Source organism: Bradyrhizobium sp. Ash2021 (assembly GCF_031202265.1).
Lineage (GTDB): Bacteria > Pseudomonadota > Alphaproteobacteria > Rhizobiales > Xanthobacteraceae > Bradyrhizobium.
In genome coordinates this window covers 2,437,587-2,495,257 of record NZ_CP100604.1, presented here as the reverse complement: position 1 = coordinate 2,495,257, position 57,671 = coordinate 2,437,587, and the positions used below count along the sequence as shown (strand labels likewise).

The 57,671-nt window shown below is 60.3% G+C and carries 52 protein-coding genes and 3 pseudogenes (1 of these 55 only partly in view); 21 read left to right on the top strand and 34 right to left on the bottom strand.

Annotated features, from left to right (window positions below; all coding sequences use genetic code 11):
- Positions 1 to 361: 361 nt before the first annotated feature.
- On the top strand, positions 362 to 1,966 hold the full coding sequence (locus tag NL528_RS12100) for an MASE4 domain-containing protein (RefSeq protein ID WP_309182885.1): 1,605 nt from the start codon (positions 362 to 364) through the stop codon (positions 1,964 to 1,966).
- A gap of 289 nt (positions 1,967 to 2,255) precedes the next feature.
- Here the strand turns inward: NL528_RS12100 and NL528_RS12095 are convergent, their stop codons facing one another.
- Positions 2,256 to 2,588, bottom strand: coding sequence for a hypothetical protein (locus NL528_RS12095; RefSeq protein WP_309182884.1), 333 nt, complete (start codon positions 2,586 to 2,588; stop codon positions 2,256 to 2,258).
- 42 nt (positions 2,589 to 2,630) lie between these two features.
- Positions 2,631 to 3,491 (bottom strand): alpha/beta hydrolase, encoded by an 861-nt coding sequence (locus NL528_RS12090; protein WP_309182883.1) that lies wholly within the window; start codon positions 3,489 to 3,491, stop codon positions 2,631 to 2,633.
- 297 nt (positions 3,492 to 3,788) lie between these two features.
- Here NL528_RS12090 and NL528_RS12085 point away from each other — a divergent pair, with 297 nt between their 5' ends.
- The 6 genes from NL528_RS12085 to NL528_RS12060 all read left to right on the top strand — a co-directional run bounded on the left by NL528_RS12085 (position 3,789) and on the right by NL528_RS12060 (position 7,772).
- On the top strand, positions 3,789 to 4,007 hold the full coding sequence (locus tag NL528_RS12085) for an ATP-binding protein (RefSeq protein ID WP_309182882.1): 219 nt from the start codon (positions 3,789 to 3,791) through the stop codon (positions 4,005 to 4,007).
- The gene (locus NL528_RS12080; RefSeq protein WP_309182881.1) at positions 3,920 to 4,624 is read left to right on the top strand and encodes a response regulator transcription factor; all 705 of its coding nucleotides are present in this window, start codon (positions 3,920 to 3,922) and stop codon (positions 4,622 to 4,624) included. Before NL528_RS12085 ends, NL528_RS12080 begins: the two co-directional genes overlap by 88 nt.
- A gap of 296 nt (positions 4,625 to 4,920) precedes the next feature.
- Entirely contained in the window at positions 4,921 to 5,301 is a 381-nt protein-coding gene (locus NL528_RS12075) for a response regulator (RefSeq protein ID WP_309182880.1), read from the top strand.
- Positions 5,302 to 5,449: 148 nt separating this feature from the next.
- Entirely contained in the window at positions 5,450 to 6,043 is a 594-nt protein-coding gene (locus tag NL528_RS12070) for a sigma factor (RefSeq protein ID WP_309182879.1), read from the top strand.
- A gap of 68 nt (positions 6,044 to 6,111) precedes the next feature.
- Positions 6,112 to 6,537 carry an alpha/beta fold hydrolase gene (locus NL528_RS12065; protein WP_309182878.1) on the top strand — a complete coding sequence of 142 codons (426 nt, stop codon included), beginning with the start codon at positions 6,112 to 6,114 and terminating at the stop codon, positions 6,535 to 6,537.
- Positions 6,538 to 7,082: 545 nt separating this feature from the next.
- The gene (locus tag NL528_RS12060) at positions 7,083 to 7,772 is read left to right on the top strand and encodes a haloacid dehalogenase type II (RefSeq protein ID WP_309182877.1); all 690 of its coding nucleotides are present in this window, start codon (positions 7,083 to 7,085) and stop codon (positions 7,770 to 7,772) included.
- Between the two features lie 54 nt (positions 7,773 to 7,826).
- On the opposite strand, the gene NL528_RS12055 is transcribed toward NL528_RS12060, so the two are convergent.
- The 12 genes and pseudogenes from NL528_RS12055 to NL528_RS12000 all read right to left on the bottom strand — a co-directional run bounded on the left by NL528_RS12055 (position 7,827) and on the right by NL528_RS12000 (position 19,696).
- Complete coding sequence (locus NL528_RS12055) at positions 7,827 to 8,555, bottom strand: SDR family oxidoreductase (RefSeq protein WP_309182876.1); 729 nt, start codon at positions 8,553 to 8,555, stop codon at positions 7,827 to 7,829.
- 332 nt (positions 8,556 to 8,887) lie between these two features.
- Positions 8,888 to 9,415, bottom strand: coding sequence for an HPP family protein (locus tag NL528_RS12050; protein WP_309182875.1), 528 nt, complete (start codon positions 9,413 to 9,415; stop codon positions 8,888 to 8,890).
- Positions 9,396 to 10,289: a DUF427 domain-containing protein gene (locus tag NL528_RS12045; RefSeq protein ID WP_309182874.1), complete on the bottom strand. Its 894-nt coding sequence runs from the start codon at positions 10,287 to 10,289 to the stop codon at positions 9,396 to 9,398. Before NL528_RS12045 ends, NL528_RS12050 begins: the two co-directional genes overlap by 20 nt.
- A gap of 25 nt (positions 10,290 to 10,314) precedes the next feature.
- Complete coding sequence (locus NL528_RS12040) at positions 10,315 to 10,734, bottom strand: VOC family protein (protein ID WP_309182873.1); 420 nt, start codon at positions 10,732 to 10,734, stop codon at positions 10,315 to 10,317.
- A 98-nt stretch (positions 10,735 to 10,832) separates the two neighbouring features.
- Complete coding sequence (locus NL528_RS12035; protein ID WP_309182872.1) at positions 10,833 to 11,717, bottom strand: haloalkane dehalogenase; 885 nt, start codon at positions 11,715 to 11,717, stop codon at positions 10,833 to 10,835.
- A 126-nt stretch (positions 11,718 to 11,843) separates the two neighbouring features.
- Positions 11,844 to 12,668, bottom strand: coding sequence for a TIGR00282 family metallophosphoesterase (locus NL528_RS12030; RefSeq protein WP_309182871.1), 825 nt, complete (start codon positions 12,666 to 12,668; stop codon positions 11,844 to 11,846).
- A 167-nt stretch (positions 12,669 to 12,835) separates the two neighbouring features.
- Positions 12,836 to 14,281, bottom strand: a pseudogene (locus NL528_RS12025) (FAD-dependent oxidoreductase).
- A gap of 592 nt (positions 14,282 to 14,873) precedes the next feature.
- Complete coding sequence (locus NL528_RS12020) at positions 14,874 to 15,149, bottom strand: hypothetical protein (protein ID WP_309182870.1); 276 nt, start codon at positions 15,147 to 15,149, stop codon at positions 14,874 to 14,876.
- Between the two features lie 301 nt (positions 15,150 to 15,450).
- Positions 15,451 to 16,461, bottom strand: a complete 1,011-nt coding sequence (locus NL528_RS12015; protein ID WP_309182869.1) for an integrase core domain-containing protein — start codon at positions 16,459 to 16,461, stop codon at positions 15,451 to 15,453.
- A gap of 479 nt (positions 16,462 to 16,940) precedes the next feature.
- Entirely contained in the window at positions 16,941 to 18,224 is a 1,284-nt protein-coding gene (locus tag NL528_RS12010; protein ID WP_309182868.1) for a S41 family peptidase, read from the bottom strand.
- Between the two features lie 576 nt (positions 18,225 to 18,800).
- Positions 18,801 to 18,974: a hypothetical protein gene (locus tag NL528_RS12005; RefSeq protein WP_309182867.1), complete on the bottom strand. Its 174-nt coding sequence runs from the start codon at positions 18,972 to 18,974 to the stop codon at positions 18,801 to 18,803.
- Between the two features lie 47 nt (positions 18,975 to 19,021).
- A complete protein-coding gene (locus NL528_RS12000) occupies positions 19,022 to 19,696 on the bottom strand; it encodes a DedA family protein (protein WP_309182866.1) in 675 nt (224 codons plus the stop codon).
- A 267-nt stretch (positions 19,697 to 19,963) separates the two neighbouring features.
- On the opposite strand from NL528_RS12000, the gene NL528_RS11995 reads away from it, so the two are divergent.
- On the top strand, positions 19,964 to 20,185 hold the full coding sequence (locus tag NL528_RS11995) for a hypothetical protein (RefSeq protein ID WP_309182865.1): 222 nt from the start codon (positions 19,964 to 19,966) through the stop codon (positions 20,183 to 20,185).
- A 10-nt stretch (positions 20,186 to 20,195) separates the two neighbouring features.
- The gene (locus NL528_RS11990; protein WP_375144006.1) at positions 20,196 to 20,618 is read left to right on the top strand and encodes a hypothetical protein; all 423 of its coding nucleotides are present in this window, start codon (positions 20,196 to 20,198) and stop codon (positions 20,616 to 20,618) included.
- Positions 20,619 to 21,072: 454 nt separating this feature from the next.
- Here NL528_RS11990 and NL528_RS11985 read toward each other — a convergent pair whose 3' ends face one another.
- Both NL528_RS11985 and NL528_RS11980 read right to left on the bottom strand, forming a co-directional pair.
- A complete protein-coding gene (locus NL528_RS11985) occupies positions 21,073 to 22,434 on the bottom strand; it encodes an acyl-CoA dehydrogenase family protein (protein ID WP_309182863.1) in 1,362 nt (453 codons plus the stop codon).
- 13 nt (positions 22,435 to 22,447) lie between these two features.
- Entirely contained in the window at positions 22,448 to 22,909 is a 462-nt protein-coding gene (locus NL528_RS11980; RefSeq protein ID WP_309182862.1) for a hypothetical protein, read from the bottom strand.
- 870 nt (positions 22,910 to 23,779) lie between these two features.
- Here NL528_RS11980 and NL528_RS11975 point away from each other — a divergent pair.
- Positions 23,780 to 23,995, top strand: coding sequence for a hypothetical protein (locus tag NL528_RS11975; protein ID WP_309182861.1), 216 nt, complete (start codon positions 23,780 to 23,782; stop codon positions 23,993 to 23,995).
- A gap of 939 nt (positions 23,996 to 24,934) precedes the next feature.
- On the opposite strand, the gene NL528_RS11970 is transcribed toward NL528_RS11975, so the two are convergent.
- The 3 genes from NL528_RS11970 to NL528_RS11960 all read right to left on the bottom strand — a co-directional run bounded on the left by NL528_RS11970 (position 24,935) and on the right by NL528_RS11960 (position 27,119).
- Entirely contained in the window at positions 24,935 to 25,339 is a 405-nt protein-coding gene (locus NL528_RS11970) for an NUDIX hydrolase (protein ID WP_309182860.1), read from the bottom strand.
- A gap of 796 nt (positions 25,340 to 26,135) precedes the next feature.
- The gene (locus tag NL528_RS11965) at positions 26,136 to 26,546 is read right to left on the bottom strand and encodes a hypothetical protein (RefSeq protein WP_309182859.1); all 411 of its coding nucleotides are present in this window, start codon (positions 26,544 to 26,546) and stop codon (positions 26,136 to 26,138) included.
- Positions 26,547 to 26,804: 258 nt separating this feature from the next.
- On the bottom strand, positions 26,805 to 27,119 hold the full coding sequence (locus tag NL528_RS11960) for a hypothetical protein (RefSeq protein ID WP_309182858.1): 315 nt from the start codon (positions 27,117 to 27,119) through the stop codon (positions 26,805 to 26,807).
- 404 nt (positions 27,120 to 27,523) lie between these two features.
- Here NL528_RS11960 and NL528_RS11955 point away from each other — a divergent pair, with 404 nt between their 5' ends.
- From NL528_RS11955 to NL528_RS11925, 7 genes and pseudogenes are all read left to right on the top strand, one after another.
- Positions 27,524 to 27,766, top strand: coding sequence for a hypothetical protein (locus tag NL528_RS11955; RefSeq protein ID WP_309182857.1), 243 nt, complete (start codon positions 27,524 to 27,526; stop codon positions 27,764 to 27,766).
- A 221-nt stretch (positions 27,767 to 27,987) separates the two neighbouring features.
- A complete protein-coding gene (gene pdhA / locus NL528_RS11950) occupies positions 27,988 to 29,052 on the top strand; it encodes a pyruvate dehydrogenase (acetyl-transferring) E1 component subunit alpha (RefSeq protein ID WP_309182856.1) in 1,065 nt (354 codons plus the stop codon).
- Positions 29,045 to 30,025, top strand: coding sequence for an alpha-ketoacid dehydrogenase subunit beta (locus tag NL528_RS11945; RefSeq protein WP_309182855.1), 981 nt, complete (start codon positions 29,045 to 29,047; stop codon positions 30,023 to 30,025). Before pdhA ends, NL528_RS11945 begins: the two co-directional genes overlap by 8 nt.
- A gap of 20 nt (positions 30,026 to 30,045) precedes the next feature.
- Positions 30,046 to 31,146: a dihydrolipoamide acetyltransferase family protein gene (locus NL528_RS11940; protein ID WP_309182854.1), complete on the top strand. Its 1,101-nt coding sequence runs from the start codon at positions 30,046 to 30,048 to the stop codon at positions 31,144 to 31,146.
- A 146-nt stretch (positions 31,147 to 31,292) separates the two neighbouring features.
- Positions 31,293 to 32,690, top strand: a complete 1,398-nt coding sequence (locus tag NL528_RS11935) for a nodulation protein NfeD (protein WP_309184875.1) — start codon at positions 31,293 to 31,295, stop codon at positions 32,688 to 32,690.
- Entirely contained in the window at positions 32,687 to 33,448 is a 762-nt protein-coding gene (locus NL528_RS11930) for a slipin family protein (protein ID WP_309182853.1), read from the top strand. The genes NL528_RS11935 and NL528_RS11930 overlap by 4 nt, the downstream gene beginning before the upstream one ends.
- A 268-nt stretch (positions 33,449 to 33,716) precedes the next feature.
- Positions 33,717 to 33,997, top strand: a pseudogene (locus tag NL528_RS11925) (tyrosine-type recombinase/integrase); the annotation flags it as partial.
- A 90-nt stretch (positions 33,998 to 34,087) separates the two neighbouring features.
- Here NL528_RS11925 and NL528_RS11920 read toward each other — a convergent pair.
- The 3 genes from NL528_RS11920 to ltrA form a co-directional block, all read right to left on the bottom strand.
- Positions 34,088 to 34,999: an ABC transporter substrate-binding protein gene (locus NL528_RS11920; RefSeq protein ID WP_309184873.1), complete on the bottom strand. Its 912-nt coding sequence runs from the start codon at positions 34,997 to 34,999 to the stop codon at positions 34,088 to 34,090.
- Positions 35,000 to 35,352: 353 nt separating this feature from the next.
- Positions 35,353 to 36,300, bottom strand: a complete 948-nt coding sequence (locus NL528_RS11915; RefSeq protein WP_309182852.1) for an ABC transporter substrate binding protein — start codon at positions 36,298 to 36,300, stop codon at positions 35,353 to 35,355.
- A 266-nt stretch (positions 36,301 to 36,566) separates the two neighbouring features.
- Positions 36,567 to 38,096 (bottom strand): group II intron reverse transcriptase/maturase, encoded by a 1,530-nt coding sequence (gene ltrA / locus NL528_RS11910; protein WP_309184871.1) that lies wholly within the window; start codon positions 38,094 to 38,096, stop codon positions 36,567 to 36,569.
- Between the two features lie 48 nt (positions 38,097 to 38,144).
- Between ltrA and NL528_RS11905 the strand changes: the two genes are divergently transcribed.
- The 3 genes from NL528_RS11905 to NL528_RS11895 all read left to right on the top strand — a co-directional run bounded on the left by NL528_RS11905 (position 38,145) and on the right by NL528_RS11895 (position 41,625).
- Positions 38,145 to 38,384 (top strand): hypothetical protein, encoded by a 240-nt coding sequence (locus NL528_RS11905; protein ID WP_309182851.1) that lies wholly within the window; start codon positions 38,145 to 38,147, stop codon positions 38,382 to 38,384.
- A gap of 478 nt (positions 38,385 to 38,862) precedes the next feature.
- Positions 38,863 to 40,536 carry a transposase family protein gene (locus tag NL528_RS11900; RefSeq protein WP_309179520.1) on the top strand — a complete coding sequence of 558 codons (1,674 nt, stop codon included), beginning with the start codon at positions 38,863 to 38,865 and terminating at the stop codon, positions 40,534 to 40,536.
- A gap of 264 nt (positions 40,537 to 40,800) precedes the next feature.
- Complete coding sequence (locus NL528_RS11895) at positions 40,801 to 41,625, top strand: universal stress protein (RefSeq protein WP_309182850.1); 825 nt, start codon at positions 40,801 to 40,803, stop codon at positions 41,623 to 41,625.
- Between the two features lie 138 nt (positions 41,626 to 41,763).
- On the opposite strand, the gene NL528_RS11890 is transcribed toward NL528_RS11895, so the two are convergent.
- From NL528_RS11890 to NL528_RS11840, 11 genes are all read right to left on the bottom strand, one after another.
- A complete protein-coding gene (locus NL528_RS11890; RefSeq protein ID WP_309182849.1) occupies positions 41,764 to 44,388 on the bottom strand; it encodes a hypothetical protein in 2,625 nt (874 codons plus the stop codon).
- Between the two features lie 7 nt (positions 44,389 to 44,395).
- Positions 44,396 to 44,779: a hypothetical protein gene (locus tag NL528_RS11885; protein WP_309182848.1), complete on the bottom strand. Its 384-nt coding sequence runs from the start codon at positions 44,777 to 44,779 to the stop codon at positions 44,396 to 44,398.
- A gap of 18 nt (positions 44,780 to 44,797) precedes the next feature.
- Entirely contained in the window at positions 44,798 to 45,946 is a 1,149-nt protein-coding gene (locus NL528_RS11880) for a hypothetical protein (protein WP_309182847.1), read from the bottom strand.
- Between the two features lie 57 nt (positions 45,947 to 46,003).
- A complete protein-coding gene (locus tag NL528_RS11875; protein WP_309182846.1) occupies positions 46,004 to 46,723 on the bottom strand; it encodes an ATP-binding cassette domain-containing protein in 720 nt (239 codons plus the stop codon).
- Between the two features lie 2 nt (positions 46,724 to 46,725).
- Positions 46,726 to 47,499: an ABC transporter ATP-binding protein gene (locus NL528_RS11870; protein WP_309182845.1), complete on the bottom strand. Its 774-nt coding sequence runs from the start codon at positions 47,497 to 47,499 to the stop codon at positions 46,726 to 46,728.
- On the bottom strand, positions 47,496 to 48,521 hold the full coding sequence (locus NL528_RS11865; protein ID WP_309182844.1) for a branched-chain amino acid ABC transporter permease: 1,026 nt from the start codon (positions 48,519 to 48,521) through the stop codon (positions 47,496 to 47,498). Before NL528_RS11865 ends, NL528_RS11870 begins: the two co-directional genes overlap by 4 nt.
- Before the next feature lie 2 nt (positions 48,522 to 48,523).
- The gene (locus tag NL528_RS11860) at positions 48,524 to 49,414 is read right to left on the bottom strand and encodes a branched-chain amino acid ABC transporter permease (RefSeq protein WP_309182843.1); all 891 of its coding nucleotides are present in this window, start codon (positions 49,412 to 49,414) and stop codon (positions 48,524 to 48,526) included.
- A gap of 48 nt (positions 49,415 to 49,462) precedes the next feature.
- On the bottom strand, positions 49,463 to 51,733 hold the full coding sequence (locus tag NL528_RS11855) for a hypothetical protein (protein ID WP_309182842.1): 2,271 nt from the start codon (positions 51,731 to 51,733) through the stop codon (positions 49,463 to 49,465).
- 105 nt (positions 51,734 to 51,838) lie between these two features.
- On the bottom strand, positions 51,839 to 53,218 hold the full coding sequence (locus NL528_RS11850) for an ABC transporter substrate-binding protein (RefSeq protein ID WP_309182841.1): 1,380 nt from the start codon (positions 53,216 to 53,218) through the stop codon (positions 51,839 to 51,841).
- Between the two features lie 175 nt (positions 53,219 to 53,393).
- Positions 53,394 to 54,293 (bottom strand): ABC transporter permease, encoded by a 900-nt coding sequence (locus tag NL528_RS11845; RefSeq protein ID WP_309182840.1) that lies wholly within the window; start codon positions 54,291 to 54,293, stop codon positions 53,394 to 53,396.
- Between the two features lie 3 nt (positions 54,294 to 54,296).
- A complete protein-coding gene (locus NL528_RS11840) occupies positions 54,297 to 54,572 on the bottom strand; it encodes an ABC transporter permease (RefSeq protein WP_309182838.1) in 276 nt (91 codons plus the stop codon).
- Between the two features lie 310 nt (positions 54,573 to 54,882).
- Here NL528_RS11840 and NL528_RS11835 point away from each other — a divergent pair.
- Positions 54,883 to 56,517, top strand: a pseudogene (locus tag NL528_RS11835) (ABC transporter substrate-binding protein).
- 207 nt (positions 56,518 to 56,724) lie between these two features.
- Here NL528_RS11835 and NL528_RS11830 read toward each other — a convergent pair.
- On the bottom strand, positions 56,725 to 57,671 hold the 3' portion of the coding sequence (locus NL528_RS11830) for an ABC transporter substrate-binding protein (RefSeq protein WP_309182837.1). 49 nt of this gene lie beyond the right edge of the window; the window shows 947 of its 996 coding nt (coding positions 50-996); its start codon lies off the right edge, out of view — the gene reads right to left on this strand; it ends in the stop codon at positions 56,725 to 56,727.

Sequence of the window (57,671 nt, the reverse complement as noted above, 5' to 3'; positions counted from 1 at the left end):
GCTTAACACCAGAATGGCGCGGCTTAGACCTTTTGCCCTCCCGCGCCGGGCGCGGGGGGGCACGGGCGCCGCCCATCGATAAGTAGCGTGGGTGTGCCCCTCTCCACGTTCAAATGAGATATACTCTGATGTCACCCGTGGCGTCTGATCGAACGGGGAGCGGGAACGATGGAGCTTCGGTCATTGGCGCATGCGCCGCCGCAGGAAACCTTGCCAGCGTGGTCTTTTCAAAGGTGGCGACGCTTCCTTACTCGTCGTCAGTTGGCCCAATAAGTATGGCGGTGACTGCTGCAGCCCGTGATGCGAATGGCGAAGCTGAGCCTCGTGCCGCGCGTTCCAGCCGCTGCTAAGAGTCGCTCCGATGATGAAGAAGCCGCCTTTCATTGTCCCAGAGGATCAGCCTTTCACCCTTGCGAACTTACCGCCGAGCCGGCCGCAAAAACGGCTCGCGCTTGCGATCGTGCTCTCCTTCTTTGGCGCCGTTTTAATCTTGGCAGGGGGGCTCTCGAACATCCAGCTGGGGCGGATCGATGCCTTCGTCCCGGCCTACGGCACGGCGGTCTTCGTGAATGACTTGATCACCGCGGTCCTGCTGTTCAACCAGTTCGCCATCATGCGCTCGCGTGCCCTCCTCGCGATCGCGAGTGGATATCTCTTCATGGCACTTATCGTGATCCCGTGGATGCTGACCTTTCCGGGCGTCTTCACGCCAGGTGGCCTGCTTGGCGCGGGGCTACAGAGCACGACTTGGCTTTATAATCTGTGGCACGCCGGTTTTCCTACGTTCGTCATCGCGTACGCCCTTTTGAAGGATGCCGATCCGGCCAAGGGGCTGTGGCGGGGTTCCGCCGGTGCGGCCATTCTTTCGAGTGTGGCCGTGACCGCGGCCGTCGTGATTGTAGCGACGTTTCTTGTCACAGCGGGGCAAGCGCACTTGCCCCGCACCATGCTCGACCTGGTCCATTTTTCTACCCTCTCCTATTATACGGTCGGTTGTCTAATCCTGTGGAATGCACTTGCGCTCACTTTGCTCTGGATGCGCCAGCATTCGGTCCTCGATCTGTGGCTGATGGTGGTCGTTTGCGCGTATGCAATTGAGATCTATATGCCCTCGTTGTCCGATCTGGCCCGGTTCAGCGCCGGCTGGTATGCCGGCCGGGTCCTCGGGTTCGTGTCCAGCATTCTTGTACTCTGTGTCCTGTTGTATGAGATAACGACGCTTTACGCGCAACTGCACCGCGCCCTGCTGGCGCAGCGTCGCGAACGTGAGGCGCGGCTGATGACCGGCGACGCCGTCTCGGCTTCGATTGCCCACGAAGTCAAACAGCCATTAGGGGCGATCATAACCAGTGCGAGCGCGGGATTGAATTGGCTTGATCGTGTCGACCCTAACCTCGATGAGGCCAGGGATGCATTGCGCCTCGTCGTGACCGCCGGACACCGCGCGGACGCCGTGATCGAAAATATCCGGGCGCATTTCAAGATGGGTGCACGGACCCGCACTTCGCTTGATATCGACGACCTCATCCAGGAAGCTTTGGCCGTCGTTCGCGACAAACTGCAAACACATCGCGTTGCCGTTCAATTCGACCCTAACGAACGGCTGCCACGGATAACAGGCGAACAGATCCAGCTGCAACAAGTGCTGATGAATTTGATTACGAACGCAATTGACTCCATGGTCACGAAGAATGAGGAGCGGGTGTTATCCATAAAGTCTGAAGTCCATCACTCCAGATATGTGATGGTGTCGGTGGAAGACACGGGGAAAGGCCTCGAGCCCGGTGCCGTGGACCGGATATTCAACCCAATGTTCACGACCAAAACGCACGGCATGGGCATGGGGCTGTCGATCTGCCGGTCGATTATCGAGGCGCATGAAGGGCAATTGTGGGTGACCGCCAATGAAGGCCGCGGCGCCATTTTTCACTTCACGGTGCCGGTAGTTCCGGGCACTCCATCCTAGTTGTGCCGGCCCCATCCGTGTCATGGTCGGCCGCGAATGCGTCGGTGACCTTCTGCGCGCCTAGGTCTGATTATCACACTTTTTGGACTTCACACGATGTCCGACTTGAGCCCGGAATGCACTGTATCCGGCGTTTCGGATAGCATTCATCGATTTCCATCAACATTTGGCAGACGAGCCTCGCCCGATCAATGCTCAGCCCAACTTGCGCATTCCTGAGCACTTTCGTCACGAGACGCTGATACGTCCGACCTCATTTGCATCTCTTATCGGCGGGGCGAACGGCGCACTAACAGCGGCGACAGATGATCAACTTCTTGTCTAATGACTTGTCCAGATTCTGCTGCGCCTTGTTGAAGCTTTCGAGTTTTCTCTGGATGTCATTATCGTCGGCAGAGCCTGGAGCGAAGCTCCGTCCTCGTGGCTGCACATGCACGTCCTCGGTCGTTTTGCTTCGGGCCTCGGACGGCGATCGGAACTTATCGGCGACCGCCGCGCTTGGCGCCACTGCGAAAGCGAACAAAAGCGCACCTGGAAGAAACGATTTCATGGTGACCTCTCTTACGCTAGGATCATCGTTTGCCGGATCCCAACCATCCGGTATGAACGTGAGATAGTTCATTATCGTCGTCTCGCTGTCTGCTAACGGGCCATCACCAGGTTCTCATTTCGAGCGCGGCAAAAATTCGCGGATCGCCGCGGCGATTTCGTCGCAATGGGTTTCGAGCGCAAAGTGGCCAGTGTCGAGGAAACGGACTTCCGCGCCTGGAATGTCACGCTTGAACGCCTCCGCACCCGCCGGCAAGAAGAAGGGATCGTGTTTGCCCCAGACCGCCAAAAACGGCGGCTTGTGCTTGCGGAAATAGGCCTGAAATTGCGGGTACATCGAGACGTTACTCTTGTAGTCGCCGAAGAGATCGAGCTGAATTTCATCCGCGCCGGCACGCGCCAGATAGAAGTTATCAAGCGAATATCCATCCGGAGAAACCAAGGACGGGTCGACGACGCCGTGCGTGTACTGCCAGATCGTTGTTTCGGGAGAGAGGAAGGCACGCAGTGCCTTCCGGTTCGCCTCCGTGGCCTCCATCCAATAGGCCCGAATAGGATTCCAGCCGTCGCTCAACCCTTCCTCGTAGGCGTTGCCGTTCTGAGAAATGATTGCGGTGATACGCTCGGGATGTCGAACGGCCAGTCGAAAGCCGGTCGGCGCACCATAGTCAAACACGTAGATTGAGAAGCGACCGAGTCCGATTATTTCGGTGAAACGCTCGATTACCTCGGCCAATTTGGCGAAGGTGTAGGAAAACTTGTCGCGAGACGGCATGTCGGACTGGCCGAAGCCCGGCAGGTCTGGAGCTACGATGCGAAAGCGATCCGACAAGGCCGGGATCAACTCGCGAAACATATGGCCGGCACTTGGAAACCCGTGAAGCAACAGCAGCGTCGGCGCATCGACCGGGCCGGCCTCCCGGTAGAATATTTTGAACCCATCGACGTGGGCGTGCCGGTACCGGATCGTGGTCATGAGCGATTCCCTCGGGTATTTGGCTCGGAAGATAGTAACTTGTGTAACGCGATCGGACAGGTTACTGTACCTCCAGATACGGCAGCTCCGGACACATCCACGTTGGTTTCACGTGACTACTTTCGTGGGGTGGACTGGTTTGGTTACAGAGCACGCCGATCCCCGCTAAGAAATTTCTTGCCTGCCGCATTGCGGGCTGACTGGCGGGAATATGCGTAGCCGGATGCGCCAAGTCTCGGCATCTGCACCTTCATTCCGGTATGCGCCGATGAAAATTGTCGGTAAGAGCGACTCGCTATGAGGCTTGAGAACAAAGCGTCAGAAATAGAGCTGATCGCCAAAGCGTTTCAGGCGATCTCGAGAGAGAAAGGTGATGGCCTAGGCCTGTCGATCTGCCGCAAAATTGTTGCAGTCCATGGAGGACGTCTATGGATGGAGGAAAACACCACGCATGGCGCGACATTCACTTTCACTCTCCCGCTTCGCCAATCCGTCCAGATGTCCAGGAGCCACTGAGAGTGTCGTCGTCTTTTTTTGTTCACATCGTCGATGACGACAAGGAGGTCCGTGAGTCACTTGGAGATCTGCTTCGGTCCATGGGCTATGAAGTCGCGCTTTATGGATCCGCGTCAGAGTTTCTCAAGGTTGAGCTGCTCGACGCTCCCGGGTGTCTCGTGCTCGACGTTCGGCTGCCGGGCACAAGCGGATTGGAGCTACAAGAGTATCTGGCACGCATCAATATCCGGGTGCCTGTCATTTTGATGACCGGTCATGGCGACATTCCCATGTCTGTGAGGGGCATGAAGGCCGGCGCTGTCGACTTCCTGACCAAACCGATAAGGCATCAGGATTTGATTGATGCCGTTGCGACGGCGATTCGAATTGACCAAGACCGGCGTCGAGAGGGCGCGCAGATTGCTCAATTGCAGGAGCGGTATGAACTCCTGACGTCCCGCGAACGGCAAGTGATGGCGCTTGTCGCGTCCGGGCTCATGAACAAACAGGTCGCGAACGAATTGTCGATTAGCGAAGTCACCGTGAAGATGCATCGCGGCAACGTCATGCGAAAGCTCAGAGCAAAATCCGTAGCAACGCTCGCTCGGATAGCAGAGGCCCTCGACATCCAGACATGAGGGCGCGCACCGGTTGACCGCCGAAAACCCATACCAACGTATGGGTCTATCCCTCATTACCGAGAGATTGTGACCGTGCGACGCCGAAAGCAAGGTTCGGCTTCGCCTTGTGCTGCCGTTCGGCACCCGGTGACGTCAGACTGCCAGGGAGATGATGCCATGCACATTCTTTCTCGGTTGCATAGCGGTTCTCTTGCCTCGAAAGCCAAACGATGGGCGACACGGCCTCACCTGGGATGGCGCCTTCGTCCCCATTGCCTTTCCAGGATTGCGCGCACCTGGCGAGGTTACATTCGGTGACAAGCCCGCTCGTCGCAGTCATCGACGACGATGAAGCGCTTAGCTTGTCCCTTGTGGATTTGATGCGCTCCATCGGCTGTCGGGTCGAGCCGTATATCTCGGCGGAAGCGTTCTTGACGTCGTCAACACTGCTCAGCTTCGACTGTGTCATCGCTGATGTTCATATGCCCGGGATGGGTGGACTTAACCTCGTAAGAAGGTTCCACGAACAGGGAATCATGACACCCGTAATCCTGATCACGGCTCTGCCTGACAAGCGTTTAGACGATGAAGCAATTGCGGCGGGCGCGCAATGTCTTCTCAGAAAGCCGTTTGAAACAGCCTCCCTGCTTGATTGGGTCGAGAGGAGCCTCTCCAATGACCGCCCTACACAATAATACCTCGACACTCGGCTCAACGCCACCCGTCGCCGATGCTGTTCAGAGAACGTCGTCGTCCGATCTCGCGATTCGTCCACGGCAAACGGCGCGAACAGAAATCCGGTCCGAGAATTGGGACAGGCGCTCCGAGCGATGGGGTTACCTGATGACCGCGGCACAAGCTGGCGACGGCCGCGCCTACGAGCAATTGCTGCGAGAATTGGACGCGTGGCTGCGCCGCTACTATGCGCGCCGGCTTCCGAGTCCCGCTTCCGAAGATGCGAGGCAGGAAGCACTTCTTGCGATCCATGCCAATCGGCACACATACGCACCGTCGAGAGCTTTCGGAGCATGGGTCACCGCGATCGCGCGCTACAAGTGGATCGATCGGGTTCGTGACGCGTCTCGATTCGCCGCACTACCGCTTGACGACGAAATACCGATCGAGGATCACGGGGGAGCCGCGATAAGCGCCGCGGTGATGGAAAATCTCCTTGGCCGGCTGAAGCCTGCGCAAGCCTGCGTGATCCGCCTCGTAAAACTGAAGGGCCTGAGCATCGCACGCGCATCCGGCGCAAGTGGCCAATCCACAGCGCTCGTCAAGATCAACATCCATCGAGGTCTCAAGAAACTGGCTGCCTTGGTGTCCTGTGACGTCATTGCGGCAACGACGTCCGACAATTCTTCAGAGCCTCGGCACCTGAGGCACTCAAAAGGTCTGCCGATCCGCAAACTGCGCAATCCCGTGACCGAGGAGTGAAGGGACATGCGATGAGGAGGACTCTCGCATCAAGCGGGACTTTGCCGGCGTCTCGTAAGGGACATCTAATGCTTCGCAACCAGAACGACCGACAGTTGCGCCTTGCGGAAATCGAGCACGGCGCTTGGGCCGACGGCTCCAGCTGGACACGCGTTATCAAGCCGCTGCAATCCGAGGGGCTGAGGGTCCTCGCCGCTCCGATTCCGCTAACGTCATTGTCAGATGATGTCACAGCGCTTGAAAGCGCATTGGAGCGGACCAATGGGCCGGCCGTTCTGGTTGCCCATGCTTATGCCGGCGCGGTGATAGGGGCAAGTTTCAACCAAAGAGTTCGGTCGCTGGTCTTCATTGCGGCTCTGACCCCTGACGAAGGCGAGACCGTTGGAGAGGTCTTCTATCGCGAAAAGCCGCATCCGGAGGCACCTCAACTGGCTCCTGACAAGCATGGCTTCCTTTGGATGCCCGACGATCGATTTGGCACGACCTTTGCTTAGCACGCTTTGTCCGAGCAGGCGGCGCTCTTGGCAGCAACGCAGCGTCCCATAGCCCTCGCATGCATTCAGGAAAAGGCACCGAGGCTGGCGCGGAGGGCAAAACCCTCCTGGATCTTGTTGCGCAAGAGGATCGGATGATCAACCCGATTACTCAGCAATTCCTGGCGCGACGTATGGGCGCGCAGACCAGGTCTGAAAGGTCGACCATACGCCCTTGGTTACCGCGCCGGAATTGGTCGTCGAAATAATCCTCCAGGCTGTAACCGGTTTGGCCATGCGTCCGAATAATTAGAGATACTCGGTGTGTAGCGCACATAGAGACCTCAAATGCTGCATTCGGTTCTACCCCGCCGGCCGAGCAGTGCGTGCCGCCACGACGGAAGGCGCGTGGCCGACGAACGCAACCGGAGAAACCGCCATGAGTGATGAACTTTTGGGTTCAGCGGTGCGCCGTAGCTGCTTACGGGGCTGGGTACGGACACCATGGCGCAGCGGCAATAATCCCTGTTGGGCGCGCTGCGCTTGCAAATGATGAGAAGACCAAAATGGACGCCGTGAAACCATCAGTATGTGTTTTCGATGTCAATGAGACGCTGCTCGATATTGAGTTCATAGCGCCGCTGTTTGAGCGACTGTTTGGCGATCGGAAGGCAATGCGCGAGTGGTTTGGACAGCTCATCCTCTATTCGGAGGCAATGACCTTGTCAGGCCCCTACGTGACGTTCTTCACGTTGGGACAGGGTGTCTTGAAGATGCTGGGCACGATCCACAACGTCTCCATTACCGAGGCAGACATTGACGAATTGAGAACACGGATGCTCACAATGCCGGCGCACGCCGATGTGCCAACTGGTCTGAAGCAATTAAAAGACGCTGGGTTCCGTCTGGTGACATGCACTAATTCGCCTCCCGATCCGCAAACCAGCCCGCTCAAGCATGCAGGCATTGATGGCTGGTTTGAAAGGTCGTTCAGCATCGATCGCGTTCGTCGCTTTAAACCGGCCCCGCAGGTGTACCACATGGTCGCTGAAGAATTGAATGTACCGCCGTCCGCGATTTGCATGGTGGCGGCGCATGTGTGGGACACGATTGGTGCGCAAAGCATTGGCTGTTCAGGAGCGCTCATTGCCAGACCCGGTAATGCTGCGCTGCCTGTGAATGGGTTGCCCCAGCCGCAGGTTGTCGGCCCGGATCTGCCAGCAGTCGCAACCCAAATGATAAAACTTTGGCGCTGATCAGTAACGCGCCGCGCATCTCGCCTCCACACCTGGAGCCCGGCTAACACAACTTCACCATTTGCCGATATGCGCACCGCCGTCGACGTGCAGCACCTCCCCGGTAACGTGCGGAGCCTCGGTCAAATAAATCACGGCGTCCACAATCTCCTGAACGCTCGAAACGACTCCCATTGGGGACAAACCCTTCAGAAAGTCGCTCGGACTATTCCTTTGCAGTGGCGTATCGACCATTCCAGGCGCAACCGCATTCACACGGATACCGTCTTTGGCATATTCGATGGCGAGGCTGTGTGTAATCGCGTTAATGCCGCCCTTGGTAATCATTGGGATCGAGGCACTTACGCCTGCGATCGGATTGTCCGCCAGCGCGGCTGTGATGCTGACGATGCTCCCGCCCGATTTTTGCGCCAGCATCTGTCTGATCGCGAGTTGGGTCATGTAGATGAACCCCTCAAGATTGGTGGAAACGAGTCGCTTGAAGTCCTCAGCCGTGTAGTCGGTAAAGGGCTTGATGAAGAATATTCCCGCATTGTTCACCAATGCATCAATCGAGCCGAATGTGTTGACGGCCGTTTCCGCCACTTTTGCGGCAGTAGTGGCTTCCCCAATGTCGCCATCCACCAAAGCCAGCTTCGGCGACGAAGGCAGGTCTTTCGACTTGGTGACGTTCCGCGACGTTGCAACAACGCTGTAACCCCGCTCAAGAAACGCCTGTACGGCGCCAGCACCTATGCCTTGCGAACCGCCGGTCACGATCACGGTCTTCGATGTGTTGGCCATTTCTAAACTCCTTTATTGACCCGTCAGACTGGTGTGTCTGATACGTGGTATGCCTACGTAGACAAGCTTTCGTTCGAGCAAATTGTCCGATCAAGACACCATCTTGGCCCGCTCTCAATCACACTGTATGCACCGGCAAGGTCGTAATTCGCTCCGTAAGAGCGCTCGGTAGTCGTCCACCAATCGCGCCGTTTTGACCCTGCGCGCATCGCTTCTGTCTACTCGGATAGACAGACATTCTGAGAGTCCATCGGCATGTCTCAAACATACTAACAAGCGAAGCTGGCATGCTTTCCCCGGCTGAAACGCGACGAGTGTGAAATGCTTCAAGGTCACCACCACCGGATGGGCCAGGTATCTCCTTCATTAACGCCTCGCGTGACGAGATTGTGCCAAGCAAAAGCAAACGTTGCGAGCAGCACGGCGCCGATGCCAACTGGCACAATCAGAAAGCTCCAGGACATGTTGTTGACGACAACAACCAGCGGATCGATGCCGGCAGGCGGGTGAAACGTGCCGGTCAGATGCATTGCGACCATTGCCAAACCAACAGCGACGGCGGCGGCCCACGGCGCTGGGCCGCACAATTTCACAACCAGCAGTCCAACGAGCGTGGAGACAAGATGACCGCCGACAAGGGCGCGAGGTTGCGCCGGTTCTGCCTTTGGTGAGCCCAATGCTGTTACGATCGACGTCGCGAATGGAATCGCGAAGAGCGGAAATGCCCTCTCAATGGAGAACGCTTCCATGCTCCCGATGGCAATTGCGCCCCCGGCCGCTCCGGCGAGAATGGCAAGTAGGTGAGGTCGGTCGAGCATCCAGGCCTGTGGCATGATCGATTCAGTTGCGCGGGTGGGCAATTTTGTCACCCCGCCCTAGCATTTCGCCAGGATCCAGGCCTCGGTCGATTCCGTGCGGCACAACGCTCTGACCCGGCGCGAGAACGAGCTTTTTGTCGTCCAGGAAGACATCGATCTTGTCCGGCTCGAACGAGACAAGGTTGGAGACCCGTGCAACCTCGGGCCAGGCCTGCGGATAGGACCACGCCGCCTTCTTGCGGCTGCCGATGTCGTAATAGCTGGCCAAGCCCTTATAGGGGCAGAACGTTTGTCCCTCGGCCGGCGTCAGCGAGTTCTCGTCGATGTCCTCGCGCGGCACATACCAGCGCGGCGCGAAGCCAGATTCGAATAACACGACTGGGCGCGTCGTGTCGGCGATTACCCCATCTTCGAGCTTGACGACCAGGTGTCGTGAGCTCTGGCGGATGTCGAGGCGGTGGTAGGCGTCGGCAGCGTGGCCAACAATGCGCTCGTCCTCCTCGTAGAAGGCGTCCATCGCTCGCCAAGCAAACGCGACCCGGCCCTGTAGCACGTGGGCAAATTCGGGCAGGGCGGTGTGCTGCCATGCGACGTGGTCCGCACTTCTGTCTCCGACGCTCGCGCTGAACCACGCGGTATCGCCGAGGTCGCGGTGCTGTGTCGCTCGATTTTCGCTGACGAGGACACCCGGTCGGACGTCAGCGAGCGGGAAGTACGCGACGGGGTAGCGACCCGGCTCGTGGAGAAGGACGACATCTTCGCTGTCGGCGATCCACTCGCCAGCCAACTTGACTCGCATCCGTCTGCGCAGGGGCTCGGCGAACAGCAGTCGTTGTGGAAGCGGCTCGGGGGTGAGGAAGCGGCCCACCGTCGCGCCGCCCAGAGGGCCTTGTTGCCAAGAGAGCCCCATAGTCATGCTCCTCTCGTTTCGCCGCGTCGCATCATCGCGCGCGATGACTACGTTCCTGCAAAATCCAGGTATTTCCGTCTGGATCGGCGAAATCCGCAAAGCTCGCATAGTCGCGATGCTCGGGGTCCAACCCCATGCTCCATCCTCCGGCCCAGGTCTCGACCGGGTCTTTGTGCCGGACCGCGCTGACGTCGGCACCACGGTCGATCAATTTCGCCCGTTCGGCCTCCAGGTCGCTCGTAACGAGGCACAGATCATGCACGCGGCTGTGCGAGTCAGCCGCGACAAGATGCACCGAACACGCGGACCCGGGCGGGGTGAGTTGCACAATCCGGAAATGGGGAGTGGGACCGTAGTCAACGTCTAGGGTGAAGCCGGCCTGTCCGACGTAGAACGCGAGCGCGCGGTCGACGTCGGCGACAGGCAGCGGGACGACCTCCAAGGCAAGCATCATGTCTCCTGCATTTGAGCGTCGGCACCACCTTGGCAACCGACCCCCGGGGACATCGGCAACCGTCCGAAGTCTGGGGAGTTCGACGTAAGTGCGCTCTATAACTTCCGCATCCAGCCGGCTACGGCCCGCCCGATCTCGTCCGGCGAATCTTCCTGGACGAAATGGAGTCCCGCGATCGTCACCTCGGTCTGCGCCGGGAAGCTGCGGGCCAAGTCGAGAACCGCGCCTTGGGCGAGGATTCCACCGGGCTCAGCCCTCAAGAACAGCTTGGGCACATTGCTCGTCTTCAGCCAGTCCGCGTAGGCGTTCGCGATCGCAACCACGTCGGCGGGCTCGCCCTCGATGGGGATCTGCCGGGGCCACGTCAGCGTCGGCCGCCGCCCCTCGCCGGGCTCGGCGAACGGCCGCCGGTACTCCGCCATCTCCTCCGCGGAGAGGGTGCGCAGGATGGCCCCCGGCAGGATCTGCTCGATGAAGAAGTTGTTTTGCAGGACCATCTCCTCGCCCTTCTCTGAACGCAGCCCCTGCAAGGCGGGACGCATGTCGAACTTGTCCCAGTGGTCCCAGTACTGCGGCCCCACGATCGCCTCCATGTACGCGATACCCTTCACGGCCTCGCGGTGGCGGTTGGCCCAGTCGAAGCCGAGGGCCGAACCCCAGTCATGGACGACCAAGGTGACCCGCTCGCGCACATCCAGGGCCTCGAGCAGGGCGTCAAGGTAGCGCCGGTGCTCGACGAAGCGATACGAGTCGCGGCCACTGTCGGGCAGCTTGTCGGAGTCGCCCATGCCGATCAGATCGGGGGCGATGCAGCGGCCTAGTGGCTGCAGGTACGGCAACACGTTGCGCCAGAGGTACGACGAGGTGGGATTGCCGTGCAGCAGCACGATGGGGTCGCCCTCTCCCACCTCCACATAGGCCATCTCTCTGCCGAGGACCCGCCGCCGCTGCTTTCGGTATGGAAACGCCGCAGAGATCATATTCGTTTCTCCGTGGTAGCCGTTTATCATCGGCGCGCCCACATGATTTGACGAACCTATATTCGCGGGTGGTTCGGGTTTGGTTACAGGCATTTGGCCTATTTCGTCGCGAAAGCTCTGTCCATTTCATTCCCAAAATTGAGGTTTCTGCTCCTCAAGATTTGGCCCGACCCTGACTGCTGCGGCTCTGACCGCGAGACCTGTCTCGTCGTCCGTCTCGACGGCAACACCGCACATCGTCGCAGCTCCCGCGGCCGGCACAAAGCGACCCGACGACATGCCGGTCACGAACCGATTGATTGGCTCGCTCCTTTCCATACCAATGACAGAATCGTAGTTACCGGTCATCCCCGCGTCTGTAATGTAAGCGGTACCATGGGGCAGAACGCGGCAATCTGCGCTTGGCGTGTGAGTATGTGTGCCGACGACGAGACTAGCTCGCCCGTCGCAGAAATATCCCATTGCCTGCTTTTCACCGGTCGCCTCGCAATGGAAATCGAGGACCGTCGCATCTACGTCTCGTGCCAGACGCCGCTCTGCGAGGATACGAGCGACGGCACCAAATGGATCGTCGGCAGGCTCCATGAACAATCGGCCCAGAGCGTTGATGATTAGCACGCGCTTTTGCGTTGCGGTCTGGACCTCCACGAGTCCAGCCCCTGGCGTACCCGGCAAGTAATTGACTGGGCGGATAAGATAGGGTTCCCTCTGAATCAGTTCGAGTGCCTCTTTGCGGCTCCACGAGTGGTTGCCAAGGGTCACTACGTCGGCCCCCGCTTCTCTTATCGCCCGGTAGGAATCAAAGGTTATCCCGAAGCCGCCATCGGCAGAGTTCTCACCATTCACAATTGTAATGTCTACCTGCCAACGTGAGAGTAGCGGCGGAAGAAACGATGAAAGCGCAGCCAGACCCGCTGCGCCTACAACGTCGCCGATGAAGAGGATTCGCATCTTGCTCTGCCTCTAGTCGGCGACTGATTGCACCACATCTCTGTTCAGGTCGACGATGGCCACCCTTCCCCCTTCGCAAGCGAAAATGAGCGCAATTTGCCTGCCGATGCGCCCGCCGCGCCGGTGACGAACGCCGCCGCAGCTAACGAACCTAGGTCTTGACTACGTCACTGAGGAGCGCCCGCATGATGGCTCAATGCGGACTTTCTGCTGCCGGCGGCATTCCGCGGCGGCACATTCGAAAGGAGTGGACCAAGGCCTTCTGCCATCGTGAGATGGGCGATGACAGCGTCACGCAGCTTCGTGTAGGGAAGCGCTGCCAGCATCGCGGCCTGGATGGCGGCCATCACTTCGCCCGCCTCGGAGCCAATCATCGTAAAGCCGAGGATCGTGTCGTCATCCGCGCCGACAACCACCTTCATGAAGCCCTAGGTCTCGTCGGTCGCTTCCGTACGAAGGACACTGGACATCGGCAGCTTGCCGATACGCACCGGAATCCCCTGCCGCTTGGCTTCCCCCTCGGAATGGCCGACACGGGCGAGCGGCGGATCCGTGAACATGACATAGGGAACGAGCCGGTCGCCCGTTGTGCGGTTGCCGCCCGTCATATTGTCTCTGACTATCCTAAAATCATCGACCGACACATGTGTGAACTGCGGGCTTCCCGCACATTCGCCGATGGCCCAGACGCGCGGGGCTGTCGTTTCTAGCCGCTCATTCACACGAATGAAGCCGCGTGCATCGAGTTCCACCCCTGCCTCAGCGAGCCCGATCCCATCGGTATTCGAAACTCGGCCAACTGCCACGAGCAGGTCGCTGCCCTCAATCTTCCGCTCGCCCGCGGCTGTACGCACGGTCACGGCAATTGCATCTCCGGATTGACCCTCAACGCTGACCGGCTTGGCGTTGACCAAGATCTCGATACCCTCGCCTCTCAGAATCTGCAGAATCTCCTCGGAAACGTCAGCATCTTCCCGTCCCATGAGTTGCCGGCCAGGCTCGATGATCGTCACGCGGCTGCCGAACCGGCGGAAAGCCTGCGCCATCTCGATCCCAACATAGCCGCCGCCGAGTACGATCAGGTGTGAGGGTAAATAGTCGAGTTCGAGGGCCTCGATGTGAGTGAGCGCACGAGCCGCCTTGAGACCAGCAATATCCGGGATGGCGGCGCGCGAACCAACATTCACGATAATCTCGTTACCCGTGAGCAGACGCGTTCCGCCAACAGCCAGTTCCACCCTGATCGTTTTCGGCCCCACGAAACGGCCGCTGCCCATGATGAGATCGACTCCGCTCTGCTTGTAGGCGTTTACATGGAATGCGATCTCACGATCGATCATGTCCTGCTTGCGCTGGCGAACCTTGCCCATATTGGTTCTGACGGCGGCGTTCAATGTGCCGAACTGCGCGGCGTTCTGGACGAGATGGGCGATCCGCGCACTCCACAACTCGTTCTTGGATGGCAGACAGGCGACGGCAGGGCACGAGCCACCGACCCAGCGGCGCTCTACAACCGCAACCTTCCTGCCTGACCTGCCAAGGTGCCACGCGAGCAACTTGCCACCTTGGCCGCTGCCGAGAACGACGATATCGAACTGTTCCGCCTGAGACATGATGTCCTCTCAAATATAATCCACCGAACCAGCTGACAGGCTGGAAGAGCGTCGCGCAGTAGTGTTCCTCTCCCTCATCTCTGTATCCATCGTGTCCCGTCTTTCCGCTCCAAACCGCACCCCGCACGTCCGGCGTGGTACGACGTAGCTAGTTCGCGGACCGAGGTGGTTTGGTTACAGGCAGGCGGAGAAATTTCTTCGCCTGCAGAAGTTACCGCCGAACACATATTTGGCTGCATGCTCTTCGTGCGAGAATGAAGCCCGATCGCGAAAACGCGAACTCTGAGATTGGTTCGTACATGAAGGCGCATTTCTGGTCGCTCTCGCCGTCGGTATCATGAGCTTCGCGTCCCAGCGTGGCGGGACCTGTACCGTGGCCGCTTTTGACGAAGTCGCCTTCCAAGGTCGCTTCAAGTGGCTAATTACGTTGTTCGAGGCATCGCTCTGGGCCGGTATGGTCTCTGGTCGGTTCTCCTTTGGGTTTCACGTGGGCTCATGGATCGAACTCACGCGAAAGAACCTAAAGGAGACCGCCACCGAGGGTAGCGAAGGCGGTCGGACTAGACTCTATTCCGCTCAGGAATAGAGGCTTTCAGCAGCCGCGGCAGATGATCAGCTTGCGATCAAGTTCGACATCGAGATCTTGTTGTTGGCGCTCCCAAGCCGACAGAACCTCGTTCTGGGGAACATCCGCCCTTGCAGGCTGCCGATGACCGATCGGAGCGAGCCAGGGCGAATGCGCGGTCGGAACGACTGGGCGGTTTTGATCGGACGCCGCTATTGCCGGCGAAAGCGGGCCGAACAGCATAACACCAGCCGCGACGGCCGCGGCCACACTCGTCGAATGCTTCGTTGTTGAGGTGGACATGGTGACACTCCTTTTTTCGCGGGCTCGGGATGAGCCGTTCCGCTTCTGGTGTCACCTTGACTGATCGCGCCAAGGCGCTGAATGCCGGGCCGGATCGAAGAGATGCTCGTTCGTCTCGTCTGCGCCCGTCTCATCTGCGCCGGAAACGTCGTCGCCTCGATTAATTCGTTGGTGGCACTCGTGCTCCGCCTCACTCGGCGGCGAGCGCTGAACTCCTCGGTTTCGTGCAGGATCACTCCGGAGAGCGGATCGAATTGGCCGACCCAGGGCTCGCGCGCGAGCACGGTGTGCCTGTCGTAAATTAAATCCGGCCATATCGGTGATGGAGTGCGCCCAATATTGGGCGACAAAGAATGTGCCCGACCCGATCGACGGCGCGCGAGACCGGTGCATCTTTCTCTAGGGATAGATGAGTGCGGGTCCCATTGTAATATTTCATGTAACAGAGCAGTAAGTGACGGAGGTGGCGTTCGCTGAATACAATGACGTGGTCAAGGCATTCCCTGCGGATCGAACCGATCAGCCTTTCAGCATATCCATTTTGCCAGGGGGAGCGCGACGGCGTCGGTCGATCGCGAATGCCTATTGATCGAAGCCTTCGAATGAAGACCTCACCATAGGCTCCATCCCGGTCACGAATGAGATAGCGGGGAGCTTGTTCCCAGCCGCAGGCTTGCGTGATCTGATTTGCGCTCCATTCTGCGGTTGGATGCGCTGTGACGCCAAACCACAGAATATGTCGCCGGCCGTGCCCCATGATCAGCAATCCATAGAGCAGGCGAAACGAGATTATCGGCACGACGAACATATCCATCGCAGCAATCCCATCAGCGTGATTGCGGAGGAATGTCCTCCAGCCTTGGGACGGCGGGTCTCGTCGCCTGACCATGTACTTGGCCACGCTGGTCTGTCCGATATCGACGCCGAGCTTGAGGAGTTCTCCATGGATCCGAGGCGCTCCCCACAGGGGATTGGCAATGCTCATCTCGCGGATAAGCTTGCGTATCTCCAACGGAACCGTTGGCCTGCCACCCCGCGCTTTCGATTTCCAGCGCCAATATAATCGGAAGCCAGCGCGATGCCATTTGACTACGGTTTCCGGCTTAACAATCGCCAGCGCATGGCGAACGCCAAGCCGATAGAGGCAAACAAAAATCAATCGGTCGATGGGGCTGAAGGTTTGTTTCTTAGGAGCGGTTCGCCGCAGAACGTTTATCTGCTGCCGCAACGTCAGAATTTCCGCCTCGAGCGCTGCCCACGACCGAAACAGATCTACGACCATCCAAACAATGAGCCTGACAAGATCTCTCATCCGGCAACAGCATCGCCCGATTCTCGATCAACTGCTAGTCAGATTGAGTTTGCGATAGGGACAGGGGGTCCGGAGAAGATCCGGTGCAGAGGCGAGGCACGTTTTATCGACTGCTGGAGCTTGCACGTCCCGCGAGCTTCGCCCGGCACGGTCGCTTGAGCACCAAGCACATTCAGAGCCTCTTGAAAACGAGACGACGGTTGCTATCGCTTCAGGACGGGCTGCCGCGAGTGCGGCAGCAAGGCTCTCCGGCCGGCTCGCCCGAAGACTCGTGACTTGGAACTCACAGCGGACGCTCGTGAGAATGGCGGCGGCTCCGAGCCGGCAGTCACTCCATCGGAACCCCAGCACGGGCGAGACCGTCTCAATAGCGAGCGATGTCCTCCAGTTTCTTCCACCGAAAATTCTTTAGATGCTGTTCAATGGCCATCCGGTCCTCGCGGATCAGTGTAAGAGCCAGCAAGGCCGCCTCCCGAGGATCAGGCCCCGGATAGGGCCGCGATTGCACGATTGAGTTGAGGATCACCTGGACCCATGGAGGCCGGGTCAGCTTGGACCTCGATCGTGGGTGCGACGCCAACGCCTTCCAGTCGCTCGCCGTCGACCTGCACGTCCGCGACCGCGAGCAACAGCAAGCCGCCGCCAATGAGGAATGCCGTCGCAGCGAGGACAGCTCCCTCGGTCCGGCTACCGATGACCTCGCCAAGCCGATATTTCTTGAAGCCATAGGCAAGGATCTCCTTGCCGCTGCGGGTGCCACCGTTGACAAGCATGGCGACAGGCTTGCGCCACTTCACGTTCTCGAGTTCGCTGGCGCCATTGCGATCAGTGACCTGCATCGTCGGCGCTCGCGTGTTGAACAAATCAAGATACTCGGGGATCGCGCCGCCCCAGCCATCGCGCAGGTCCCAGATCAGCGCGTCGGCGTCGTTCAGCGGACCATGCGATAGAAGATGCTCGAGCGTCCGCTGATACACGGAGCCAGCGTAGCACCAGACATGAACATAGCCGATGCGTCGGCCGTTGGCCGGTATTATACGGGCGCTGGCCTTCAGGCCGTCCAAGAACATTTTGTTGGGCTCAATATCAACCGGGGTAACCGATATTTGCGTAAACGCGCCGGCACGACGCAGGCCCAGCACGACGTCCATGCCAATTTTGTCACGGAATGACTGTACCGGCTGAAACGGTGCACTGTCGGCGAAGACGATCATATCGCCAGCGAACAGGCCGGCTTGTTGGGCCGGCGTGCCTTCTATGACACCGGTATTCATGCTGCGGCCCTGCATGTCGAGATGCGAGAGGACGCCAATGCCGGGATAGGAGATACGGCCACCCGGAAAAGCGCGTTCCAGTCCGCGCCGCCTTAGCGCACCAGCAAAGATATCGGAAAGCTGGTAGTATTCTGGTTCGTACGGTGTGTAGTAGCGGGTGTGCGAAGCATGCAGCTCAGAGAGCATGCTATTAATGACGCTGGCCAGCGCCTCTTCGGAGCTCGCCTGTGTGGCGTCCGGCAAGTAACGTTCCCGGACCGCCGACCAATCGAGCCCGTGTAGGTGCGGATCGTAGAACCGGTCTCGCACGGTCCGCCATATCTCCTCGAACGTGGCGATGCGTGCGGATACGGGCTGGGATGTCGCCGAATCCGCTGCTTCTCGCTGCTCGGCCCGCAAAACCGTTGGAGCCAGGGCTGATGCCGCGGCCATTGATGTTAGCCGCAAAAAGTGGCGGCGCGACGGTGCCGAGTTGATTACCTTCTTCATCGTGCAACCTTGCGATGGAGCTTGCGTCGTTGCAGAGGGCCACAAGCGGAAGTGAAGCGGCACGCAATCACCTGTACGACGCTGAACGATATCGTTCAGTCACTGCTGGATGAAGTCACGGATTACCGCCATGGCGCGTTCAGGGGCATTGATTGCCGGAACTGAACCAGTTGTGGAGGCAGCACCGCAACGATGTCGCAGTGAGCCCGTTAGCCCGTATTCCTGACCGCTTCAGCTAGAATGGCGTAAAGCTGGCGCTTGCTGAATTCCTTAGGCTGCTTCCCTGCTGTCTTCCGCGACACCTTCTTTGCCACCGGGCGGGCACAGGCGGCCAACGACGCCGGCCTTCGCTTCGGGACCGGCCTTATCTTGGGCTTTGCTGTTGGCGGCTTGTGCCCACGCTTCAGGCCCAAACGAGTTAGGCTGCCGCAGACCGCGATACGGCTACACCCAAGACGGGCGCGCGATCTGCGCGGCGCTCTGTCCTACGGACCAGGGTTTTTTGAGCAGCGCTACGTCTTCCGCATCCCAGCTCATGGGAGATACTATAACGCCGCCTGCCAACTACAGGCCAGTCTAGTCTTCGTCCGGCTCGCGCACGACCGGCGGTTCGTCGGCGTGGTCCTCTTCTTCCTCATCGTCCTCTTCGTCTTCATCAGGATCTCGGGGCGGCATCGTGTTGCCCATGATCACGAAGGGACTCCAGTCGATCAACCTGGTGGAAAATTCCTCGGGGGTGTGTTGCTTCATGTTGTTGCTCCCCGAGTGTGGACCCCAGGGGATTTTACCCCTTCTGCTCAGGTTTCCGCATCAGGGTTAGCGCCGCACCGTTTGCGGAGCACCGGCAGCGCGCGCTCGGCCCGGCGAAGAAGCACAATTTCATATCGCCGAATGATGATCGAAAGCGCGGATCCAGCGCCAATAAACAATCCCAGTGACACTAGGCTCAGCGTTTCAGAAATCTTATAGATTTCGGTTCCGACAGCGTGGGAACCGAAACCGAAGAGACACGCCCAGCAAATGCCCCCGGTCACGTTGAAGAAGAAAAAGCGGCCCGCCGGCATGCCATTTGCGCCAGCAAGCAAAGCTGCAAACATGCGTAGCACCGCGATAAAGCGGCCAAAAAACACGACAGCGTTCCCATACCGAAAAAACAAATATCGACCGATCAGCAATCGGTTTTCATCGAGACGAATGTACCGCCCGTATTTGCGAAGAAGCGGCATTCCGAAGCGGCGCCCGACCATATATCCGATCGCGTCTCCAACGATCGCACCTGCAGCGGCCGCGGCTACAACGACAGCGATATCGATCTGATTGGTGGCGGCGGCCAGGAGAGCAGCGGCAACAAGGATCGTCTCTCCGGGAAGGGGCACGCCCGCGCTTTCGAGCGCAACAACGACGGAAATGATCCAGGGTCCATGGACCTGGATCAAGCGAATCAGAAAGCTCGAGAAAGAGGCAAGGTCCATTTTCTAAGACTGCCTACTGCACTTGGGGTCGAGTTTGTCTCCACCCCGAAGCAAAAAATCACCAGCGAGTACGGTAACATACTCGGAAGTCGGGTGATTGTGAGTGGGAAGTTTTACTCTGCAGGCAGCCTCGATCGAACGAAATACAGACTGGTTTTGAAAGGATCCCAAGGCTTCGCGACGGAATCTTCTTCTCTTGAAACTCGGCGACTTCGGCTGGATACTGGATCGAGGTCCTTGGCCATCAGCAATCCGAGGAGGACGATCATGGCAATCCAGATCGTGATGGACCGCACCGGCGACAGCCGTCACCCTTTCGACCCGAACGACACACAGGAACTGGCGAAGGCGGAGCAGCGGTTCTACGAGCTGACGAAGGTCGGCTTTACCGCCGCGGTCCGGACCGGTCCGGGTCAGGTCTCGCAGATCCGATCGTTCGATCCGAACGCGGAAGAAACCGTCTTCTTCCCCAGGCTGGTCGGCGGATAGCCGCCAGCTCATGTTCGGCTTTCGACCATCACCGCCGGGCGGGCGCTCGCGCATGAGAGCCGCAAGGGCCCTCTTCATGACACACGGCGCCGAAAGAACTCCGGAGGGCCGGTCTCTCCAGCTTCTGCGGGAGTGGCTGTCGCCGAGCCAGCGGGCGCAGTTCGCGGCGAAGGGCTATTTCGAGGTCGTCGGCGGCGAGAGCGGAAGGCGCTACAGGATCCATGTCGGGGCGGTGACGAACGTGTGCGAAATCGATGAACGAGGCCGCCCGAAGGCTGGATTGTGTTTCTTGCCGATTGGCAATCTGCCGATCGGAGACGTCATGCTGGCGCAGAAGATTGCGCTCGAATGCCGCGAGAGCGGCGCGCTCGCGGTGGCCCGAAGATTCGTTCCGAACGGTTTCTCGTTCCGGCAAGCCCGGCCGCTTGGTTGACGGTGCGGCACCCTGGTGCGATCCTTCCGGTGGAAGACCGCTCCCGCTGCAGCACCGGGCATAGTTGGTCCCCTGCAAGTTTGTCCCCCTTTACCGGGCAAAGTAGGTCCCCTAGTCAGAAAAATGAAAACCCCGCCAGAAACGGCGCGGTTTCTCTTTCATCGGAAAGCTTGCTATCCAGGGTCGGATGTACCCTTGCAGCACCGGGCAAAGCAGGTCAGGTACCCCCAATCGAAACCCGCCGGAACCGGCGGGGTTTTCTTCGTGTAGACAGAACCGTTTCCTTACCCGGGGCCCAATCTTTTCTCTAGAATGGACCGGTTTAGTCAGTGGCCCATCCTGGCAGCGGTGCGAAGCGGCCCGTGTTATTCAGGGGCGCCGACAGCAGCAGCCCATCGCTGGGCCTCGGCCTTCGCTCGGCCCGCGAATCCGTCCGCCCGCTCCGGACTGCGCACTAGGCCGCCACTCTGTGCGGCTCCGGAGGCGTCCCCGTTTCGACCAGGTTCGGGGACGTGTCCAATCCTTCCATATCCTTCGAGAAGACCATCGCCTTGTTGTCGACGAAGGCGCGCGGGTCGAATGAATCGTGGGCCATCACGCCATGAATCTTACGACGCTGCATGCCGATGTTGCCGGCGTCGTAGATCGGGAAGCACAGGGCCTCACGCATATATTTCTCGAGCGGATGGCTCCTATCGTAGCTGTTGACGCCCATGATACGCATGCACGTGTATACGACCTCGACACAGGTCTCCCCGCCGAAAATCTTCGACCAGGCGCCTGGGACATGGCCCTCGCTGTCATAGAGATCGAGGTATTGGGCCGATTTCCAGGAGAGATAGCGCGCAGCCTCTATCTTCATAGCCACATCCGACAGCAGATAACCCACATGCTGGTGTTGCATGATCGGCTGAGCACCACCTGCTGTGTGACCCTTGGCCCATTCGAGGGTGTATTCGTAGGCGGCTCTGGCGACACCGACTGCGGCGATCGCCGCGACCGGGCCCGACCATGTGAAGGCCTTGCTGATGACGAGGTCGCCGTTGCCTTTCGTGCCGGAAATGATGTTCTCTTCGGGAACACGCACGTTGTCGAACACGAGCGAATTGTTCTGACAGAGGCGATGGCCCATCGTGTCGATGACCTTCTCGACGCGGAAGCCCGGCGCGCCTCTCGGGACCATGATTGCGCTCAGACCCTCCTTGCCGCCCTTCGTCTTGTCCGTCCTGACGATGCATACGTTGACGTCGGCGCCCTGTTTGTCCCACCCGCCGGCATTGCACGGCCAGTATTTGCGTCCATTCAGCACGTACTCGCCGTTCGTCAGCTCGGCGGTGAGACCGATGCCTACGGGCGACGGCTGTGGTGCATCGAAATTTGCGGTGCCGCCGGGACGGCCCCCTGCCTCGCTTACCACCCAGCCGGCAAGATACTCTCCCTTCGCATCCGTGCAGGCCGGCCGAAGCCACTTCTCCTTTTCGGCATCGGTGCCAAACCAAGCGACGTTCATAAGGCCCAAACCATTGACCAGGAGCGTCGTCGCGAAGCCCGGGTCGACGGCGCAAATCTCCTCGGCGACCAGCTGGAGGTCGAGGTTGCTGACGCTGCCGCCACCGTACTCCTTGGGAAGGAATCCCATGGCGAACCCAAGCTTATAAGACTCGACGTAAGCCGGCTTGGTCTTGGCGAAGGCCTCATGCGGGTCGCGCGTTGCATCTGCATCGGGAACCAGCGGTGCGAGCACGTTCTGCGCGAAGTCACGCGCGGTCTCCCGCAGATTCTGCTGTTCTGTCGTCAGCCTGAAATCGATGGCCATTGCTGCTCCTCCCTCAAACGATGGTCCGCGGGCAGCGCGCAAGTTCCACGGCGGCCGAAGCTGCTGCTGCCGGTGTGCTTCCGTGCTCCTCAGCTTTTGTGGTGCGCCCCGATATCTGATGGACAACTGGCAATTGCAGCACAGTCGCTCGCTGGCCTTCGACGAGCAGCGTCACCAGGACATTGCTTCCATCGGGAAATTCAATCGCGTCGTGATGGCGATGCGGCACATTTGGTTCGACCACACCAAACTTGGCAACGCGGAAGCTGGTTGTTCTCGTCCAGATCCGTCCCTGGTCGTACTTAACGTCTTGCTCGAAGGCTAACTCGGTTCCGGGAAGGAGGCAGATCGCCACACCGGGTTCGCCTTCTGCAGCAAAGCCACGGGTCGAGGTCCTGGGGAACGTTGTGGTGACGAGCGTCTCTCCAACTTTGGCGGGACGCGATGCCATGGCATGCAGACTATAGTCACACATCAGATTTGCTCCTCTTTCGAGATAGCGCACCCGCATCCGCGGTGGCGCGGGCGTCTATCAGTGTGGTCCAGTGGTGAATATTACCCTTGCGGGCAATTCTACGGCCCTCCTCAATTCAAGCATTACAAAATCCGCGCGGTTCACGCCGGCGCGCCTTACTTCGGTGAGTGCAAATCGCCTTGAAGCCAGCGTCCAAGACCCTTGGACTTCATAGGGTCTTCATACGCGGCTAGGGTCTTATGTACGCGACCGCAGATAGCGCATTCAAACGTATGCAAGTCGACGCCCGGGCGTGCCAGCTCGATACTGACGAGCATCATCGTGGCCTTGCACTTCGGACAAGCGGGGCGCTCAATTGCAACGAATGGAATGACGGACGACAGGCGTCGAGGCTGGGGCATGATGCTTCCCCCGAACAGGCGGGAGCGCAACACTCTCTGTCACCGGTAATGCCTAGGAGGCGGAGCGGTGATTGTCCGAGTATGCGCTTCCACGGTCTCAAACGCGAGTTAATTCGTCGAGACGTGGAAGGAAAGTAGGCGCCAGCCTCCGGGCCCGCCGGATCACCCCGGCGCGCCGTGCAAGCCGATGGCTCTGTAAGCTGCGAGGCGAACGAAACGTTGGTCTCTGTGTTCTGTCCGAGTGGCGGAGCTCCGGACGGAGCGAAGTGCGGTCCCGGCCATGTAGGCGAGCCCGGCGGGGTAGTCGTCCCGACCGAGGGCAGCGATCCGGGACCGGTCCCTGTCGCAAGCCTTATGAGGTGGGGCATTCGACTACACCGCCGGCACTGCTGACAAGTGAGGAGCGCGATAGACTTGAAGCCGTGCCTTGAGGCATTAACTAAACGGAATCAAGCGAAGGACCCGCACAATGAGCGAATGGCGGGACATCAGTACCGCGCCTAGAGACGGGGTGTTCGTTCTGCTGCACAATGACCGCTGGTCGAGCGATGTGGAAGGATTTTGGCACAAGGGCAGTCAGTCCTGGTCTGCCAACACGCGCATCCCGGGCATCGAAAACCGCGTAATCAGTCCAGAGCCGCCGACACACTGGAAACCACTGACGGTCGAAGAAGAGAAATACTGAAACGGCTTAAGCGCAAGCTCTGGTGGCACCCGTCACAGCGCATCGCAAAGTCGCAATGACCATCAAAGATGCGAAGGCGAACGATTCTGTGCTCGCACGCTGAGGCTGGCGGGCGAGCGGGGAGCTACGATCATGATTCCGCTCGGCGGCAAGCCGCGCGTTTCGGACGAAATGCGCCGTACCTTGTTTGCTGCGGTGCACGAGTCCGTTTGTGGCACCTTTGAGACATGCCGACCGGTGCTGCCGATGTCTGTCCATAGGGGAAGACCGGAAGCGGCCGGTTGGCCGTGAAAGCGGCGCTCTTGCCGAGTAGGCCCAGGGAATTTCCTCTCACAGATCCGGACTTGATACTCTCGCATCACCCGGGATCATCGTCCCGACGTTTCCGCAGCGCTCACCACCGTGGCTTTTGACCAAAGCGGCCCGCGGTGGCTTGGGATCAGCGACCTGATCGCCGAACCCGAAGGACCTACCTTCATCTCCTGTAAAGTTGCGCGCAGCCGTTTGGACCGGCTACGCTTCGTGACACAAGACCCGCCGCGGAAGTGCCAGTTCCGCTCCGTCACTTCGGATGCAGGCATCCGGCCTATTCACAAGGCGCGTCGCTACCCTCTCCGTCGAATTAGCGAGTCGGTACTTGGGCTGAAGCTGAAGCCAAAGTCCTGATTGGAACGTTTTGGCCCGTAGCAAGTAGTAGCAGCGGCAATCGATCCCCGGTTTCGCTTTTGGATCGAGTATGGACAAAGCGGTCGCCTATGCGATCTCAGCCTTAATCGTCGGCTTCGGTGTTTGGATCCTTATTGCCGGCCTAAGCTACAGCGCGCCTGCTTTATGGATTTGCGTCGCTCTCATCCCTTTAGCGATCGGCCTCTGGAGCGCTTTCTGCGACACTTAGAATCCATCCCCTTTCGGTACTGGCCTGTTTCGACCCCTAATGGCCTAATTTGAATACGCAGCGGCCAAATTTGATTTTGGGAAGAGTTTATCCCTGATGTAGCGCGACGTTGGCGTCAGACGAATGCCGCGTGGCCTGCGCCAGATTGCCCTATCGATTTCTTTTTTGTCGCCGATTGTCAGGCGACCGGACGCTTTTGCTGCGACGAAGATCGCGTCACTCATTTTCCGACCCGAACGGCGGTTCCTGGTTCTAACATCCTTCCAAAGCCTGAGACTTCCAAGCTTGAGTTTCGGAAGCTCTTCTTTGATCTCCCGGCGCAGGCAATCCTTGTCGCTTTCTCGCGCGCGTTTGCGCCCTCCGGGAAACATCCAAAGTCCATCGCGCTTTCGTCTTACGAGCAGCACCCGTCCGCGTTTCGCAGCCACCAGTTTCGAGGATTTCGCCATTCTCTATAAACACCATTCAAACCAACATCTCCCCTTACTAGTCCCAAATCCCGTCGAAAATTATAACTAGGGCCACCTCAGTTGGTGGCCTCTTTCTGCGATTTTTTCGAAGAGACAGCTCCATTTGCGGCGGACCTTAAAAGGACCGACCGCGTTGAGGCCTTTGAGACCGGGGCGGCCACGAACGCGAAGCTTTGGCTATGAGCGGTATTCCCTCTTCACATTCAAAGAAGGTTTGAGCGGCGATGGGCTGCGCGGTTCGGGCCACTGAAACGCACAACGCCACCAAGCGGTGTATCTTCGCTTGGTGGCGTTACGTATTTCAAGCTGCCCTCAAATCCCAGCAGGGTTTTGTCGGCGCAGATCGTGCCAAGGTTCAAGAGAGAATCATCGGGATTGTTGGAACCATTCGTGACTTAGCAATTTGACTTTATCCACCCGAGTGCAAGAACCTCGGCTGGCAGACCACCCCCCTCCCCAGTCGGGAGTTCCGACACAAGCGGCCTCAGTGGCGTCCGCGCTGGGCCGTTTCAGTTTGAACGTGGCGGGGATGATGTCCGATGATCGGTACCCATCGAACTTGTAAGTGCGGCGCAGTTTATGACCGCAGCGAACACATTGCAGAGGCACGCGAGATCAGCAGCTTTGAATGCGCCGTGTGCGGTGAAACTATCGAGAATTGGAACTCCGCTTGGGTTCCTCGATATCGATTCATCGCCTGTCCAGCTAGGGATGCCGAATGACTGACCACCCCGCCGCCGATCCGGCGGGGTCTCAGTCGGCGGCGAAAGGCCCATCACACGTCGGCGGTCTCATACCGAGCTGCAGGTTGGGGCACCTGAGGCTTTTCCTCGATCGGGCTTGCAGGCAATTGTAGTACCGTAGCCCTTTGCCCGACAGTGAGGTCGGTGACTAGAACGATTGCACCGTTTGAGAATTCTAGCGCGTCATGATGTCGGTATGGCTTGTCGAGGGCTATTTGGCGAAACCGCGCCAATCGATCGCCGACGCTCTTGCGAAACATCATGCCGCCAGTTCCAACCTCATTCTCGAATGCGATCTCGGTCCCGGGACGAAGGCAGACCGCGACTTTCGGATCGTCCGGGCTCGCAAAGCCGCCAGTCCCTGTAGAAAAGTTGGTCGAGACCAAGGTTTCCGCGACCTCAGCGGGACGGGTCGCGACCGCATGTAAGCTATAATCGCACATGGATGCGCCTCCTATAGACCGTCACCCCAACTCACGAACCTTCGCAAACCGATTTGGTTGCGATACCGCCGGAAAAAACCCAGGGGCGCCGCTCGCGCACCTCTCCTCGTCCGGATGCCCCCAAAAATCTCTCAAAACCTGCGGCGTTTCGCGTTGGATTTAAGACGCGGTGTCCGAAGGCGATGGCGGACAAATCGAATCCCCCTCGCCCTCGCCTCGCGGCACCGGATCGGCGGCGAATTCTTTGTTGCTCGCCTTTTAGTCGCAGCGACGCTCCCTACGCGTGATCCTGCGGCCGTCGTCCCGTTCAATCGTCGTTGTCTCCATGTGGCAGCGCTGTTGTGGGCCGACGGTGACGCCACCTGGGCCGACGCCAACTGTGGTGTCGGAGTCGTACCCCCGGCGACGGTCCCTATTGTAGCGGTCGTCGCGATTGTAGCGGTCGTCGCGGTCCCGCCCGACCTGAACATCGACGCCTTGGGCCATCTTGAGGCCTTGGGCCTTGGCCGGAGTGGCGAGCGGGGCAGTTGTCAGCACAACTGCCGCTGCCGCCACGGCAAGAGTGATCTTCATCATGTGAGACTCCTCCTTGCGCTTGATTTGGAGGTGTAACGGGCACGAACGCTGAGGGTTCCACTGCGGCAATCGAGGCTTGTCGGGAGTAGCGCGGCGTAAGCGGAGCGCGGCCTCCCCTGATCAACCGTGCAAGATCGGCCGGCGTGAACCGGCGCCGTCACCTCTCCTCGTCCGGATGCGCCCAAATGGCGCGGATGGGGCATGGTCTGCCCCAACGCCAATGCGTCCTGAGACCAGCAGCCGACAAAACTCTAGGCTAATTGCGCCCTGGCGGGTGGAACGAATCTTCTCAGGCTAGTTTGAGTCGATAACTCAGGGACCGCGTTCCGTGAAGGTGCCCGGCTGTTACAGCCCCGTGTCATCCAGCCGGGAAATGCTTTCGGGCAAGGAAAGATGTTGCGATGACCGGCAAATACGCTCCGCCGGCAGTTACGATCCGAAGTTATCCGGATTCTCCGATCTGCGACGTAGTGGTTGTCGTTCGGGACCAGGAAATGATTCTCCGCTGCCGTGACTATCGCCAGGCGACGCAATGGGCGCGCCTGGAACGTAAGACATACAAAATTCCCGAACCTGATACGGGCTTTCCGGCCAATGAAGAAGCCGGCGACCTGCCACTTTTTTTGCGTTCAGATAGAAGTTGACCACCTTCCCGCCCGGGATGAATGCCCGGATTGCCAGGGCAGCGGTTATCAGTTCGTAAGCGTCTGACCCTTCTGGAGCAGAGACAAATGACAGTTTGGGTCTACGTCGCGGCCGTGGTCTTGCATCGTCTCGGCACAAACACCAAGTGAATAAGTTATAGAAGGCATAATCGCTCCGGAGTGAGAGCGTGGCCAGCCGAAGAGTAAACCAAGATCTCCCCGTGATCGCGCGCTTTGAGGTGCGCCAGCGCAATTACCTTGCGCCAGACGGCTCGATAATCCGGCCGCTCCCCGCCTTCGCCTCGGATGCCAAGCTGCTCATCGCGCTCTACCGGGCCATGGTGCTGCTGCGCGTCTTTGACAGGAAGGCTGTTGCATTGCAGCGCACCGGCCGGCTTGGGACTTATGCCGTTTCGCTCGGCCAGGAGGCGGTATCGGTTGGGACAGCCGCTGCGATGCGGGAAGAAGACGTGCTGTTGCCCTCCTATCGCGACAATGGCGCGCTGCTTTGGCGCGGCGTCAAGCTTGAAGAGATCCTTCTGTTTTGGGGCGGGGACGAACGGGGCAATTGTTTCTCCGGACCGCTCCACGATTTTCCATTCTGCGTTCCCGTGGGATCTCAGGCGCCTCATGCCGCCGGCGTCGCCTATGCCTTCAAGCTGCGCAAGGAGCCGCGTGTCGCCGTGTGCCTGTTCGGCGATGGCGCCACCTCGAAAGGCGACGTCTACGAAGCGATGAATTTTGCCGGCGTGCACAAATTGCCCGTCGTATTCGTCGCCACCAACAATCAATGGGCCATATCGGTCCCGTTGCGACTGCAGACCGGTTCCGAAACGCTGGCGCAGAAAGCTATCGCCGCTGGATTCACCGGCGAGCAGGTCGATGGCAACGACGTGGTGGCGATGCGCGCCGCTGCCGAAGAGGCCATTGCCGCAGCCCGTGACGGCAAAGGCCCCCATTTCATCGAGGCGGTCACTTACCGGCTCGGAGACCATACAACCTCCGATGACGCTTCACGCTATCGCTCGGTTGACGAAGTCCAGGCTCACTGGAAGGAAGAGCCGATTGCCCGCTTGAGGGCTTATCTTGTTGGGCAAAAAATGTGGGGCAAAGCAGACGAAGAGCGGCTCGCCACCGAGTGCCATGACCGTGTCGAGGCGGCGGTCGAGCGCTATCTGGCAACGGCGCCGCGCCGGCCGGAAACCATGTTCGACCACCTCTATGCCGATCTGCCCGAGGTCTATGCCGCACAGCGCCGTGAACTCGCGGGAGAGCACGATGCCTGAGGTAACGCTGGTGGAAGCCGTCAATCTGGCGCTCGGACGCGCGATGGAGGACGATCCCGATGTGGTCGTGCTTGGCGAAGACGTTGGCGTCAACGGAGGCGTCTTCCGCGCGACCGCGGGCCTGCAGAAGCGCTTTGGAGCGGAGCGCGTCCTCGATACGCCGCTTGCTGAACTCCTGATCAGCGGGCTCTGCGTGGGCATGGCGGCGCAGGGGCTTAAGCCCGTCGGCGAAATCCAGTTTATGGGATTTATTTATCCCTGCCTGGATCAACTGGTGAACCACGCGTCCCGAATGCGTAATCGCACCCAAGGACGGCTCACCTGTCCGATGGTTCTACGCACGCCGCACGGGGCCGGAATTCGCGCGCCCGAGCATCATTCCGAAAGCACCGAGGCGATGCTCGCCCATATTCCCGGCTTGCGCGTCGTCATCCCCTCTTCGCCGGAACGCGCCTATGGACTTCTGCTCGCCGCGATCCGCGACCCCGATCCGGTGGTGTTTCTGGAGCCAACGCGCTTATACCGCGCGGCAAAAGGCGAGGTGCAGGACGATGGCGAAGCCTTGCCGCTGGATCGTGCCTTTGTCCTGCGGGAAGGTCGCGACATCACGCTGATCGGTTGGGGCGCGGCGTTGAAAGAGACCATGGCCGCGGCCGAAGCGCTCTCTGCCGAAGGCATCGCTGCCGAGGTCATCGATCTTGCCACACTCAAGCCTTATGATGAAAGAACGGTGCTCGGTTCGATCGCAAAGACCGGACGTTGCGTCATCGTGCACGAGGCGGCACACACCGGCGGATTCGGGGCCGAGATTGCAGCCTTTATCGCCGAACGTGGCCTGTCCTCGCTGCTCGCGCCTGTAACCCGCGTCACCGGCTATGACACCGTCATCCCGATGGCACGCCTCGAGCAATACTATATGCCTTCGGTCGAACGCATCGTCGCCGGGGCACGCAAGGTGTGCCAGTTCAGCTAAATCTCAACGGACTTTGTCCTATGCGCCAGTTCATGCTGCCGGATCTGGGAGAAGGTCTTGAAGAGGCGGAGATCGTCACCTGGTATGTCAACGAAGGCGATCACGTCGTCACCGATCAGCCGCTGGTTTCCGTCGAGACCGACAAGGCGGTCGTTGAAATACCGTCGCCATCGAGCGGACGCATCGCCCACGTGTTTGGTGCCAAGGGAAACATCGTGAAGGTCGGCATGCCGCTCGTCGAATTTGCCGAAGACGCCGAACAGGACACTGGCACAATTGTCGGCGAACTCGGCAGCGGCCAACATCCACCCGCGGCAGGAATCTCCTCCAAGCGGCCGATCGGGCAGCAGCCTCAGGTGTTTCCAGCCGTGCGCGCGCTCGCGCGCAATCTTGATGTTGATCTTGAGAGCGTCGAGGCTACGGGACCCGGCGGCACCATCACACGGACCGATGTTGAACGGGCTGCGAAGAGTATGTCCCAAGCCGGCCGCGCCGAGCCCTTGCGAGGCATGCGGCGCGCGATGGCCCAACGCATGACAGCAGCCCACGCGCAGATCGTCCCCGCCACCGTAACCGACGAAGCCGACATCGACGATTGGCCGACGGGCGAGGACGTGACGATCCGCCTGGTGCGGGCCATCGCTGCCGCCTGCAAGGCAGAACCGGTTCTCAATGCCTGGTATAATTCCGGCACGGGGGAACGACGCCTCATCGCGCGCGTCGATCTCGGCATCGCCGTCGATACTGAGGGCGGCCTCATCGTTCCTGTGTTGCGCAATGTCGCAGAGCGCAGCGTATCGGACTTGCGGGCCGGCCTCGACCGCCTGCGGGCTGACTCAATCGCGCGCTCGATACCCCCTGAAGAGCTGCGCGGCGCGACCATTACACTGTCGAATTTCGGGATGATCGGAGGCAGGTTTGCCAATCTGGTCATCGTGCCACCGCAGGTGGCAATCATAGGAGCTGGGCGGATTTCCCAGCAAGCAGTCGCGCATCGCGGCCAGCCTGCGGTGAGGCGTGTGCTACCGTTGTCGCTCACCTTCGACCATCGCATCGTGACCGGCGGCGAAGCCGCTCGCTTCCTGGTCGCACTCAAGTCCGAGCTTGAGCTGATCTCGTGAACCACCTGTTTGCGCGTGCTCCCAAGAAGAGGCTTTCAGCCCAGCCATTGCATTGCACAACGGCCTACAGGAATCCCTGATCCCTATCCACGGGGCATTGAGGTTCGGGGAGCGGAACCCATATTTTCGGCATGGGAGTCCTTGCCGTGCGTACTGTAAAGGCGGCCCTCGTTGCGGCGATAGCGATCGTCGCTCTGGTTATCTCTCTCCTTCCCGGTTTAGCGGAGGAGAGCGGCAGTCTTGCACTGACTATTTCGATCGACGGAGCGATCGGACCAGCGACGGCCAGTTACGTGAAGGACGCCTTGGCCAAGGCAGGCGAACGACGCGCCGAGATTGTCATTCTGCGCATGAACACACCGGGCGGTCTCAACACCAGTATGCGCGAGATCATCACGGATGTACTCGCCTCCCCCGTTCCCATCATCGGCTACGTCGCTCCCTCCGGAGCGCACGCGGCGAGCGCCGGTACCTATATTCTTTACGCGACCCATATCGCGGTCATGGCGCCGGGTACCAATATCGGTGCAGCGACCCCGGTCCAGATTGGCGGTCCGATACCAGGTCTGCCGGGCGGCGCCCCGGACAAGGAGGGCAAAGAGAAGAAGGATAACGACCGCCAGCCCGAGCCGAAGGACGCCATGACCGCGAAGGCGACGAATGATGCCGTCGCCTTCATCCGTAGCCTCGCCGAACTGCGTGGCCGCAATGCCGACTGGGCCGAGAAGGCGGTCCGTGAGGCTGCCACCCTCTCTGCCAACGGCGCGTTGCAGGCAAATGTCATCGACTTCATCGCACGCGATCCGGCCGAACTGCTCAGGCTGGTCGACGGTCGCGTAGTCGAGGTTGCAGGTGGCAAGACGCAGCGCCTGGTGACAAAGGGCTCCGTCATCGAAGCCATCGATCCCGGATCGATCTCCCGATTCCTGGCGGTCATAACCGATCCCAACGTCGCGTTTATTCTCCTGATGGTTGGCATCTACGGGCTGATCTTTGAATTCATGTCCCCCGGCACGGTCGCCCCAGGTGTCGTCGGCACGATCTGCCTGCTGCTGGGCCTCTACGCCCTCAATATGCTGCCGATCAACTATACCGGCCTCGCCTTGATGCTGGTAGGGATCGCGCTTCTCGCCATCGAGGCCTTCAACCCGTCCGTCGTGATGGGCCTCGGAGGGGTCATCGCCTTTGTGCTGGGAGCGGTCATGCTCTTCAGGGTCGAAGCGCCCGGCTACAGACTGTCGTGGTCGGTCATCGCCATCGTAACGGCGACGTTCATCGGCTTTATTCTCGTCGTGCTCGGCGCGCTTCGACGCGCTCGCAGCGGTCCAGTACGAGTCGGCGCGCAAGCCATGCGAGGCCTGTCTGCCGAGATCCTCGATTGGTCCGAGAATGAAGGTCACGTCTTTGCGCACGGCGAGCGCTGGCAAGCGCGCAGCACCGAAACCTTCAAGCCGGGCGAGGTCGTTGAAGTCGCCAACATCGTCGATCTGACGCTGATGGTGCGGCGCCCGCCCGCCCCGACCGGCAAGGGAGGTACATCATGATGCTCGATTATCTGACCTATCCAGCGATTGCGCTGCTCATCATCATATTTCTGTCCCAGGCCATTCGCATCCTGCGGGAGTACGAGCGCGGCGTCGTCTTCACGCTCGGCCGATTCACTGGAGTAAAGGGACCGGGCCTCATCATCCTCATTCCAGTCGTGCAGCAAATCGCGAAGGTCGATCTCAGGGTGATGGTACAGGTCGTGCCGCCCCAGGACGTGATTTCGCGCGACAACGTCTCGGTCAAGGTCAATGCCGTTCTCTACTTTCGCATCGTCGATCCCGAGCGCGCCATCATCAAGGTTGGCGATTACATGGCCGCAACCAGCCAGCTCGCACAAACCACGCTGCGCTCGGTGCTCGGCAAGCATGAACTCGACGAGATGCTTGCGGAACGAGACAGGTTAAACGCCGACATCCAGGAGATCCTCGACAAGCAGACCGACATCTGGGGCATCAAGGTCACCGCAATTGAGATCAAAGATATCGACCTCAACGAAACCATGGTGCGTGCGATCGCCAAGCAGGCCGAGGCGGAACGGCTGCGACGCGCCAAAGTGATCAACGCGATGGGCGAGCAGCAGGCCGCCGAAAAGCTCGTCGAGGCCGGCCGGATCCTCGCTCAGGAGCCGCAGGCGATGCAGCTGCGCTATTTCGCAGCTCTGCATGACATCGCGGGCGAACGGTCCTCGACCGTGGTCTTTCCGCTGCCAACGAATCTGCTCGACCACCTCGGCCTGCGGAGCAAGTCAACGTGACTTTGGTCATTTGAAGAGCTCGCGCTGGTCGTATCGGAAGCGATCGCCATCAACGGCTTTGCCGCCCGCCGCACTACGACGACATGTGCCACTCGCGTGAACTGCAAATGGGATCAAGGCGAACGCCGCCCATCGCAACCCAATCAACCAGCCCCGGAAAAGCGGCCAAATCGAAGAAAACGTAGTGTAAGTAGAGATTGGCCAGAAGCGGTGAGATCACCGATCCCTGCCCGGTCCCCTTGTCACTGACCGTCACGATCAACGGTCCGGCGAGTTCTTGTTCACCGGGCGTCGCGGCCCTGACCGCGGTATGACAACCCGCCAATATGTGCGACTCGTATCACAGTGGATCGGAGGCATCGGGCTAGACCCAAGGCTGTTCGGGACGCATTCACTACGACGGACAAAAGCTACACTGATCTACCGGCGGACTGGCAATCTCAGGGCCGTCCAGCTTCTGTTCGGACATACAAGATCGAAAGCACGGTCATATATCTCGGTATCGAAGTAGATGATGCCCTCGCAATAGCGGAACAAGTTGATGTCTGAAATACCCGGGCAGAGCGGACATGCTCTGCCCGCCCTCTAACAGCCGTTTCGTGCCAACAACGGACTCATGCACAGCAGCGAATAGCATCATCATTCGATCACCTCGTCGGCACGGGCGAGCAGCGTCGCCGGCAATGCGAGGCTGAGCGACTTGGCGGTCTTGAGGTTGATCACCAGCTCGAATTTAGTCGGTTGTTCGACTGGCAATTCGGCGGGGGCAGCGCCCTTGAATATTCTATCTACGTACTGCGCGGAACGCTTCCACATTGTCGACAAGCGTGGACCATAACTCGCCAGCCCGCCAGCTTCAACGAAATCGCTGATTTGGTAGATGTCAGGATTTCGAGCGGCTGCAGCCAGCGTGACAATCGTCGGCCGAATTGGATCGGCCAGTACGAATACGGCGTCACAGTTTTCATTTACGATATCCTGGAACGCGCCATCTAGATCGGCAGGCGTTGCCGCAACAATAGGAACAGTTGAAAGTCCGAGAACCTGAGCCGCGGCCTTCGAGACCTCAAACAACCCGGGATGTGTGGGGTTTGAAGACATTAAGACGGCGATCTTTTTAGCACCCGGGAGAATGGTATGGAGCACGTCAAGGATTTTGGCCGTGGTGTCGCCGTAAATATTCGCCAGACCGGTGATATTTCCTCTGGGATGGGAAAAGCTTTTCACGAAGCCGGACCCAATAGGATCGGTCGCTGGTGTCATAACAATTGGAATGGTTGATGTCGCACGTTGCGCCACAGCTACCGCGGGCGTCCCCACAGCAACAATTACATCTGGATGGAAGGCTATGAGTTCATTTGCCAACGCTGGCAAGCGGTCATTTCGTCCTTCAGCCGCCCGCCTATCAATGATGAGGTTCTTGCCTTCGATGTAGCCGAGGTCATCCAACTGGTGTCTGAGTACTTCGAGTAAATTGTGAGTGGGGCCGGTCAAAAAGCCCGGGATCAGAACCCCGATGCGCCAGTTTTTTCCTTGCTGTGCCCGTCCCATCACCGGCTATGTGCCCGCGACACATCCAAGTGTTGCAGCCGCGCCAAAAATAAACTCCCGACGTCTCATTGATCACCTCGTCGGAAGGCGGCGTTAGAAATTTCCTCCGCCGAAGGTCCGCCTTTTGGATCAAAATCAATCCATTTTACCCCTCCAACGAGACCTCTGGAAGATAGGCGGGAAATATTGAGCGCAACGTTTGGAGAGCCAGCATGCCCGTTCAGGGTCATTCTCGACCGAATTGGGCTGTCTGCGCCATGTCCGGTCTTCCCCCGATAGCGACCGAATGACGGATATCGCTGGAGGTCCGGTTCGTGCCAAACTCGGAAGTCGGTGCACACTTATTCGATTACTTAGTCGGCGAGCGCCACCAAATCCGGCGGCAGCTCAATGCCGGTGGCCTTTGCGGTTTTCAGGTTAATCACGAACGGATAGCGCGTCGGCTGCTCGAACGGAAGATCACCCGGCTGCGCGCCCTTGAAGATACGAGCGACCAGGTCGCCCGCCCGCTCGAACGACTCCTTCAGATCGCCGCCATACGACATCAGGCCGCCGTCGCGAGCGAGAAAGTCGTACTCGTAGATCGCCGGTAGTTTCCGACCGGCGGCGTAATCGAACACGCGCTTTCTGTTGAGCGTGGTGAGCGCGTCGGACACCATGAGAATGGCATCCGGCGGCTCGCGGTTCATCGCGCCCGCCATAATCCGCGCGCAGGGATCTCGACCTACATAGGTGGCAAGAAGTTCACCATAGATCCGCCGGCCCGCCGTCACTTCGACAACTGGGGCAAAGGTCGGCACTAGATAGCGAAAGAGTTCAACGTCCGCTTCCCTAAACCCGCTGGGAGCGTCGCTTCCCCACGATATCGCGTTAACGATCCGATTCGAAAAGATAAGAGGCGCCATCACGTAATGGGTCATGCCTTGCGCCCGCAGCGTTGCGAGGATCGGGAAGCGCCGATCGGTGGCTTCGCTAAGGACCGTATCAAGCCACTGTCCGGTTTCGATAACGTACTGAAGGGGGCTATTCTGGTAATCCGACGTAGACTCGATACCGTGTCGCGACGTTCGGAACTCGGTACTCTGTCCACGGCGCCAGATACGCGATATTCCCCGGAATTCTGGATGCAGCGTACGGACATGCACTGTGGCGCGGGCTATCGGCGCCCCGAGCACGGTGAGCTTCTCGCAGAGCATCTCAAGAAGCCCACCGGTATCGGGCGCAAAACGTCCCTCCTCGCTTAGCCAGCGCAGAAGCTCGGCCTTGCGATCAGCAAGTGAGAAATCGAGAGCCTTGGTCACATTTCACCCGAAGTTTCCCAAGGCACATCCGCAACGATAAGTTCCTGTAGCGCGCTCGCAGCTCGGCTGCAAATTTCGTGCTGGCAGTGTAATGCCGGGCCGTCGCTTCATCGAGCCACCTTTCAGCCCGAGGAGAGCAATTTAGCACGGCCTGATGGCAGAGTGGTGGCCTCGTAGGTCACAGCAAATGGGGTGCTCGACTTCCGACTTGGGTCAAAAGCGCCGTTTTGACAGTCGGCCAATCATTTTCGCGGTAGGGACGCGAGTTACCTCGCACCCCCCGCACAGATCCGTACGGGCCCAATTCGGGCATACGGCTCCCACCTTGGATGTCTAACGGCGAAGCGCCTCGCTGGCCACGGATGAAGGATTCGCGGTTTCGGGAGCCAGTCGTCCGCCAACCGCTTGATCCGCTCCCAGGTCGTCCAGTCTTTCTGGCTCCGCTGCCGTAGCGTGCGCCGCCAGAGATTCGTAACGTGGAATAGGAACGCGGTCAGGGTCGAACTGTTTGTCGGCACCGCGTGGTAGTTGAAGTAGCCGGTGACGACCTGCTGCAACCATCTTCCCTGCTGGGGACTCGGCTGATGCATGCTCCGTCGCAATTCCTGTTTGATGGCTTGCAACTTTACCTGCATGCGGTCCCGCCGAGACTTCCGTTTGATTTGGAATTTGCCCCGACGAGTTTTGCTGCAGATAAAGATGAAGCCCAGGAAGGTGAAGGTCTCCGGTTTGCCGAGCCCGCGGCGCTTGCGGTTTTCCGCCGCGAAGCGTCCAAACTCGATCAGCCGGGTCTTCTCCGAATGAAGCGACAGTGCAAACTCCTGTAACCGCTTACGCATCTCGTCGAGGAAGCGACGGGCGTCGGTCTCGTGCTCGAAGCCAACAATGAGGTCGTCGGCGTAGCGCACGATGATCATATTGCCCGCGGCCTCACGCCGTCGCCAGCGCTCGGCCCAGAGGTCGAAAACGTAGTGTAAGTAGAGATTGGCCAGAAGCGGTGAGATCACCGATCCCTGCCCGGTCCCCTTGTCACTGACCGTCACGATCCCGTCTTCCAGGACGCCTGCCTTGAGCCATTTCTGGATCAGGCGGATGATACGTCGGTCGCCGACGCGATGTTCCACAAACCTGATGAGCCACTCCTGGCTCACCGTGTCGAAGAACGAGCGGATGTCGGCGTCCAGTATCCAGTTCACCTTTGTGCTGGTGATCCCGACCATGAGCGCATCCATCGCATCGTGCGTGCTGCGTCCGGTTCGGAACCCATATGAGAACCCGAGGAAATCTTCCTCGTAGATCGCGCTCAGCACCGCAGCCGTCGCCCTCTGGACGATCTTGTCCTCAAGGGCGGCGACCGCGATCGGGCGTTGCCGACCATCCGGCTTGGGTATGTAAACCCGCCGTGACGGCAGTGCCCGATACGCTCCCCGATGGACGCGAGCATGCAGGTCCTCAAGATTGCGCTCAAGGTGCTGCTCGTAATCCCGACATGTCAGCCCATCCACTCCAGCTGCAGCGTTCTCCTTGAGTTCAGAGAATGCCTCTGCGAGGTGATCAATACTGACGTGATGGAAGAGCGCGGTGAACTTCTCCTTCTTCCTTTGCCCTGCAACTTGCCGTATGCGCTTCAGCGCCTGTGACACGGTTCCCCGGTACTGTGCCCGGCCCGTGCTTTGCTGACGCACATTCCCCTCGGCCCCCGCCCTTGGCTCCACCAACTCCGCAGCCGGTTGCCCGGCTTTGTTCGTCGGCTTCACAGCTACTATGGCGGGGTCAGACTTCTCATGATCGTACATCATCGGCTACGGCTCCTCGCCTTCCCGACACGGACCAGTGCAGCACGCATGCTGGCGCTGGCCGACCATGAGATCTCCCGGTTCCCGAGCAAAGAGCGTGCGCACATGCCAGTGTCTAAGACCACGCCGGGCCGTCTGGGCGCTCGCGTTATCGCGCCCATCCGTGTTGCCTTCCGTCACCGGAACGACGTCGGCGCCCAGGATGAGGGTACTTTCGCGGCTCAATGGCTGGCCTATGCGCTCCCCTGTCAACGCTTCGCCGATGCCCTCGCGGGCATCTGCGCATGACTCGGGGTCGATGCGGTTCGCTACTCCTTCATCGTGATGGACTTGCACCATCTACTCCTTGCCGGTCTCCCGGCGCACTCCGGTCTACCCCTATAAGCAGCCACTTTCGGAGCCGAACGGCACTTCGCTTTTGTGCCAGGACCAGAAGTCACGAAGGATCTTTGACAACGCGTTCGGAAGCTCGATGTCAGCGATGCTGCCGTCGCGGAGTCGACGAAGGCAGCGTCGGGGATGTTTGAGGTAGGCCGCAATCTATCGGATTGGCTCTCCTGGGAACTGTACTCCGAAGCGCTCTATGAGCTTTGGAATACTGCTGGGATCCATCTCAAGTTTGTAGCGACCACAAAGCTCACCTAGAGTGTTATTCGGCGTGCAATTTTTGGATACCGATCAGGCGCGCATTGCCTCATCAATAATGTTACCGGAGAACTGACCGTCAGGATTAGGGCGGCGATACCGAATCGGATCGGTGTCGCCGATGGCAGGACGGATCAGCATGGGTGCGCGGCGCGAGATCACGGCGGCGGTGGTAGACCGCTATCGATCTGCGGGGCGGGCAGATAAGGGGCGCATTCTCGACGAGCTTTGCGCGGTGACGGGCTGGCATCGCAAGCACGCGGTTCGGGCGCTTGCCATCCATGTCGCAATTTCGCCGGAGGCCCGGCGGCAGCGAAGGCCGACCTATGGCGCCCCTATCAGGGATGCGCTGGTGGCGCTGTGGGAGGCCTCGGATCGGATCTGCGGCAAGCGGCTCAGGGTAATGATTCCGACGTTGCTGCCTTCGCTGGAGCGGCATGGCCGGCTCAAGCTCGACCATGCCGATCGAGCGCTGGTGCTCGGCGTCAGCGCAGCCACGATTGATCGCCTGCTGGTCGAGACCAAAATTGCCGCAGCCGGCGGTAAGCGCCGGCGGGTCGGCTTTTATTCGGCGGTACGGCGTGAAGTTCCGATCCGGACGTTCAACGACTGGCACGATCCGCCGCCGGGGTTCTGCGAGGTCGACATGGTGGCTCATGGCGGCACATCTGTAGCTGGCTCGTTCATTCAGACGTTGACGATGGTCGACGTCGCGACCGGTTGGACCGAATGCATGCCGTTGGTGACGCGCGAGAGCGGCCTCGTCGTGCGAGCCATGGAGTGCGCACAGAACCTGTTTCCCTGGCTCATTCGTGGCGCCGACTTCGACAACGACAGCGCGTTTATGAACGATGTCGTCGTGCCCTGGTGTCGCATGCAAAAGATCGAGGTGACACGCTCGCGCGCCTACAAGAAGAATGATCAGGCGTTCGTCGAGCAGAAGAATGGCGCGGTCGTCCGGCGACTGGTGGGATACGGTCGCTTCGATGGCGTCGAGACGACACGCGTGCTGGAACGCTTGTATGCCGCATCGCGGCTGCACACCAACTTCTTCCAGCCGTCCTTCAAACTGAAGGACAAGCGACGCGAGGGCGCGAAAGTGATCAAGCGCTATCATGTTCCGGCCACGCCCTATGCGCGCGCACTGGCGCATCCGAAGTTGAGCAAAGGCGTCAAACGGCGTCTTCGAGAGCTTTATCGCACGCTCGATCCCGTGGCCCTGCTGGCCGAGATGAGGGACGCCCAGACGGAGCTCGGCACGCGCGTCGGCGCCCGAGCGGGCAAGCTCGCGGCAGCAGCCAGCCCACCGGCTCCGGCAACGAACGCGGCAGCGTTCGCGAAGGGGCTCGGCAATGATGTGCATCTGGGGGAGCAGCGCATCATCCATCGGCGCATGCACAAGCCATACAAAAAGCGCATGAAAATGCCATCGATGCTCGATCCGCACCTCGCCGACATCGAGCGCTGGCTGGCGGCCGAACCTCGTCTGACCGCGCTGGCCATCCTCGGTCGTCTCGCCGAACACTCCCCCGAACAATTCGGGCCGCCGCAGCACACCATCGTGCAGCGCTTGTTGCGATCACTCAGACGCAACGCAGCCGAGGTGATCATCCCGCGCATGGCCGGGGGTACGGCACCGGCCACCATTGGTGATCCCGGGACTGGGGCCGGCGCTGCGTGTGATGGGCACTCCGCGACGTCCCCAGTCCCTCCGATCCTGCGAGCAACGACGCAACCTCGGCCCGGCCGACAGTCGGAGCTACATCCGTCAAGCGAAAGTAACATCCTCAGATGAGGCAATACGAGGCGTCAATTTTGAACGCGGATTGACAATCTGGTGGTATGATCGCTGGCATCGCCCGGTCGCCTGATGACCTGATGGGAAGGGTCGTTGCTTAAAGTCCCAGCCTGACCGTCATCTGGTGGCGGCCGGATGAGGAGTGTCTCGATAGCGTGCAGCGTGGACCCGCTTGCCCTTTACTCGAATCGGCACGCAGCTCCCGGGACGCGGGAACAGCAGGGAGTGTAGATATGCGATCACCTAACTGGAGGCAGACGCATGATCAAGGATATTCTTGTCAATCTGTCTTACGGGACATCGCAAGATGGCGTTTCCAATTACGCCTTATCGGTTGCGGAAACATTCGGCGCACACACCGTGGGGATCGTCTTTGCCTACCCGGTAATGGCTGGTGGCGTTGGCTTGCCGGCTAACTTTAGCCGAGCCCAGCAAGCAGAAGCTCAGGAACGCGCGGAGTCCGTGGCCGTCGCGTTTGACGAGGCGACCCGTCGCGCCGGCGTTTCAGCCGAAACGCGCAGGCTTGAAGCTGGCATTGGCGACGCACCGACCCAGTTTGCGCATATCGCAAGACGATTCGATCTTTCCGTCATTGGCCAATTTGAAAGCAGCAGAGATCATCCGACCAAAAATATCGTCATTGAGGCGGCGCTGTTCGAATCCGGAAGACCGGTGCTCATCGTTCCCTTTATTCAGAAAGATCGCCTCAAACTCGATCATGTCATGGTGTGCTGGGATGGCAGCCGGGCAGCCGCGCGAGCCGTCGCCGATGCCATGCCGTTTCTTACTCGCTCCGGCAAGGCGAGTATTGTTGTTGCGGACATTCAGAGCGCGAAAAGCGCAGACCTTCCCGGTGCGGATATCGCGACCCATCTGACGCGTCACGGAGTACACGTCACGATCGAGCGCATTCCCGTCAGCAAGATCGATGTTTCAAATGCAATCCTGTCATATGCAGCCGATACGGATCCCGATCTCATTGTCATGGGCGGGTACGGGCATTCCCGGCTGCGGGAATTTATTCTTGGCGGGACGACACGTGGTATGCTTGCCTCGATGACCAAACCCACATTGATGTCACACTGATCGGATATTCCTTGTTAAACCGACGAGCATCAATGTGTGTCGAGACACGTCGCAAACTGTCGGCGCAGCGCTGAAAGTTTCCTCAATTGACGGCCCGACCACCAGATTCCCAGAGAATCAATCCTTACGACCACGCCGTCATCGATCGGATGCAATGACGACAGGGATGCGCCGGATATCCGGGTTCATGACATTACCGTTGACCGCGATGACGGCGAGCATCGTGTACCGGCCGGCTGGCAGCCGGCCGCCCAGATCAATCCGGAATGTAGCGTCGTCGCCGGGCCGCGCGACATCGGCGAGCACGACTCGATCCTTGTCGTCGATCACCACATAGCGACACTCCGGTGCGGCGCGAGTGCGCACGACGGGTGCGATCAACGGCAGCGGCGTCCGCACCAGGCGATAGTTCCGCTGGAATCTTTCGATGATCTCGATCTCGCCCGAGAGCGTGACGCGGTCGCCGTTCCATTCCACGTTGGTGACATAGCCGTGCCGCGGGATCGCGTAGGCGTCGTATGATCCCACGCCCAGCGGGTAGGTCAGATCCCGGAAAGCCTCGAGCGCGACATTGTCGGCCGACCATTTCTTCAGCCGGTACGGTCCATTGGTGACCAGGAAGTGGCCGTGCTCACGGTAGAAGACCGCGAGCGCCGCCCATCGCTTGCGCGCCTCGTCGGCGGTCACCATAGACCGCAGCGAGGCGGGACGGTATGCGTCGCGCTCGAATGCCTCGACCAACGGCACGAGCTTGCGTTTGAGTTCGTCAGAGCGGACCAGGTCGAGCCACTCGACATTGCGGCGCAAGGCCTCCGCTTGCGAGAACGCCGCCCAGCCCCGGCTGGCCGCCTCCTCCATGAGCACGACCAGATGCCATGGCAGCGTGCTCCAGGGCGGCGCCGCCAGCGCCTCCTGGTCTGGATTCTCCAGCGCCACCGTCAGATAGACGTCGATGACCAGCAACTCGCGAACGAAGCTGACATCGCCGACGCGGAAGCTCTTGGAGGTGATGTCCGCGTCCGCGACCCGCAATCCCGCAAGTGCCCGGCGCAGGGGTTCCGTTGCGGCGTCGACGACGGGGTCGTAATGCCCCTCATCGCCCTCGCGGCGAACGCCCCAGCGATACGCGAACATATAGGCATAGAGCAGATCGGCGACGGTCGTGCGTGACCCGTCGTGGAAAGCCGAGCCGAGCACACGATAGGTCAATTTCGCAGCAGCGGACGTTTTTGCGCCGATCGGCTGCAGCCGGCCGTCGCCCGGCTCAGGCAACACCGCGTCAGCAGGGACATGGATCACCTCCGTCACGGCGGATGGCTGGGCGGATTCACGCCGCTCGACGATCGGCTCCGCTGTGATGGACAGGCCAACAAAGGTGTAGACGACCATGAGCGCGGTCAGCGGAACTTGCGAACGAAGCGCGGCTCCACGTAGCGCTATCACACGCATCGCCTTGGTATGGCCGAGGTAGACTGCCGTGACATGGCCCGTCACGATCGCCGCAACCGCCGCGTACCAGGCAAAGCGCGCCCCGACGATCGCGATATCAACGCGGTAGCCGGCTGTGCCGAAGAGATTCCAGCCTTTGCCGAACGGATCGGACGCGAGCGGCACGATGTACTGGCCCTGGATCAACAGGAACACCAGATAATGTGCCACGTGATAGCCGATGGCGATCGGGACGAGCGTCAATGCGAAGCTGCGGGCAAGCTCCATCGGCGAGCGAGCCATAGGCGTCGGCATGATCGCGCAGATCGCCAGGTAGGCGCCAAGGAACAAAAGCCAGAACCCCACGAGGCCGGCTGTCTTGATCGCGACCGGGTCGTGCTCGCCCAAGCCGGGGAGCGTGGCGCGAAGCCAGCTTTCGAGGTTCGACCATGTCGAGGTGCCGATGAGTCCGTCATAAAGCACGGTCGAGAGCAGGAGCAACACGAATGCCATCATGGACGTCGAGACGGGCTCGTCGTCGAGCAGCCCTGCCCCGAATGGTCGAAGCAACAACTTCCGCCCTTGCGGCTGAACCTTCGCCTGAGTTGGCGCAAAACGGGCGAAGGTGCCGAACACGATGGTGAACACCTCGCCGTGCTGCATCCAGATGTCACGACCGAACACGAACATGCCGATCAAGGTGAGGATCGAATACGCGGCGGCGAAACCGGCAATGTGAGCCGGCACGGCGGGCCTTGGGTAGACAAGCTCGATCCACGCAAAGGCGAGCAGCAGCAAGCACGCCGGCCAGACACCGAGCACCGGCCAGTACGGCAGCCGTCGCGACAGTTCGGTGCCGGTGGCCAGCCGATAGAGCCGCTCCGCCCCTTCGAACAGCGTCCGCCACGGATTGATCAGCTGCCACAGGTCTCCAGCGAAGGCCGAAACATAGGCAAGGCCGACCCAGAAGATGATCCACACAAGCGTTGGCGCAAGGTTCCGGTATGGATTCTGATCGCCGATGAACCCGGCAAGCACCGTGACAATGAAAACGCCAAGCGCGACGAGCCGGAGCAGGAGAACAACACCTGGCTGTACGATCAGCCGGCCGGGCGCGGTGGCGAGCAGATCGAAATGCGGGCCGCGACGGGTGACGGGGGCATGACGAACGAACATCCCGAAGACGACGAATGACAGTGCGACCGCGGCGGCACCTCCGAAGAGATAGAGCGAAAGCGGCAGCGGCAGATCATAGCGCTGACCGAAGCCGTGGGCGGCAGCAGGTGCCGCGGTGCCGAGAGCGACACAGGCCGCTGCTGCAAGCGTCCGCAACATGGCGGCGCTATTGCGGATAGACCTCGACAAGGACAAGCGGTGGCTCATGATGGGAAGGGCTGCCTGCGCGGTCGCGCGCATCATGGAGGTGGATGGGGAATCGTCCGGTCGCGCGTGCCGTGAACTTCATTTCGGCGATCGTGCCGGCCTCGACTTTCTGCTCGATGTCATAGCCGTGCAGATGCAGGGTCAATGGCTCGTCCGTGCCCCAGCGCAGCTTGACTACGTCGAGCTGTTTGATGCGGATCAGGCGCATGTTCTGCGCCACCTTCCCGTGCTCGATCTTGAGGTCGAACGTCAGCTCCGCGGCTTGCGCGCTTACGCTCGGCGCGAGCGCGCCCACCACTGGTATCAAGAGGCGTCGGCACAGTGTAAGCGGAATTCGCAGCATGGACCTGCTCCGACCCATTCATCGACGCGGCTTGGACTCGACATCCGCGATCCGGTTGAACACCCAGTTCTCGTCATATGGCGACGGCACAGCTGCCGGATCGCCGAGCGCGAACCACGTCAGCCGGCCGAACGGGTCCGTAAAGCCTGCGATCGGATTCCACGCTGCCTGCGGCCGCCCGTCGACCCCAAGAGCGAGCCAGCCATTCCAGGGAAAATCCTTGAGCTTCACCGTGCGGATGAACATCGGCGAATTGAAGCCGTCGTGGGCGTCATACGCGATGTTCTCAATGCCAGCCGAGAATTCGGAATTGAAATATTCCCGCTTGACGGTGTAACCCGCAACGGTCTTGTGGCAGCTGCCGACGAGCATGCCGACGAGGCCGCGTTCCAGATTGATGCGCTCGACCGCGCCGTCATAGTCGCCGGTCCGCAGGCGTTCGACATCGGATTCGATGCGACGCAGCCGCTCTGGATCGACAATTGCATCCCCGAGCAGCCGATAGGCGGCGAACCATCCGGTCCTGACCCAGCGCGGACCAAGCCAGCCGTTCAACGCCTCCCTCGCCGAGGCCACACGGTCGGCGGCGTTCACCTCATCGATCGCGACATCCCAGTCGGAATCGCCTGCCTGCCATTCGGCGCGAACGAGGCTTCTTGCGAGCGCGCCTACCGCCCTCACCTTCAACTCGCCGACGATCGCACCGGTTGCCTCAGTAAGGCTGCCGAGAAGACGCGCCTTCGCGGCTGCCGCCAGATCGACATGGTTGAGAAAATCGCCGTGAAACGGCGTGACCGGATAGGGATGCGTGATCAGCTCACTGGCCTTGCCACCGATCTCGCGGATTGCGGCACGGGTAAGCGCACAGATGGACGCCTCGTCCTTCGCCAGCGGCGATGCCGGATTGACGCGAACAATCACAAACGAGCCAAACGACTCGACAGCGGTGATGGTCTCGGGCATCGCACCAGCAAATCGCGGCGTAGCGCCAACATAAGCATGCATCTTGCCGTCCCGCAGGAGGTCCGCCGCTCGCTCGGGCACCACCGCCGCAAACTCGATCTCATGAGGATAATAGGACGGATAGACCGGCAGCTCATGGCCGCTGCGGGCTACGGTGATCGCGATGAACGTCATCGCTGCGATGAGGAGGCTGCATCTGGTCATTGCGACATCCGGAACGTTCAGACACGGCGTTTCGCAATCGTTTCGGCTTGCGCGCAACTAGCCGCGCAACGCCTTCATCACTTTTTCGTCGCCGAGCGCTTCCCTCGGCGACCCGTGGAAGATGATCTCGCCACGGTCGATGGCGTAGAGCCGGTCGCCGATGCGCGTCGCCGCACCCAGATTCGATTCCGCCATGAGGATGGAAACGCCCATCGCCTTGATTTTCATGACCGCCTCCGTGAAGCGATTGACCACGACCGGGGCCAGACCCTCGAAGGCTTCGTCGAGCAACAACAGCGAAGGCGACAGCATCATGGCGCGCGCGATCGCCACCATCTTGCGCTGACCGCCGCTAAGGTGCAAGCCTTGACGCTGGAGCAGGTTCTGCACTTCAGGAAAGAGGCTGAACGTCTGGGTTTCGGGGTCTACCCGCTGACCGCCGTTACGGCGCTTGGCGACCTCATCGCCGAGCCAGCGACTGATCATCAGGTTCTCGCTCACCGACAAATCGGGAAACACCCCGCAATCCTCGGGCGAATAGCCGAAGCCACGTTTCGCCCGCTCGTGCGGCGGGAGCCCGGTCACATCCTCGTCATCGAACAGGATCTGTCCGGCCCGGACCGGGAGAAATCCCATGATGCTCTCGATCGTGGTGGTCTTACCCGCCCCGTTGCGCCCGACGAGGCACACCACTTCCTCCTTGTCGACGCGCAGCGACACGCCGCTGAGGATGTGGGCCGGGCCGCGGTAGGTGTCGATCGCATTGACCTCAAGCACAATCAATCCTTTCGTGAGAAGGCGTCGGGACCGGAAGAGCCGATCAGGATCATTGCGACCTGCTCATTCTTCCTGATCTCGGTGGGGGTGCCTTGGGCAAGAATCGCACCCTGGTGCATCACGACGATGCGATCGGAATATTTGAACACGACATCCATGTCGTGCTCGACGACCACGGCTGTTATGCCCTCGCCGCGCACGACCGAGGCGATCGTGTCCATGATCTGGCCTTTGTCGTGCGTGCTCACCCCGCTCGTAGGCTCGTCGAGGAATAGGAGCTTGGGCCGCAGCGCATAGGCGAGCGCTACGTCGAGCAGCTTGCGCTCGCCTTGCGCAAGACCGCGCGCAAGCTCGTTGCGCTTGCCGGCGAGCCCGAATTGGTTGAGCACCGCGTCGGCTTCCCGCGTCACCTCGCTGTCGCGGCGGGCGAGCGCCGCAATGTTGCGAGTCTTTCCTTCGCGGGAAAAGATCGCCAGCGCGACGTTGTCGAAGGCGGTGAGGTCGTCGAACAGATTCACAAGCTGGAAGCTGCGGGAAATTCCTGCCTTGACGCGCTGGGTCACCGAGGCGTTGCTGACGTCCTCGCCCTGGAAGATGATTCTTCCGGAATCGGCGCTGTAATATGCGCTCACGACGTTGCAGAACGAGGTCTTGCCGGCACCATTGGGGCCGACCAGCGAAATGAACTCGCCCTCCTCGATGGTCAGATTGACGTCGTCGACAGCATGCGTATCGCCGAAGTACTTCTTGAGATGGACCGTCTCGAGGAGGCTCATGAGGTCCCCCTGGTAAATCTGGCGGCAAGGCGCGCGGCTGTCCCCACGATGCCCGACGGCAGCGCTAACACCAGAACCACGAGCACCACGCCGAGCAGGAGCTGCCAATATTCCGTGCTCGCGACCGCATAGGTCTTGAGATAGTTGAACACAACGGCGCCGACGATCGGCCCGGTGAACGTCCGAAACCCGCCGAGCACGCTCATGAACACGATCTCGCCGGAGAACGGCCAATAAAGGATGTCGGGCGTGGTCAGTCCATTGAGCGGAACCCAGAGGACACCGGCCAGGCCCGTGAACGCGCCCGATATGACGAAGGCGATCCAGCGGTAGCGCCGCACTGATATGCCGACGAAGCTCGCGCGCGTCTCGTTGTCGCGAATTGCCTGCAGCGCTTTGCCGAACGGCGAATGCACGACGACCCACATGATGACCGTCGCCAACGCGAACAGTCCGAGGACATAATAATAGTAGGCGAAAACGAAGCGTTGGAACGAGCCGGGGCCGGCGAAGTTGACGAGACCGCCGAGTAGCGTGAGCTTGGCAGAGGCGACGCGGATGCCGTCGGTGCCGCCGGTCACCCAGAAGAACTTGAAGGCAAGGCTCCACAACACCTGCGACAATGCCAGTGTCAGGATGCTGAAGAAGATGCGCGTGTGCCGTACGCACACGAACCCGAACAGCGCGGAGATGAGCAGCGTGCCCAGGAGGCCGCCGACGATGCAGAGCTCCATGGATTGCGCGCCGAGGTCGCGTACGATGAACGCAACCGTATAGGCGCCGGCGCCGAAATAGGCAGAATGGCCGAACGACAAGAGTCCGGTATAGCCGAGCAGCAGATTGAAGCCGAGCGCCGCGATGGCCATGATCAGGCCATAGGTGAGCAGCACCGTCTGGTAGGGATCGACCAAACTCGGCAGCATCGCGAGCACAAGGAGTATTGCGATCGCGACCACAGCCGGCCGCCAAGCAGACGGGCCAGTGCTCGTGATCGCGACTTTTTTTGCGACGGCGAGGCTCATCGTCATGCCCTCCCAAACAGTCCGGTCGGGCGAATGAGCAGGACCGCGGTCGCGATCAGGTAGAGCACGGCAAGCTCGATCTCAGGGAAGAACTGGATGCCGGCGGTGCGGACGAGGCCGACGATCAGTGCACCGGCCAGTGCGCCTTCGAGGCTCCCGAGCCCACCGATCACCACGACAACGAACGCCAAGATTAGGGCCTCAATGCCCATGCCGAGCACGGCGGCCTGCGCCGGCACCACGACCGCGCCGCCCAACCCTGCCATGAAGCAGCCGATGGCGAAGGCTTGCACGTAGACACGGCTGACATTGATCCCGAGCGCTGCGGCCATGCGCCGATCCTGCGAAGTGGCGCGCAGGATGACGCCGAACTTGGTACGGTAGATGAACCACCACAGGCCGAGAGCGGCGATCAGCCCAATGGCGATGACGAACAGGTTGTAGGTCGGATAGAGCAGCCGGCCGATCGGGATGCTGCCCATGTGATCCATGATCGATCCGGCGGTGAGTGGCGTACCGCCGAACAAGAACTTCATGGCGTCTTCGAGGATCATGAGCAGGCCGAACGTGATCAGCAGATGGTACTCCTCCGGCCGTCGGTAGAGCGGACGCAGCAGCGTGGGCTCGATCGCCGCGCCCACGACCGCGATCGCGACGGCGCCGACGGGCAGCAGGAGCAGGAGGCCGGCAAGGCCGAGCGTACCGCTCGCCGCATGGCCGACCGCCCCGCCGACGACCCAGGCCGAGACGTAGGCACCGAGCGCATAGAGCGTCCCATGGGCGAGATTGACGATACGCATGACGCCATAGATGAGGCTCAGGCCCGCGGCGATCAGAAACAAAACCGCCGCGTAGAAGAATGAATTGAGCAATTGGATGATGAAGATCGTCATCGTTCTTCCTCACACGAACTGCGGCGCCTCGGATTTCCTTCCACTGTCTCAGTTGCTCCGAAAGTCCATGCGGCCGATGGTCGGATTGATCGTGTTGCCGTCAAGAAAGATAGCCGTGAAGACTGTGTAATTGCCTGCCGGGAGATTCGGCGGCAGCGACACGGCAAAGCGTTCGTCGCCTTCCCGGCTCGCGCCCCCAGATGCGACCACCATGCCATTCTCGCCGAGGAGAACGTACCGTGCCACCGGCCGGATCGGCAGCATCTCGCGCAGTGTGTCGCGCTTGAGCGACACGCGAACGATGCGGCGATCACGCTGCTGCTTGAGAGCGATCTCGGCGTCGGCCGTCACCAAAATGCGATTGCCGATGTGCTCGACCCGCGTCACGAATGCCTTGGCTGGATAGGCATAGAAGTCGAACGTGCCAAGGCCAACCGGATAGGTGAACTCGCGAATGACGTCGAATGTGTAGACGTCAGGCGAGAAGCTCCGGAGCCGGTAGGGACCATTGGTCACGAGCAGGTGGTTGTTGGCTTCGACGAATTGATCGAGCGCCTGCCAGCGCGCGGTCGCGGCTTGCGCGCTCACCAGGCTTTCAAGCGCCGCAGGTCGGTAGCCGGCCGCGGCGAATTCCTTGATCAAGGCGCGCAGCTTGTCGCGCTGTGCAGGATCGCGCGCGAGGTCGAGCCACTGCAAATTGCGCCGCTTAGCCTCGCTTCGCGAGAAAGCTGCGATTTCGCGCTCGACGGCGGCTTCCATCAGCGCCAGCACGTGCCACGGCACCGAGCTCCACGGCGGCGCCACCAGCGCATCCTCATGCTCGTCGGTCGGGATGGCGTCGACATAGATCTCCACGATTGGCGAGCGATAGGTGAAGACAAGATCGGCGATCGGGAGCTTCGATTCCTCCACGCGAATGACGCGGACACCCTTGAGGCGGTCCCGCATCAGGCTGGTCGCGGCGGAAACCTCGGCATCGAAGGTCGCGGCGGCCGGCGAGCTACCCCATCGGTACGCAAAGGCGTAAGGGTAGATCAGGTCGGCGGTCTCCATTTCGCTGCCGTCCTGGAATGACGATGCCAGGACGCGGTAGACGACTTTGGTCATCGCGCTCCCGCCAACGCCGACCGGAAGGAGCCGGCCAGTGCCGGGCTCCGGCACGAGGGCATCGGCGGGGACACGGATGGATTGCCGCGTCGATTGCTCCGTAGGCCGAACCTCCGCGCGATTGGGAGCCCACAGACTGTTGTACGGGACGGCTAAAAACGCATCGTCGCCGACGATCGCCCACACCAGCCGGCCGGGCGCGTCCGTGAACCCGGCAACCGGGTTCCAGGCTGCGGTTGCGCCGATGTCGATGCCCAGTCGGAGCCAGCCATTCCATGGCAGATCCTTGAGCTTGAGCGTCCGCAGGACGACGGCTGAGTTGAATCCGAACTGCGAGTCGACCGCTATATTCTCGATCCCGTTGGAAAAGTCGTCGCTATAGAACTCGCGCCGGAGCCGATAGCCAATCACCGCGCGGTCGCAACCGCGAGTCAGCTCCGTTATCAGGTCGCGCGCGATGTTGAGCCGCTCGGCCGGGTCTCTGTAATCCGCTTCGACAAGCCGCCTATAGAGTTCGTCGGCGTGTTTACGCTCGGCCGCGCCGCTGACCGCCGGCCGCAGCAGGTGATAGGCCTGGAACCAGCCCTCCTTGACCCAGGGCGGTGCTGGCCAGGCATTAAAGCCGACGTTGGCGGCGCGCAGCACCTCGTTGACGGCAACCTCGTCGAAGCGGATGTCCCAGTCTGTCGGATGAGGCGCAAGTCGGTGAAGCACCATGTCCTCGCTGCCGGCGTTTTGCGCGCGCACGGTCACCGGGACACCCGCGTCTGCGGCAGCCAACACGGAGGGCTTCGTGTCTGCGTCGCGATCCGCGTGACCGATGTAGTCCGCATGGTACGGCGTGATCGGGTAGCGGTACGGAACCACGTCCGGATGCGACACCAGCGCATTCGCAGCATTTTCGATCGCGCGACAGCGCGCTTCACGTCCCTGCGCGCGCTGTGGATTGACGCTCACGGTGATGAATGAGCGCAGTGAAACGACTGACTTGAGGTACGACGGCATCTCTCCCGAAAACTGCGGGATGGCGCCGAGATAGGCGTGCAGCGGATCCTTGGCATTACTGAATTCTCGGGCCGCCGCTCCGGGATCGAGCGGCTCGATGCGGATTTCCTGCGGGTAGAACGAGGGATAGTACGGCACCTCATGCCCGGCCTTCGCCGCCGGCGCAGTGGCGCAAAGCAGCGTCGCTGCGAGCGTGCCGCTTTGCATGAGGGATCTCCGCACGGACATCACAACCCTCGAGGCAACGCCGGCCCCGCAACAAACCGACCACGCCCTCGCGGAACGAGGGCATGGTTGGTTGATGGGCGAGCTTCAGGCCACCTCCTGTGGCCAGGTCTCCTTGATCCAATTGTAGGTCGACGTCGGATCGTTGTGCGAGGTGCCCGGCTTCGGCCAGTTCGGCGGCGCGGTGATGTTGCGGATCGGGATCGTGATCATCCTGCCCGGATCGAGGATCTGGAACGGGTACTCGGCCACGTTCTTGCTGAACCCGGTCACCGCGTCCTTGTAGCCCTGGTGATTGTCGGGCCGGATGTAGAGATAGCCCGCCGCGGTCTCGAAATACATGCCTTCGAGCTGGCTGATGATCGCCTCTTCGTCCGGCCAGCCGCCGACGAGCCTGTTCGCTTTCTCGACCGCCGTCCGGTACATATGAAGCGTGTGGTACGCGCCATCCGACTGGAAGTTCGGATACTCGTTCCAGCGCTTGAAATACTTCTCCACGAAGGTCTTGTTGGCCGGCCAGCGATTTCCCGGCGGGAAGGTAAAGTAGTAATTGGAGTGGACACCAGCGATGACACCTTCCGGGTGATCCTTGCCGATGGCGTGCGGCGCGACGCCGAAGGCGATCGTGCTCGCGAACTTGGCATTGTTGAACATGCCGTAGCGCAGTGCTTGTTTGTAGAGCGCCACATAGTCACCGCCCCACACCGACGACATGATCAGGTCGGGATTCGAGGACATCGTTTTTGTGATGTGCGCCGTGAAGTCGGTCGTGCCGAGCTTCGGCCACGCTTCCGATACGACCTCGGCGCCGGGCACCATCTTCTTGTAGGCGATCATGAAGTGGTCGAAGGCGTTGCGGCCGTAAGAGTAGTCGGGATGGATGTGGGCGATCTTCTTTGCGGTCGGCCAAGTCTGCGCCGCCGCGACCGCGCAGGTCACGCCGTCGGCCGACTGGATGTTGGTGATGCGGAACGCGAACTTCGGGTTCGGCACCGCCTTGTCCCACAAGAAGTCGGTGCAGCCGTCGACAAAGATCGTGAGCACACCAAGCTCCTCGGCGACCGGGCCGAGCGCGGGCGTGTTGCCGCTCGATATGACGCCGGTGAACATGTCGATCTTCTCGGAGAGCTTCATGCGGCGAAGCTCTTTCACGTTGGCGTCGGTGCCGGCGTTCTCGTCCGCCGTGATGGTCTCGATCTTTCGCTTGCCGAGAATGCCGCCCTGCGCGTTGATCTCTTCGGCGGCCAGGAGATGGCCCTTGAGCGAAGGCTCACCGAGCACGGCCCCGGGGCCAGTAAGGAACGTCATGTGGCCGAACTTGAGCGGGGTGGAAGGAATATTTCCCTTGGGTGGCCTGCCGACCTCCGCCGCGGCCGGAGCCATCGCCGGCACCGAAGTTGCCGCCGTGGCCCCTACCATAATACCAAGACTATTCAGGAAATTTCTGCGATTCAGCTGCTGCGTCATGGACCGTCCTCCCTTTCGAGGGTCGGGTGCGACGCTCCCGCCACGCGCGGAGCACACACCTCCGGCCTTTCGTGGCTTATTGCAACATTTTAGGCCCTCCGGGCCTCCGAGTAAATCAACTTCCGCCGATTCCGAGCGCAATCGCGAACCGGCGATGTCGCAGCTTAATGCGCGGTTACACCTTGAAGCGTGGATCGAGGTAGTCGCGCAAGCTGTCGCCAAACAAATTGAAGGCGAATACCGCAATGCTGATGGCAACGCCCGGGAACAAAATCATCCACGGCGCCTGACGGTAAAAGTCAGCGGCGTTGCCCGACAGCATCAGACCCCAGGCCGGGGTCGGCTCCTGCACGCCAAGCCCCAGGAACGACAGCGAGGCCTCCGCCAGGATCGCCTGCGCGACGAACGCAGTCAGCATGATGAGATACGGCGCGACCACGTTCGGCGCCATGTGGCGAAAGATAATTCGGGTGTGCGAATAACCCGCGGTGCGCGCCGCGTCGACATAGGGCATGACCCGCACCGACAGGGCCGCCGCTCGCACCACGCGCGCAACGCGCGGCACGATCGGGATGGCGATTGCGAAGATCAAGTTCACGTCGATGCCCGCCAAAATGAGCTTGCCGAACGCCGCCACCACGACAAGGGCGAGTACGATGATCGGAAACGCCAGCAATACATCGACCACGCGCTGGATCCAGTTGTCGATCCGACCACCGAAATAGGACGATGCGATGCCGAGAATGGCGCCGACCGAGGAGCCGAAGAACGACGAGGTGAAACCGATCACCAGCGCCGTGCGCGAGCCATAGATCAGGCGCGAGCAGATGTCGCGGCCGAAGGCGTCCGTGCCGCACCAATGATCCCACGACGGCGCAGTAAGCAGCGAGGCAAAATCGACCGCTAACGGATCGTATGGCGCGACCCATTCGCAGAAAATCCCGGCGATCATCATCGCGCAGATAATGGCGAAGCTGGCGGCGCCGAGCGGCTGTTGACGGCAGAATTCCACACATGCCCTGGTTTGCCGGATTTCCGACATCGGCGCAGGGTGGGTGGAGGAGGCAATCGACACGGATCACCCGTATCTGATGCGCGGGTCGAACACGGCATAGAGCAGGTCGACCAGCAGATTGACGAATACGTAGAATGCAGCGATCAGCATCACCATGCCCTGAATCAGCGTAAAATCGTTGCGCGACACGCTTTGCACGAAGAGCATTCCGATGCCGTTGAGATTGAACACCTGCTCGGTTACTACGAGCCCACCGATCAGGAAGGTGAATTCCAGGCCGATGACAGTGATCGCCGGCAACAAGGCGTTGCGCAACGCGTGGGTGAGACCCTCCCTCACTGATAGTTCGCGCCCTCGGGGCACACGGTCAAAAGCGTCGTTTTGACCTTCTGCCAGCCACTTCCGGTTCACCCCGAACAACGGACATCAACAGACCGTCCCAGTTGGTCCGGTTCGTGCCAACAGGAGACATCGCGCCCCTTGTAAGCATTCCGGCAATCGATGTATTCTTTTGTTCAAGAGCTGCCACCGGGACGTGCCGAAATCCCTGGGAATTGCAAGAGGGAGCGCTGGTGCTGTCGGCAGGCGTCGCAGCTTTATTCTTCACAATTGCACGTACTCAATTGCGTGGCCACGCTTGGGTACCGTCATGAAATTTTCACGCCGCTTGCATCTATCGGCGAGTAGTCCGGTGAAGCAGTATTTGCGTTGGATTGCAGCGGGCTCACTGGTGTTGGCGCTTTCTGCCGGCCATCCGGCCTGGGCGCAGAAGCGCGGTGGCATCCTGCGGCTCGCGAGCCCGGGCAGCCCGGCCAACATGTCGATCCACGAGTCGGCGACCATCTTTACCGAGATGCCGATGATGGGCGTTTTCAACAATCTCATTGTCTTCGACCAGCACAAGCCGCAGGTCAGCCTTGAGACCATAGTCGCCGATCTGGCGACAAGCTGGGCGTGGAACAAGGATGACTCCGCGCTGACCTTCCAGCTGCGTCAAGACGTCAGATGGCATGATGGCAAGCCGTTCACCGCCGCCGATGTCAAGTGCACCTGGGACCTCCTGCTCGATAAGCTGCCCGACAAGCTGCGGCTCAACCCGCGCAAGACTGGATATGAGAACTTAATCGACGTAGCGACGAACGGTGATTACGAGGTCACCTTCAAACTGAAGCGGCCGCAGCCCGCTTTCCCGATGCTGCTTGCCGGCGGTTTCTCGGCGATCTATCCCTGTCATCGCTCTGCGACACAGATGCGCCAGCATCCGATCGGCACCGGCCCGTTCAAGTTCGTCGAGTTCAAGCCCAATGACAGCATTAAAGTCACCCGCAACCCGGATTACTGGAAGAAGGACCGGCCGTATCTCGACGGGATCGAATACACGATCATCCAAGAGCCGGCGACTGCGGACTTGGTGTTTATTTCCGGGAAGTTCGATATGACATTCCCGTTTGAACTTTCAGTTCCCCGTTACTAGGAGATGCGCAAGCGGGTGCCGGACGCGGTGTGCGAGCTGTCACCCGGCACCCTTAGCACCCACTTGCTGATCAACCGTGCCCAACCGCCGTTCGATAATCCCAATCTGCGGCGGGCGATGTCGCTGACGATCGACCGCAAGGCCTATATCGACACGCTCGGCCAGGGCGAAGGCGAGATCGGCGGCATTTTGCAGCCATCTCCAGCCGGGTTGTGGGGCATGCCCCCGGAACAGATCGCCGACCTGCCGGGGCACGGCCTCGATGTGCAGAAGAACCGAGAAGAGGCCCTCGCCCTGGTGCGAAAGCGTGGCTACGGCCCCGACAACCGGCTCAAGATCAAGGTGACAACGCGTGACTGGTCGATGTATCGCGATCCGGCGGTACTGCTGATTGCTCAGCTGAACCAGATCTACATCGACGGCGAACTCGAGCTCGTCGACACGGCGCAATACTTCCCGAAGATCCAGCGCAAGGAATACACGGTCGCACTCAACTTGCAGACGGCGGGGCCCGATCCCGACCCGACCGTGCAGCTGTTCTACGGCTGCGGCTCAAACCTCAACTGGGACAACTATTGCAATCCCGAGATGGACAAGATGATCGAGGCCCAATCGCGCGAAGCTGACCCGGCGAAGCGCAAGCAGATCCTATGGACGATCGAGCGCAAGCTGGCCAACGACGGTGCGCGACCGATCATTTTCTACCGCCGCGGCGGTACCTGCGAGCGCCCCTACGTCAAAGGTCTGACGATCATGGTCAACAGCGTCTTTAACAGCTGGCGCATGGAGGATGTCTGGCTCGACAAGTAGATGGATCCGCTCACAAAGAACGCCGGCGCTAATCCAGCCAATCCTGCCGGGGTGGCGGTGATTGCCAACGTCAGGTAGGGGTCAAAACCGGTCCTGACGAGCCTGAAACGGGACTTCCGAAATAGCCCAGAAAGCAGACATTGCCGGCCTCAGTCGGCATGTCTCAAACGTGCCATTTCCGGACTTACGCAGCGCAGCAAAGGGCGCTCATTCGATCACCTCGTCGGCGAGCAACTGCATCGAATTCGGCACCTCGATGCCGAGGGCCTTCGCGGTCTTCATGTTAATGACCAGCTCGAACTTGCTCGGCCGCATGACGGGAAGATCGGCGGGCTTCTCGCCCTTGAGAACCCGACCGACAAGGTTTCCGGTTTGGCGATACGAGTCATGGGGATCAGGGCCATAGCTCAGGAGTCCGCCGGCCACCACGAAATGCCGAAATTCGTAGATCGTGGGGACCGCGTAACGCTTCTCCAGTGCAACGACCTGGTGTTGCCGATCAGTGAAGAGTGCATCGGCAGTTATGACGAGCCCGCCGACTTTCAGTTGGGCCAGGCTCGAAAAAGCCGCATCGAGATCGTGTTCGCTCGCTGCTTTGACGATGTGTAGCGGCAGCCCGATCGCGCGCGCCGCCTCCTGGACCTGCGCCACCTGCGCATCGGCCCCGGGCCGGGTCGGATTGACGAGAACGGCAATCGATGCCGCAGATGGCACGAGCTCTCGCAGCAATCCCACGCGCTTTGCGGCGAGCTCGCCGCCGACGTTCGTGAAGCCCGTGACGTTACCACCCGGATGGTTGAGGCTCTCGACCAGCCCAAGCTGCACGGGGTCCGCTCCGGTCTCGAACACAATTGGAATCGATGTGGTCGCCGATTTGGCCGCCAGTGCGACTGTCGGGCTGCCGCAGGCCGCGATCACCGCGACGGGGCGGCGGACCAGGTCGGCGGCGAGCGCCGGCAGTCGGTCCAGCTGACTTTCTGCCCAGCGATATTCGATCCTGACATTTCGGCCTTCGACATAGCCGGCGTTGGCCAGACCCTCGCGAAAGGCGTTCACCTGCAGTTCGTAATTTCGCACTGACGCCGAGTGCAGAAATCCGACCGCAGGCATCGGTGCCTGCTGCGCCCGCGCTGCGCCCGGCCAAGTGACCGCCG

Bases quoted from the DNA above. Each gene is read 5' to 3' on its own strand.
- NL528_RS12080 (WP_309182881.1), top strand. From the start codon at position 3,920: ATGGATGGAGGAAAACACCACGCATGGCGCGACATTCACTTTCACTCT.
- NL528_RS11945 (WP_309182855.1), top strand. From the start codon at position 29,045: ATGCCTGAGGTAACGCTGGTGGAAGCCGTCAATCTGGCGCTCGGACGC.
- NL528_RS11955 (WP_309182857.1), top strand. From the start codon at position 27,524: ATGACCGGCAAATACGCTCCGCCGGCAGTTACGATCCGAAGTTATCCG.
- NL528_RS11985 (WP_309182863.1), bottom strand. From the start codon at position 22,434: ATGGCCATCGATTTCAGGCTGACGACAGAACAGCAGAATCTGCGGGAG.
- NL528_RS11870 (WP_309182845.1), bottom strand. From the start codon at position 47,499: ATGAGCCTCCTCGAGACGGTCCATCTCAAGAAGTACTTCGGCGATACG.
- NL528_RS11895 (WP_309182850.1), top strand. From the start codon at position 40,801: ATGATCAAGGATATTCTTGTCAATCTGTCTTACGGGACATCGCAAGAT.
- NL528_RS11960 (WP_309182858.1), bottom strand. From the start codon at position 27,119: ATGAAGATCACTCTTGCCGTGGCGGCAGCGGCAGTTGTGCTGACAACT.
- NL528_RS11940 (WP_309182854.1), top strand. From the start codon at position 30,046: ATGCGCCAGTTCATGCTGCCGGATCTGGGAGAAGGTCTTGAAGAGGCG.
- NL528_RS11880 (WP_309182847.1), bottom strand. From the start codon at position 45,946: ATGACCAGATGCAGCCTCCTCATCGCAGCGATGACGTTCATCGCGATC.
- NL528_RS12010 (WP_309182868.1), bottom strand. From the start codon at position 18,224: ATGAAGAAGGTAATCAACTCGGCACCGTCGCGCCGCCACTTTTTGCGG.
- NL528_RS12070 (WP_309182879.1), top strand. From the start codon at position 5,450: ATGACCGCGGCACAAGCTGGCGACGGCCGCGCCTACGAGCAATTGCTG.
- NL528_RS11965 (WP_309182859.1), bottom strand. From the start codon at position 26,546: ATGTGCGATTATAGCTTACATGCGGTCGCGACCCGTCCCGCTGAGGTC.
- NL528_RS11920 (WP_309184873.1), bottom strand. From the start codon at position 34,999: ATGGGACGGGCACAGCAAGGAAAAAACTGGCGCATCGGGGTTCTGATC.
- NL528_RS12040 (WP_309182873.1), bottom strand. From the start codon at position 10,734: ATGCTTGCCTTGGAGGTCGTCCCGCTGCCTGTCGCCGACGTCGACCGC.
- NL528_RS11885 (WP_309182848.1), bottom strand. From the start codon at position 44,779: ATGCTGCGAATTCCGCTTACACTGTGCCGACGCCTCTTGATACCAGTG.
- NL528_RS11905 (WP_309182851.1), top strand. From the start codon at position 38,145: ATGCTGGCGCTGGCCGACCATGAGATCTCCCGGTTCCCGAGCAAAGAG.
- NL528_RS12000 (WP_309182866.1), bottom strand. From the start codon at position 19,696: ATGGACCTTGCCTCTTTCTCGAGCTTTCTGATTCGCTTGATCCAGGTC.
- NL528_RS11860 (WP_309182843.1), bottom strand. From the start codon at position 49,414: ATGACGATCTTCATCATCCAATTGCTCAATTCATTCTTCTACGCGGCG.
- NL528_RS12085 (WP_309182882.1), top strand. From the start codon at position 3,789: ATGAGGCTTGAGAACAAAGCGTCAGAAATAGAGCTGATCGCCAAAGCG.
- NL528_RS12055 (WP_309182876.1), bottom strand. From the start codon at position 8,555: ATGGCCAACACATCGAAGACCGTGATCGTGACCGGCGGTTCGCAAGGC.
- NL528_RS11975 (WP_309182861.1), top strand. From the start codon at position 23,780: ATGAGCGAATGGCGGGACATCAGTACCGCGCCTAGAGACGGGGTGTTC.
- NL528_RS12100 (WP_309182885.1), top strand. From the start codon at position 362: ATGATGAAGAAGCCGCCTTTCATTGTCCCAGAGGATCAGCCTTTCACC.
- NL528_RS11990 (WP_375144006.1), top strand. From the start codon at position 20,196: ATGTTCGGCTTTCGACCATCACCGCCGGGCGGGCGCTCGCGCATGAGA.
- ltrA (WP_309184871.1), bottom strand. From the start codon at position 38,096: ATGTACGATCATGAGAAGTCTGACCCCGCCATAGTAGCTGTGAAGCCG.
- NL528_RS11980 (WP_309182862.1), bottom strand. From the start codon at position 22,909: ATGTGTGACTATAGTCTGCATGCCATGGCATCGCGTCCCGCCAAAGTT.
- NL528_RS11890 (WP_309182849.1), bottom strand. From the start codon at position 44,388: ATGTTGCGGACGCTTGCAGCAGCGGCCTGTGTCGCTCTCGGCACCGCG.
- NL528_RS12095 (WP_309182884.1), bottom strand. From the start codon at position 2,588: ATGAACTATCTCACGTTCATACCGGATGGTTGGGATCCGGCAAACGAT.
- NL528_RS12035 (WP_309182872.1), bottom strand. From the start codon at position 11,717: ATGATCTCTGCGGCGTTTCCATACCGAAAGCAGCGGCGGCGGGTCCTC.
- NL528_RS11855 (WP_309182842.1), bottom strand. From the start codon at position 51,733: ATGCAAAGCGGCACGCTCGCAGCGACGCTGCTTTGCGCCACTGCGCCG.
- NL528_RS11850 (WP_309182841.1), bottom strand. From the start codon at position 53,218: ATGACGCAGCAGCTGAATCGCAGAAATTTCCTGAATAGTCTTGGTATT.
- NL528_RS12015 (WP_309182869.1), bottom strand. From the start codon at position 16,461: ATGAGAGATCTTGTCAGGCTCATTGTTTGGATGGTCGTAGATCTGTTT.
- NL528_RS11995 (WP_309182865.1), top strand. From the start codon at position 19,964: ATGGCAATCCAGATCGTGATGGACCGCACCGGCGACAGCCGTCACCCT.
- NL528_RS12060 (WP_309182877.1), top strand. From the start codon at position 7,083: ATGGACGCCGTGAAACCATCAGTATGTGTTTTCGATGTCAATGAGACG.
- NL528_RS12020 (WP_309182870.1), bottom strand. From the start codon at position 15,149: ATGTCCACCTCAACAACGAAGCATTCGACGAGTGTGGCCGCGGCCGTC.
- NL528_RS11865 (WP_309182844.1), bottom strand. From the start codon at position 48,521: ATGAGCCTCGCCGTCGCAAAAAAAGTCGCGATCACGAGCACTGGCCCG.
- NL528_RS12045 (WP_309182874.1), bottom strand. From the start codon at position 10,289: ATGACTATGGGGCTCTCTTGGCAACAAGGCCCTCTGGGCGGCGCGACG.
- NL528_RS11930 (WP_309182853.1), top strand. From the start codon at position 32,687: ATGATGCTCGATTATCTGACCTATCCAGCGATTGCGCTGCTCATCATC.
- NL528_RS12065 (WP_309182878.1), top strand. From the start codon at position 6,112: ATGCTTCGCAACCAGAACGACCGACAGTTGCGCCTTGCGGAAATCGAG.
- NL528_RS12005 (WP_309182867.1), bottom strand. From the start codon at position 18,974: ATGAAGCAACACACCCCCGAGGAATTTTCCACCAGGTTGATCGACTGG.
- NL528_RS11900 (WP_309179520.1), top strand. From the start codon at position 38,863: ATGGCAGGACGGATCAGCATGGGTGCGCGGCGCGAGATCACGGCGGCG.
- NL528_RS12090 (WP_309182883.1), bottom strand. From the start codon at position 3,491: ATGACCACGATCCGGTACCGGCACGCCCACGTCGATGGGTTCAAAATA.
- NL528_RS11970 (WP_309182860.1), bottom strand. From the start codon at position 25,339: ATGGCGAAATCCTCGAAACTGGTGGCTGCGAAACGCGGACGGGTGCTG.
- NL528_RS12030 (WP_309182871.1), bottom strand. From the start codon at position 12,668: ATGCGAATCCTCTTCATCGGCGACGTTGTAGGCGCAGCGGGTCTGGCT.